The sequence below is a fragment of the Streptomyces sp. NPDC040610 genome (assembly GCF_055594065.1).
The window spans coordinates 248669-305343 of record NZ_JBVIXA010000006.1; the positions used below are offsets into that span (position 1 = coordinate 248669).

Genomic DNA, 56675 nt, shown 5'->3' on the forward strand with positions numbered 1-56675 from the left:
CGGGCAGCTCGGGCAGTCCGTACGGCCAGGTGCCCGCGTGGGCGCTGCCGTAGAACTTCTCCCAGTCGGCCGCGTCCTTGAGGCGGAAGTCCGCGCCCATGTCGACGACGAGCACGTCCGGGCCGAGCTGTTCGGCGACGGCGGCGGACTGGCCGTGCGGCAGGGCGAGGAAGACGACGTCGTGGCCCGCCAGGCTCTCGGCCGTGGTCGGCTCCAGGACGCGCTCGGCGAGCGGGGCCAGGTGCGGCTGGAGCGCGCCCAGGCGCTCGCCCGCGTTCGAGTGGGCGGTGAGGGTGCCGATCTCGACCTCGGGGTGCACGGCGAGGAGCCTCAGCAGCTCGCCGCCCGCGTATCCGCTCGCTCCCGCGACCGCTGCGCGTACCGTCATGGATTCCTCCTGCGTGGATGGCATGAATATACATTGCGCCGCACGTTTATACAATGGGGATCCACGACGCCCGCCGGCACCGGCTGTCGGTGAGGCGCCGCCCGGGCCCGCCTCGCGGGCCGCGTCCCGTCCCCCTGGGTGATCGGCGCCCGCCCATCATGGCACCGGGGTGGCGCGGACCGGCAGGAACGGCTGACAGTTCAGATGCCTGAAGGAACGGCGACCGCCCCCCGGGTACGCGCACGACCGCCCCGGTCGGCGGCTGCCGACCGGGGCGGTGATCACGCGGTGCGTCGGGCGCCCAGGGCGCCGGGCGCGTCAGGCGAGCGAGGCGATCGCCTGGTTGAAGGTGGCCGACGGGCGCATGACCGCCGAGGCCTTGGCCGGGTCGGGCTGGTAGTAGCCGCCGATGTCGGCGGGCTTGCCCTGGGCGGCGATCAGCTCGTCGACGATCGTCTGCTCCTGCTCGGCCAGCGTCTTGGCGAGCGGGCCGAACGCCTCGGCGAGCTGGGCGTCGTCGGTCTGCTTGGCCAGCTCCTGCGCCCAGTACAGGGACAGGTAGAAGTGGCTGCCGCGGTTGTCGATGCCACCCAGCTTGCGGCTCGGCGACTTGTTCTCCTCCAGGAAGGTCGCCGTCGCGCGGTCCAGGGTGTCCGCGAGGATCTGGGCGCGCGCGTTGCCCGTGGTCTGCGCGAGGTGCTCGAAGGACACCGCGAGCGCGAGGAACTCGCCGAGGCTGTCCCAGCGCAGGTAGTCCTCCTTGACGAGCTGCTGCACGTGCTTGGGCGCGGAGCCGCCGGCGCCGGTCTCGAACAGGCCGCCGCCGTTCATCAGCGGGACCACCGAGAGCATCTTGGCGCTGGTGCCGAGCTCCAGGATCGGGAACAGGTCGGTCAGGTAGTCACGCAGGACGTTGCCGGTGACGGAGATCGTGTTCTCGCCGCGGCGGATGCGCTCCAGGGAGAACGCGATCGCCTCGACCGGCGCCAGGATCTTGATGTCCAGGCCCTCGGTGTCGTGCTCCGGGAGGTACCGCTTGACCTTCTCGATGAGCTGCGCGTCGTGGGCGCGGCCCTCGTCCAGCCAGAAGACGGCCGGGTCGCCGGTGGCGCGGGCGCGCGAGACGGCGAGCTTGACCCAGTCCTTGATCGGGGCGTCCTTGGTCTGGCACATCCGGAAGATGTCGCCCTCGGCGACGGCCTGCTCCAGGACGACGTTCCCGGCCTCGTCGACGACGCGGACGGTGCCCGCGGCGGCGATCTCGAAGGTCTTGTCGTGGCTGCCGTACTCCTCGGCCTTCTGCGCCATCAGGCCGACGTTGGGCACCGAGCCCATGGTGGCCGGGTCGTAGGCGCCGTGGGCGCGGCAGTCCTCGATGACGACCTGGTAGATGCCCGCGTAGGAGCTGTCGGGCAGCACCGCGAGGGTGTCGTGCTCGGCGCCGTCCGGGCCCCACATGTGGCCGGAGGTGCGGATCATCGCCGGCATGGAGGCGTCGACGATGACATCGCTCGGTACGTGCAGGTTGGTGATGCCGCGGTCGGAGTCGACCATGGCCAGCTCCGGGCCCTCGGCCAGCTCGGCGTCGAAGGAGGCCTTGATCTCGGCGCCGTTCGGCAGCGCCTCCAGGCCCTTGTAGATGCCGCCCAGGCCGTCGTTCGGGGTGAGGCCGGCGCCCGCGAGGATCTCGCCGTACTTCTCGAAGGTCTTCGGGAAGAAGGCGCGCACCACGTGACCGAAGATGATCGGGTCCGAGACCTTCATCATCGTGGCCTTGAGGTGCACGGAGAACAGCACGCCCTCGGCCTTGGCGCGGGCGATCTGCGCGGTCAGGAACGTGCGCAGCTCGGCGACGTGCAGGACGGAGGCGTCCACGACCTCGTCCGCGAGGACCGGCACCGACTCGCGCAGGACGGTGGTGGCGCCGTCCGCGGCGGCCAGTTCGATGCGCAGGGAGCCCGCGGCGCCGATGACGGCGGACTTCTCCGTGGAGCGGAAGTCGTGCTCGCCCATGGTGGCGACGTTCGTCTTGGAGTCGGCCGTCCAGGCGCCCATGCGGTGCGGGTGCGCCTTGGCGTAGTTCTTGACCGACGCGGGGGCGCGGCGGTCGGAGTTGCCCTCGCGCAGGACCGGGTTGACGGCGGAGCCCTTGACCTTGTCGTAGCGGGCGCGGATGTCGCGCTCCTCGTCGGTCTTCGGGTCGTCCGGGTAGTCCGGCAGCGCGTAGCCCTGCTCCTGCAGCTCGGCGACGGCGGCCTTGAGCTGCGGGATGGACGCCGAGATGTTCGGCAGCTTGATGATGTTCGCCTGCGGCGTCTTGGCCAGCTCACCCAGCTCGGCGAGCGCGTCGTCGATGCGCTGGCCCGCCTCCAGGTGCTCCGGGAAGCTCGCGATGATCCGGCCCGCCAGGGAGATGTCACGGGTCTCGACGCTCACACCGGCGGTCGAGGCGTACGCCTGGATCACCGGCAGGAAGGAATGCGTCGCGAGGGCGGGGGCCTCGTCAGTGTGTGTGTAGATGATGGTCGAGTCAGTCACCGGGTGCTCCGCTCCACGTCTGCAACATTGCTCGACATCAAGATATCTCGTGCGGGCCGGGGCGCTGACAGGGCCCTCGCCCCAGTTCCGGACACGGCGCGGAGCCGCGCGGCGGCGTCCGGTCACCGGGACGCCGTGGGCGCCCACACCCCCGCCGCCGTGCCCTCGCGCACATGCTTCTCGTACGCGACGACCTTGCCGTGGATGATCTCCAGGCTCGCGTTCAGCTCGGTGATCCGCGCGCGGACGGCCCGCTCGTGCTCCTGGAGCAGGGCGAGCCGCTCGGCCTCGTTCCCCGGGCCCGAACGGACAAGTCCGGCAAACCGCTTCAACTCGGCGATCGGCATGCCTGACTCCCGCAGCCGGTTGCACAGGGCGAGCCACTCCACGTCGGCGGGCGCGTACACGCGCCGCCCGCCGCCGGTCCGGGGAACGGGCCGCAGGAACAGCTCCTCGCGCTCGAAGAAGCGGAGGGCGTGCACGCTGAGGCCGGTGGCGGCGGCGACCTCGCCGATGGACAGTCCGTCGGGCGGACCGTCGGGCCTGCCCTCGTCTGCGTTCCCCACGCGCCCGTCCCCTTCCAGGCCGCTGCGGACCTCACCTCGGAACTCCGGCGCCGAGCCTGATCCAGTCCGGGCACCGAGCCTGATCCAGTCCGGGCACCGAGCCCGATCGGTCCGTGCGCCGAGCCCGGTCCCGTCCACGCGCCGAGCTTGATCTAGATCGCAGTCTAGGTTCTAGCGTCCTGCGCATGACGAACAGCACCACCGCCCAGCGCCCCCTCGGCTCCGGCCACGACGCCCGCAGCACCGCCGACGACGTACTGAAGGGCATGGACCTGACCGGCAGGACCGCCGTGGTCACCGGCGGCTACTCCGGGCTCGGCCTCGAAGCCACCCGCGCCCTGGCCCGCGCCGGAGCCCACGTGATCGTCCCGGCGCGCAGGCCGGAGACGGCGGCGGCCGCCTTGGGCGCCACCCCCGGCACGGAGGTCGCCGCGCTCGACCTCGCGGACCTCGACAGCGTCCGCGCCTTCGCCGACGGCGTCCTCGCGAGCGGCCGCCCCGTCGACCTGCTCATCGCGGGAGCGGGCATCATGGCCTGCCCCGAGACCCGGGTCGGCCCCGGCTGGGAGGCCCACTTCGCGGTGAACCACCTCGGCCACTTCGCCCTGGTCAACCACCTCGCCCCGGCCCTGACGCCCGGCCGCGCCCGCGTCGTGTCGGTGGCGTCCTCGGGCCACTTCCTGTCGGACATCCGCTGGGACGACCCGCACTTCCGCCGCTCCCCCTACGACCCGTGGCTCGCCTACGCCCAGTCCAAGACGGCGAACGCCCTGTTCGCCCGGCACCTGGACACCCTCGCCGGCGACCGGGGCCCGCGCGCCTTCGCCGTGCACCCGGGCAGCATCCTCACCCCGCTCCAGCGCCACGTCCCGCGCGCGGAGCAGATCGCGCAGGGCTGGATGGACCACGACGGCAGGCCCGCCGACGGCTTCAAGTCCCCGGCGCAGGGCGCGGCGACGGCCGTGTGGGCGGCGACGTCCCCGCTCCTGGAGGGCCACGGCGGCGCCTACTGCCAGGACTGCGACATCGCGGGGCCCGCCACGACCGACGACATGCTGATCGGCGGCGTCAAGCCCTGGGCGGTCGACCCGGCCGCGGCGGCCGGGCTGTGGGAGCTGTCCGCCGGACTCACCGGGCTCGACGCCTTCGCGTGACCCGCGGGATCAGCCGAGGCGTGGCGCCGGGCATTCCCGGTCGCGGCCCGGCAGATCGCCGCCCCCGAGGTAGTCGTTGACGGCGCGCTCGGCACACGGCACGGGAGTCAGACCGTCGACCTCGCGGGCGTACACGCCGTGACCGCGGATGTCGGTGGCCACCAGGCGGGAGCCGCGCAGCGCGCGGTGCATGGCGAGCGCGTCCGCGAAGCGCGTGTGGTCGCGCCTCGCCTGGAGCATCAGGACGGGCACGTCGTTGTCGACGGTCACGGCGGGCTCGCGCGGCGGCTCGGCGAAGAACGGGCACGGTGCCGTGATCCCGTTCACGAACGGACCGAAGACGGGCTCGGTCGCACGGCTGCGCACGCTGTTGCGCCAGTACGTCTCCGTGGCCATGGGCCAGCCACCGGCGGGCCAGCCGCCGTCGCCGCACATGAAGAACATGCCGCCGAGCATGCTGTCCGCGGCTTCGGGCGAGTTCAGCATCTTCAGCATCGCGGCGAGTTCGGGTCCCGGTTCGGTCAGTTCGCCGCGGTCGGCGGCGACGAGGTCGCGTACCAGCGAGGCCACTGTCGCGTCGTTCTCCGCCTGTGTCAGCGGCTGCTTGAGGATCATCCGCAGCAGCGGCGCGGTCAGGCGCTGCCCGGCCACGGGCAGCGGCCGCCGCTCGGCGTGGTCGAGCACTTCTTCGACGTGTGCGCGCACGCGGTCGGCACTGCGGCCGAGCCGGTACGTCGCGTGGCGCCGCGCCGTCCAGGCGGCCCACTCGTCCAGGGCCCGCTCGGCGGGTGCCCCCGAGCGCTGGAACTGCTCGTACTGCGTGGCGGCCGGGTCGGTGACGGAGTCGATGACGAAGCGGTCGACGCGGCCCGGGAACAGCTGCGCGTACGTGGCGCCCAGGTCGGCGCCGTAGGACACGCCGTAGTAGGAGAGGGTGCGCTGCCCGAGGGCCGCCCGGATCACGTCCATGTCGCGGGCCACGTTCCGCGACGAGGCGTGCGGCAGCAGGGCGGCGTTGTCGCCGCGCGCATGGCAGCGGCGCGCGTCCTCGCGGGCGTCGCGCACCGCCGCGTCGAAGTCCGCGCGCGGGCTCGTCGTCGCGGGCGGTGCGGGCTTGCGGGCGGGGTCGCAGGTGATCGGGGAGCTCTCGCCGAGGAAGCGCGGGTCGAAGCCGATCAGGTCGTAGCGGCCCGCGACGTCCTTGAGGACGGGGCGCAGCGCGAGGGTGTACGCGAGTCCGGTGCCGCCGGGTCCGCCCGGGTTGGAGAGAAGGACGCCACGGCGCTCGCCTCTGGGCGCGGTCGCCTTGATCCGGGACACGGCGATGGTGAGGGTGCGGCCGCCCGGGTCGGCGTGGTCGAGCGGGACGGTGACGTCGGCGCAGCGGGCGCCCGCAGCGTTCAGCTCCTTCTGGGCGGCCGGACAGCGGCTCCACGTCAGGTGTTGGTCGCGGTACTCGGCGAGGGCGGCGGACCCGGCGGGATCCGCCGCGGACGGTCCGGCCGCTCCGGACGATCCGGAAGGCCCAGCCGGTCCGGACGGTCCGGCCGACGCGGCGCGACCGGCGGGGGCCGGGGGCGGGGGCCGCTCCGCCAGAGCCTGCGCGGGCAGGACGCCCGTGAGGACGGCGGCCAGGCCGAGCCCGGCGAGCCCGGCGGTGGTCGTGGTGGTGGCGCGCATCGTGCTCCTCGGGGCGGCGTGCGGGCGGTGCTCGCGGTCCGGTCGGCGGTACGGCTGGCGATCCGGTCGGCGGTCCGGCTCGCAGTCCGGCTCGCGGTCCGCTCAGGACGCTACGAAGCCGCGCCCCGGACGACCATCCGGCGAGCCGCAGCCCTGCCCCTGGGGACAGCCCCCGTACGCCCCGCCGCCACCGCGGAAATGCGGTTGCGCTGAAGCGCACTCCAACTCCTAGGGTCACGCCCAAGAACGCCGCTTCACCAGGAGGTACGACATGACCGGCATGCCCACCCGCAGGCTCGGCGCCCTCACGGTCTCCGCCCAGGGGCTCGGCTGCATGGGGATGAGCGACGCCTACGGCACCTCGGACGACGCCACGTCGACCGCCACCGTCCACCGCGCGCTCGACCTCGGCGTCACCCTGCTCGACACCTCCGACTACTACGGCAACGGGCACAACGAGGAGCTGCTCGGCCGCGCCCTGGCGGGCCACCGGCGCGAACAGGCCGTCCTCGCCACGAAGTTCGGCTTCGCCAACCGCCTCGGCGAGCCCATGCGGATCCGGGGCGACGCCGCGTACGTACGCGAGGCCTGCGACGCCTCGCTGCGCCGCCTCGGCGTCGACCACATCGACCTCTACTACGTGCACCGCGTCGACCCGGACGTGCCGATCGAGGAGACCGTCGGCGCGATGGCCGAGCTGGTCGCCGCCGGGAAGGTGCGCCACCTCGGCCTGTCGGAGGCGAGCGCGCGCACGATCCGGCGCGCCCACGCCGTGCACCCCATCGCGGCGCTGCAGAGCGAGTGGTCGCTGTGGACGCGGGGCCTCCGGGACGAGATCGTGCCGGTCTGCCGGGAGCTGGGCATCGGCATCGTGCCGTTCTCACCGCTCGGCCGGGGCTTCCTGACCGGCCGGGTCACCTCGGTCGACAGCCTGGAGGAGGGCGACATACGGCGCACCCAGCCGCGGTTCGCGGACGGCAACCTGGAGCGCAACCTCGCGATCGTCGACGCCCTCAACGACCTCGCGGCCCGGCGCGGCGTCACGGCCGGGCAGCTCGCGCTCGCCTGGGTGCAGCACTGCGGCGACGACGTGGTGCCGATCCCGGGCACGCGCCGCCAGAAGTACCTGGAGGAGAACCTGGCCGCCGCCACCCTCGAACTCTCCGCCGACGAGCTGGCCGCGATCGAGGCGGCGGCCCCGGCGGACCGCGTCGCGGGGACCCGCTACGACGAGAACAGCCTGGCGGTCGTCGACAAGTAGACCGGAGCAGAGTCGACAAGGAGACCGGAGCGGACCGGAGTAACCTGCGGGCATGCCCCCCTTTCCCGGCCCCGCCTCCCGGTCCGCCGAGCGCGCCGACACCGTGACGGCTCCGGCGCACGCGGTGCCGGACGCGCTGGCGTATCTGGCCGGGGGCTGGCGGGTCGAGCGGACGGTGCGGGACTTCGCGGTGGCCGCGGTGGGCGGCGCGGGCGAGCCGGTGGAGTCGGTGGAGGGGCGGTTCGAGGGGACCACCCTGTTCACGCCGCTCGCGGACGCGGAGCCCGGGTCCGGACCGGCCGCCGGCCTGCTCCACCACGAGTCCGGCACCTTCACCTGGCACGGCGTCGCCCGCCCCGCCGAGCGCACGCTCCGCTTCCTGCCGGGCACCGACGCGGGCACCGCGGTCGTCCGCTTCGCCGACGGCCGCTTCTTCCACGACCTGGACCTGCGCTCCGGTCGGCACACCACCGACCACCCGTGCGCGGCGGACCTGTACCGGGGCGAGTTCGAGGTGTTCGACGCGTCGCGCTGGCGCACCCGGTGGCGGGTGGCGGGCCCCGCCAAGGACCTGCTCCTGACGACGGACTACACCCGGCTGCCCTGACCCCGGCCGCCCCCGTCCCGACGGGCCGGGTGTCGAGCCGGCCGCCGACCCGCGAGATGAACGCGAGCAGCGACTCACCGCCGTGCGGCGCCGACCGCGGATCGCGCAACCAGGCGTCGACCCCGCCCGGCCCGGCCGCGGTCACCTCGGCCGGTGCGCACCCCCGTCGGTGCCCCATGTCGCAGTCGCTCAGGGCGGGTTGGGCGAGCGGCGCGAGTCCCAGAGCGTCGCCGGGGGCGCGGCTGCGCGGGGTCGGCGAGCAGTAGCGCAGCTCGGCGACGCCCAGCGGGAGCAGCGCGGGCGCGGCGCGCCGCACCTCGCGCCGCCCCGTCCCGTCGAGGGGGCGGGCGCCGTCACTGCTCGCCGAGCACCATCCACTGCCTCGGGTTGTCGATCGCCGTGAAGCCCACCTTCTCGTACACGCCGTGCGCGTCCCCGGTCGCGAGCAGGATCCTGCGCATCCCGTACGGGGCGAGGTGGTCGCGGACCCCGGCGGCGAGCGCGACGCCGATGCCCTTGCCGCGCACCGCGCGGTCCACGTACACGTCGCAGAGGTAGGCGAACGTCGCGTGGTCGGTCACCACGCGCGCGTAGGCGACCTGTCTGCCCGAGGCCTCCTCGTACACGCCGAAGTTGAGCGATCCGGCGATGGCGGCGTCCTGCTTGGCGCGGGGCCTGCCGAGGGACCAGTAGGCGTCCGTGGAGAGCCACTCGTGGATGCGGACGAGGTCGAGGCGGGCCGGGTCGGTGGAGAGCCGGTACCCGTCGGGGAGGGCGTACTCGCTGCTGTCAGGGGCAACGTACTCGTTGGTCATGACGTGAGACTGGCAGGGACGACGGCTCGCGTCGAGCGTCTTTCCCCGCTCGTTCGCCACTCCCCCACGCGTCGTCCCCCTCTCGTTCGCGTCCCGCCCGTGGCGCTACGGACGCGCACCCCCTGTCACACCAGCACCTCGTCGCACGCCTGCCGCAGCCTGCGGACGCCCTCCGTGATCTCCCCGACGCCCGCGAGCGCCGCGAAGCTCAGCCGGATGTGGGCGGCCGGCGGCTCCGCCGCGAAGTAGGGCCGCCCGGGCGCGACCGCGACCCCGGCCCGCAGCCCCGCCGCCGCGAAGGCGAGTTCGTCGGTGCCGTCGGGCAGCCGCAGCCACAGGTGGTAGCCGCCGACCGGGATGTGCGGCAGCGCGAGTTCGGGCAGGCGCAGCCGCAGCGCCGCCGTCATCGCGTCCCTGCGGCTCTTCAACTCGACCGCCACGGTCCGCAGATGACGCGGCCAGGCGGGCGACCCGACGAGTTCGAGCGCGGCTTCCTGGAGGGGGCGCGGTACGAAGAAGTGGTCGACGACCTGGATGGCGCGCAGCCGTTCGAGGACGGGCCCGCGCGCGGCGAGCGCGCTCACCCGGAAGCTCGGCGACGTCGCCTTGGTGAGCGAGCAGACGTGCACGACCACGCCGTCCCGGTCGTCGGACGCGAGGGGCCGGGGCAGCGGGCCCGCGTCCTCGTGCACGAGACGGCGTACGAAGTCGTCCTCGACGACGAACGCGCCCGCCTCCCGGGCGATCCGCAGCACCTCCGGGCGGCGTTCGGCGGACAGCACGGCGCCGGTGGGGTTCTGGAACAGCGGCTGGCACACGAACACCCGCGCCCCCGTCGCCCGGAACGCGGCGGCGAGCAGTTCCGGGCGCACGCCGTCGGTGTCCACGGGCACCGGCACCGGGCGCAGTCCGGCGGCCCGCGCGATGGCCAGCAGGCCCGGGTAGGTGGGCGATTCGAGCAGGACGGGGGCACCGGGCGGGGCGAGCGCGCGCAGGGTCGTCGTCAGGGCGCTCTGCCCGCCCGAGGTGATCAGGACCTCCGCGGCCGTGATCGCGCCGCCGATGCCGCGCGCGAACCACTCGCGCAGCTCGGGCAGGCCCTCGACCGGGGGCCGGTCCCAGGCGCCGGGGCGGCGGCCCGCCCGGGCGAGCGCGGCGGCCATCGCCCGCTCCGGCTGGAGCGCCGGGTGCAGATAGCCGCTGTTGAACTCGACGACGCCGGGCGGGGGCGCGGCGAGCGTGGCGAGGACGCCGGAGGCGTCGACGGACCGCGGTACGACGTCCGTCATGGCGTCCGCGCTGAGCGTCACCTCCTGCCAGGAGGTGTCACCGACGACGGCCTCGCTCGCGCGGGGCGGCCGCGCCCGGAACGCCCCGGCGCCCGGCCGGGTCACGACAAGCCCCTCCGCGGCGAGCTGCGCGAGGGCTCGCGACACGGTCACCGGACTCACCCGGAACCGCTCGACCAGCGCCCGACTGGACGGCAGCTTCTCACCCGGAGAGTAGCGGTCCAGCTCCCCGCGCAGCTTCTGCGCCAACTCACCCACACTGCTACGCTCATGCATGAGAGCACAGGATAGCGCTACTGCCCCGGGACGGATAGCGGTCGAAACGCGGGGCACCCTCGGCGCCGGGCCCGACGCAGCGACCGCACCCCGCACGCCGACCGGGAGCACGAAGGCGGTCGGCGCCGCGAAGGCCCCTGGCGCCCCCGGCCCCCCTGGACCCGCCACACCCGCCACACCCGCCATCGCGCCGACCTCCCCCACCACCCCCGCGGCAGCCCCCACCCCCGACCGCCGCCGCGCCGGCACCCTTCAGGCCGCCCTCGGCGTCATCGCCTTCTCCCTCACGTTCCCCGCCACCGCCTGGGGACTGGAAGGCATCGGGCCCTGGAGTCTGGTGGCGCTGCGCTGCGCGCTCAGCGCCGTCGTCGCGGGCGGCTGCCTCCTCGCGCTCCGGGTGCCGCTGCCGGCCCGGGCCCACTGGGCCGGACTCGCGGTCGTCGGCGGCGGCGTCGTGGTCGGCTTTCCGCTCCTGACGTCCCTGGCGCTGCAGACGTCGAGCACCGCGCACGCGGCGGTCGTGGTCGGACTGCTCCCGCTCACCACCGCCGCGCTCTCCGCGCTGCGCACCGGGACCCGGCCGTCCCGCACGTTCTGGGCGGCGGCGATCGCCGGGGCGGTGGCGGTGGCCGCGTTCACGGTGCAGCAGAGCGGCGGCGCCCTGTCGACCGCCGACCTGTACCTGTTCGGCGCGCTCCTGGTGTGCGCCGCCGGGTACACCGAGGGCGGCCGCCTCGCCCGCCACATGCCGGGCTGGCAGGTCATCGGCTGGGCGCTCGTCCTGTGCCTGCCGCTGAACGTCGTCTGGGCGGTGATCGCGCTGCGCCACGAGCCGTTCCAGCTCACCTGGCACAGCACGGCGGGCCTGCTCTACCTCGCGATCGGCTCCCAGTTCCTCGGCCTGCTCGTCTGGTACCGGGGCATGGCCGTCATCGGCATCCCGAAGGCCAGCCAACTGCAGCTGGCCCAGCCGCTGCTCACCCTCGTCTGGTCGCTGTTCCTGCTCGGCGAGCACCTGACGCCCGCGGCGCCGCTCACCGCGGTGGCGGTCCTCGTCTGCATCGCCGTCACCCAACGGGCACGCGGGTAGGGCCAGTCGGCCACCACCGGTCGTACACTGACGGCCACGCACCGCCACCACTTGATCCGGACGAGGAGGGCACTCCCCATGCATGCATCCGTGGGCGACCGGCTGCTGATCCACGGCAGGATCGTCGGACAGCAGGACCGGACGGCGGAGGTCATCGAGATCCTCGGCGAGAACGGCACCCCGCCCTACCGCGTGCGGTTCGAGGACGGGCACGAGGCCCTCATGTCACCGGGCCCCGACACCGTCGTGCGCCCCTTCGCCGCGGGCGACGAGTGAGCCCCGGACCCGGGCCGACCAGGCCCGGGTCCACCACCCCGGCCCGGACGGACCCGGGCACGGGCCCCGTGCCGCTCAGCCGTCGGCGCGGTACGTGTAGTGGTCGTCGACGACGCGCTGCATCGCGCCGATCCGGTCGGCGACGACATGCTTCGCCGAGTAGAAGACATGCCCGCGCACCCGCGGGAAGCCCTTCGCGTACGTGAGGTGCCGGGACAGCTCGGCCGGGTCCTGCCACGGGGCGGGCTGCGCCGGATCCCCCGCCTTGTACAGGGCCTCCCCCACGTACAGGCGCACTCCGGTGCCCCGCGCCACCTCGTCCCACCAGGGCACGAGCTTGGCGTAGTCGGCGGCGGCAAGCCCGATGTGCCAGTACAGCTGCGGGCAGATGTAGTCGATCCAGCCCTTCCGCACCCAGCCGCGCGTGTCCGCGTACAGGTCGTCGTAGGTCTGCACGCCCGCGCGCGTGTCCGAGCCCGTCGGGTCGGTCGCGATGTTGCGCCACACCCCGAAGGGGCTGATCCCGAACTGGGTGCCGGGGCGGGTCCGGTGCACCCGGCGGCCCATCTCCCGCACCAGCCGGTCGATGTTGTCGCGCCGCCACGAGGCCCGGTCGGGGAAGTCGCCGCCGTACCGCGCGAACGCCTCGTCGTCGTCGAAGGTCTGGCCCGCGACGGGATAGGGGTAGAAGTAGTCGTCCCAGTGCACCGCGTCCAGGCGGTAGCGGCGGACGGCGTCGAGCATCGCGTCCTGCATGAAGCGGCGCACCTCGGGCAGGCCCGGGTTGTAGTAGAGCTTCCCGCCGTAGGGCACGACCCACTCGGGGTGCAGGCGGGCGGGATGGGAGGGGATGAGGCGGCCGGGGTCGGTGTGCATGGCGATCCGGAACGGGTTGAACCAGGCATGCAGCTCAAGGCCCCTGCGGTGGGCCTCGCGCACGGCGGTGCCCAGCGGGTCCCAGCCCGGGTCCTTGCCCTGGGTGCCGGTGAGCCACTCCGACCACGGCTCGTACCGCGAGGGCCAGAACGCGTCGGCCGTCGGACGCACCTGGAGGACCACCGCGTTCAGCCGTCTGCGGACCGCCTCGTCGAGATAGGCGATCAGTTCGGCGCGCTGGTCCTTGGCGGACAGGCCCGGCTTGGACGGCCAGTCGATGTTCACGACCGTCGCCACCCACATGCCGCGCATCTCACGCCCCCGGCGCCCGGCCGACGGCAGCGCCGCCGCGTCCCCCGCCATCGCGAGCCCCGCGGCCAGCGAGGCCGCCGCCGCCGCGAACGCCCGGCGCGACACCCGACGTGATCCCGCACGCGCACCCTGACGTGACAAATGCCTCATGAAGCCGCCCCTCGAGTCCGGATTCCACCGACGATCGCTGGTCGTTCGGGGACAGCATGCCCGACCCGGCCCGAATCCCACCGCAGGTTGCGGAGTAACGTTCACCGGCGAGGCAGGCACCGGCTCGTACGGGGGACCCTGCCAGTCCGTTGATCAGCGAAAGGCACGAGGTGACCGACTCTATGGCCGACATTGCGCGCGTCGGAGTGGTGGGCTGTGGCCAGATGGGCGCGGGTATCGCGGAGGTCTGCGCCCGCTCCGGCCTGGACGTGAAGGTTGCGGAGACCACCGGCGAGGCCCTGGAGATCGGCCGTACCCGGCTGTACAACTCCCTGTCCAAGGCGGCCGAGCGCGGCAAGATCTCCGAGGTGGAGCGGGACGAGGCCATCGCCCGGCTCAGCTTCACCACCGACCTGGGCGAGTTCGCCGACCGTGACCTCGTCATCGAGGCGGTCGTGGAGAACGAGCAGGTCAAGACCGAGATCTTCCAGGTGCTCGACCAGGTGGTGACGCGGCAGGACGCGATCCTCGCCTCCAACACCTCCTCCATCCCGCTGGTGAAGCTGGCCGTGGCGACCTCCCGCCCGGACCAGGTCATCGGCATCCACTTCTTCAACCCGGCCCCCGTGCAGCAGCTCGTCGAGCTGATCCCGGCGCTGACCACGTCGGAGGGCACGATCAGCCGGGCCCAGACCCTGGTGGAGAAGGTGCTCGGCAAGCACGCGATCCGCGCCCAGGACCGCTCGGGCTTCGTGGTGAACGCGCTGCTCATTCCGTATCTGCTCTCCGCGATCCGGATGTTCGAGTCGGGCATCGCCTCCCGCGAGGACATCGACAACGGCATGGAGATGGGCTGCGCCCACCCGATGGGGCCGCTGAAGCTGTCCGACCTGATCGGCCTGGACACCGTGGCATCGGTGGCGGACAGCATGTACGAGGAGTACAAGGAGCCGCTGTACGCCGCTCCCCCGCTGCTCCAGCGGATGGTCGACGCGGGCCGCCTCGGCCGTAAGACCGGCTCGGGCTTCTACACGTACGCCTGATTCACGCCACCTCCGCACGACCCGCGTCCAGGTACGCGTGATCGCCTTCCGCTTCACCGCTGGCGAACCGGGAGTGACTACTCTCCGTACCTGAACTCGAGTCAATTTTCGGCCAGTTCACGGACCCGGCGCTCTTTGAGCGCCGGGTCCGCGCCGTTCACACACCGTGTGCGCGGGGGGCTCGCATATGCCCTTCGCACACTCTCCCGCCCCGACCACCAGGCGAGTTGACTTTCCGTGCGCACAGGGGGGATGTGACGACTACCGAAAGGAGCGGACTCGTGACCACCGACCCCGAGCGTCCCGTGGTCCCGGAAGAACTCGCAGAGTTACGTCGCAGCCTGGACGTGGGCCTCGCCCGCGTCGACGGACGGCTCGCGTTACTCACCCAGAGCGACACACAGCACACCAAGGACCAGGACGACCTGTCCCTCCGGATCACGGCCCTCGAGCACAACCGGTGGCCACTGCCCGCCCTCGCCGCCCTCACCTCCATCGGGGCACTCGTGGTGGCGGTGTGGCAGGCCCTCGGGCGCTAGCCCGGGGGCGGAACAGGCGGGACAGGCCGGTCAGCGCGCGTCCTGGCCAAGACGCAGATGGTGCAGCAGAAGGAGTGCCGCCGCCATATTGGCGGCCGGGACCTCGCCCCGCGCCACCATGTCGGGGACGAGCTTCAGCGGGACCCACTCACGGCGGTCCGACTCGAAGTCGTCCACGGGGTGGCCGATGTAGGTCCCCTCGTCCGACCAGTAGATGTGGTGCCGGGCGTCGGTGAGACCGTTGGACGGCTCCACGCTCATCAGGTGCCGCAAGGGTCCCGGCCGCCAGCCGGTCTCCTCCTCCATCTCGCGGGCCGCCGCGTACGCGATGTCCTCGCCGTCCTCGACGACTCCGGCGGCCAGTTCCCAGCCCCAGCTGTCGGTGATGAAGCGGTGCCGCCAAAGGAGCAGCACCTCGTTGGCCTCGTTGACGACCGTGGCGATCGCGACGGGCCGCAGACGTATCAGGAAGTGATCGAGGTGCCGCCCGTCAGGAAGCTCGACATCTGCGAGATTGACGGTGAACCATCGGTTTCCATACACAGTTTGTTCGCTCTGTTTCGTCCACTGCACGGTTCTGCCACCTTCCGACGAATAGATGGCAATATCGCAGCAGGAGGGTGTCCAGAGCACTCCGCGCACGGCAGAGCGAAGTAGCACGTGTCAGGCGTGGCTTCGCCCCCGCTCCCCGCGGCGGCACAGAGGTCGCGCGTCGGCGCGCCGCACTCCTACAGCGGGACCCGCAGTGCGCCGTCGATGAGTTCGGCGGCCTCGGCCGTGCCCGCGCAGTCGCTGCGCACCAGGTGCTCACGCACCGCCCGCAGCCGGTCGCGCAGCCGCTGTGACTCCATCCCGCGCGCCTGTTCGGCCATTTCCACCGCCGTGGCCACCGCCTCGTCGGTGTTCCCCTGGCGCAGTTCGATCTGGCTCAGCATGGCGAGCCGGTGCACCCGGCCCCGGTCGTGCGCCGGGGTGTCCACGGCCGCCGCGGCGTGCTCGTGCGCTCCGGTGAGATCGCCGAGGCTGAGCAGCGCCTCCGCCACCTGTACGTTCACCAGGCCGGGCTGGACATAGCCCGTCTCGTCCGGCTCGCGCCCCCGCCGGATCCGGTCGGCCGCGGCCTCGGCACGCCGGATGCAGGACAGCGCGCTGCTGCCGTCGCCCAGGTGTGCGTACGCCTTGGCCTGCATCGCGTACAGGTCGGACGCGAGCGCCGGGGTGATGTCGCGGCCGGCGGCGCGCAGCGCGGCCTCCGCGAAGGCGACCGCCTGGCGGTACTCCCGCATGAACAGCGACTGGTTGACGAGCAGCGCGATGACGTACGCGCCGAGTCCCCGGTCCCCGCTGGCCTTCGCCAGGCGCAGCGCCTGGTGGAAGTAGCGCTGGGCCAGGCCGTGCGCGTCCGAGTCGTAGGCGCAGATGCCCGCGATGGCCACCAGGCCGCCGGTCGCGCGGTGCAGCTGACGGCCCATCGCGTCGGTGTAGCTGCCCCGGAGCAGCGGCGCCGCCTCGGCGTTGAGGAATCCGACTATGCGGGTGCGCATCGCGACGCCGCCCGTCTTGCGGTACATCTGCTCGTAGTGCGTGCGGGCCGCGCGCATCATCTCCACCTCGGCCATGCTGACCGGGTGGCGTCCGCCGCGGGAGACGTCCACGTCCTCGGGCGGGTTCTCCCACTCCCAGACGGGCATCACGGCGGGCGTGCCGGTAACGGCGGGGGCGCCGAGCAGATGCGGGCGCTGCTGTTCGTCCGAGCGCCACAGCGCGGTGGCCCGCTCGACGAACCCGGAGAGCGTGGAGGCCATCGAGCCCTGCCGCGCTGCCGGGATCCCGGGCACGCCGAGGCCGATGTCGTCGAGCGCGACCGTGCGTTGCAGCCGGGCCGCGAGGACTTCGCAGATCAGGTCCGGCACCTGGCCGCGGGGGCGCTGGCCCTTCAACCAGCGGGCCACGGCGGTGTGTTCGTATCTCAGCGAGAGACCTCTGGCCTTTCCCGCCTGGTTCACATGGGCGGCGAGGCCCGCGTGGGAGATGCCCGCTTCGTCGAGGATCGCGTCGAGCAGGGTGTTGGGCTGCATGGAGGCCCTCCGGAGGCTCGGTGCTGTCAAGCCTAGTGGAGCCGTCTTCACACGGGGTGTGAACGGAGTGCCCGCATCCGGGGAGCGCGCGCTCTGCCGCGCCGGGCGCGTGGTCGGTTGACTGAGAGCCCTCACCAGGAGGCGGCCGGGCCGCCGGCTCCCCCTCATACAGCGCGGCGGCCCCTCTGTGGCGCCGTCCGATCAGCCGTCGTCTGCCCGGCAGTTCCGCGACGGCCCGGACGGCGCAGGCCGCATCGGGCCGGGCGGTGTTCAGCTCATGGTGCGGGCGCGCCGCCCGGTCTCGGTCGACTGTGAGGGCACCCGCGAACGGTCGTTGCGCAGCACCAGGAGCGCGGCGTCGTCGGACGTCAGCCGGCCGATGTGGCGCAGGAGTTCGCCGTACACGACGTGGATGACGCGCTGCGGGGAGACGGGCGGGGTCCGGGCGGCCTCGCCGAGCACGGACCGCAGCGGGAAGAACCGGCCGGCGGTGTCACGGGCGTCCTCCATCCCGTCGGTGTACAGCACGAGGGCGTCGCCGGGCAGCAGCCGTCCGAGGCGCACGGGCGGCAGCTCGGCCGGGAGCGGGAAGGGCCCGAGCGGCGGCAGCGGGTCCCCGCCCGGCATCGGCTCGGCCCGGCCGCGCAGCCGATAGGGCCAGGGGTGACCGCAGTTGAGCGCCCACACGTCGCCGTCCGGACCGATCTCCACGAGCAGTACGGTCACGAACTCCTCGGCGAGCGGGCTCTCCGGCGGGGCGGCGCCGTTCGCCGGGTGCTCGGCGCGGGAGCGCTCCCGCAGGTGCCGGGCGAGCGCACGCTCCAGGCGCCGCAGGACGAGCGGCAGTTCGGGCTCCTCGTGGGCGGCCTCGCGGAAGCTGCCGAGGACCGCGGCGGCGGTGCCGATCGCGGCGAGGCCGTGGCCCCGCACGTCCCCCATCACCAGGCGCACACCGTGGTCGGTGGCCGCGACCTCGTACAGGTCCCCGCCGACGGACGCGCCGTGCGTGGCGGAGAGCCGCCCCGCGGCGAGCGCGAATCCGTCGACGCGCGGCGGCAGCGGTCTCAGCAGGACGTTCTGCGCGGCGCCCGCGACCTCCCTGAGCTGGCGCAGCTCCCGCAGCAGCGCGCTGCGCACCTGAAGGACCAGGCCGGTGCCGACGGCGAAGAAGACGGCGCTGGTGACGATCCGCGCGCTCAGGCTGTGCTGTTGGGCGAGCGGGCAGGTCAGTTTGTACGTGATGGCGACGGCGCCCCAGACCGTGGGCAGGCCGAGCGCGAGAGCGCGGCGCAGCCGACGGGTGCGGGGTCGCTCGAACGACGTGGTGGCTCCGGGGCAGTCCCCCTGGGGAGTTCGCGCCCGAAGCCTCGCCGTGCGGTGGGCCCCGGCGCCGCGACGGGGCGCGCGAGGCTTGATCCGGATCATGCCGACGGCCCCCTAAGGCCCAGTCCAGCGTGCGGGCCGTGTGCGGGACCGGCCCCTACGGCCGAACTGATTCTGTCCACCGCATGGGCGGATCGGGCCAGATCACCGGGAGTTGTCACCCTAATGAGTGAGGGGCGTATCCGCGCCCACGGATACGCCCCTCAACTGCGCCTTCACACACCGGCGACGCTCTCGCGCCGCCGTTCGACCCCGCCCGCCGAGGCGTCGGGGCCGTGGACCCTCGGGCCCTCGGGGTTATGCCCCGCGCAGCACCGCGCCGGTCACCTCGGCGGCGCGCGCCACGGCCGCGTCGCGCGCGGCGGTGGCCTCGTCGACGGTCAGCGTGCGGTCGGCGGCACGGAACCGCAGCGCGTACGCCAGCGACTTCTTGCCCGCGCCGATCTGCTCGCCGGTGAAGACGTCGAACAGGCGGATGTCCTCGAGGAGTTCACCGGCGCCGTCGCGCAGGAAGGCCTCGACGACGGCCGCGGGCACGTCGGTGTCCACGACGAGCGCGACGTCCTGCGTGGCCACCGGGAACGTCGAGATGCTCGGCGCCTGCAGGGTGCCCTCGCCGGCCTTGGCGAGCACGTCCAGGTTCAGCTCCATCGCGCAGCTGCGGGCGGGCAGGCCGAGCGCCTTGATGACGCGCGGGTGCAGCTCACCGGCGTGGCCGACGCTGACGATCTCGCCCTCGGTGCCGTCCTCGGCAACGCCGTCGGCGTGCTCGATGAACACGTTCAGCTCGGCGCAGCGGCCGGGGTGCCACGGGCCGTACTGCCCCTGCTGGACGATGAGTTCGGCCCCGGCCGCACGGGCCACGGAGCGCGCCGCCTCGACGGCGTCCGCCCAGTCGGCCGGTCGGCCCTTGCCCCACCAGCCGGCCTGCTCACGGGCGCCCGCGAGGACGACCGCGACGTGCCGGGGCTGGTCGGGCAGCGCCTGGTTCAGCGCCGCGATCTCCTCGTCCGTGGGACGCCGGTCGACGGGCAGCCGGGCCGGGAGCGCGGCCACGTCGCCGTCAGCGGTCTCGCGGGGGTGGAAGACCAGGCCGGTCTCGAACAGCGCCAGGTCGTGGCTGCCGCGCCCGTCGTTGCGGCGCAGCGTGGCGAGCAGGCCGGGCAGCAGCGTCGTACGGAGCGCGGGCTCCTCGTCGGACAGCGGGTTGACCAGCTTGACCACGCGGCGGTTCGGGTCGTCCTGGTCGAGGCCGAGCTGGTCGAAGACCTGCTCGCCGACGAACGGGTAGTTCGGCGCCTCGACGAAGCCGTCACCGGCGAGCGCGCGGCCCACCCGGCGGTGCAGCCGCTGGCGCTCGGTCAGACCGCGTCCGGCGGGGGGCCGGGGCAGGGTCGAGGGCAGGTTCTCGTACCCCTCGAGCCGGATGACCTCCTCGGCGAGGTCGTTGATCTCGGCGAGGTCGGGCCGCCAGGACGGCACGGTGACGGTCAGGGAGTCCTGTCCGTACACGTCGCAGCCGACCTCCTGGAGGCGGCGTACGACGGTCTCACGGCCGTAGGCCACACCGGCGACGCGGTCCGGGTGGTCGGCGCGCATGGTGATCGTGTGCGGCGCGGAGGGCGCGATGACCTCCGTGACCCCGGCCTCGGCGGTGCCGCCCGCAAGCAGCACGAGGAGGTCGACGGTGCGCTGCGCGGCGGCGGACGCGGCCTGCGGGTCGACGCCGCGCTCGAAGCGCTTGGCCGCCTCGGAGGACAGCTTGTGGCGGCGCGCGGTGCGGGCCACGGAGACCGCGTCGAAGTGCGCGGCCTCGATGACCACGTCGGTGGTGCCCTGCGCCTCGCCGGACGAGCCAAAGGAATCGGACGCAGCGACGACGGTGTCGGCGATCTCGGTGTTGGCGCCGCCCATGACGCCCGCGAGGCCGATGGCGCCGCGGTCGTCGGTGATCACCAGGTCCTCGGCGTCGAGCACCCGCCGGGTGCCGTCGAGGGTGGTGAGCTTCTCGCCCTGCTCGGCCCGGCGCACGCCGATGGTGCCCTGGACGCGGGAGCGGTCGTAGGCGTGCAGGGGCTGGCCGAGCTCCAGCATCACGTAGTTGGTGACGTCGACGGCCAGCGAGATCGGGCGCATGCCCGCCTTCTGCAGGCGGCGGCGCAGCCAGATCGGCGAGCGGGCGTCGGGGCGCAGGCCGGTGACGGTGCGCGCGGTGAAGCGGTCGCAGCCGGCCGGGTCGCTGACGCGCACCGGGTAGCCGAAGGAGTTCGGCGCGGGCACGTCGAGCAGCGCCGGGTCGCGCAGCGGCAGGCCGTAGGCGGTGGCGGTCTCGCGGGCGACACCGCGCATCGACAGGCAGTAGCCGCGGTCGGGCGTGACGGCGATGTCCAGGACCTCGTCGACGAGTTCGAGCAGCTCGATGGCGTCGGTGCCGGCCTCGTGCTCGGGCGGGAGCACGATGATGCCTCCGGTGCCGTCGTCGCCCATGCCCAGCTCGTCGCCGGAGCAGATCATGCCGTGCGAGGTCTTGCCGTACGTCTTGCGCGCGGAGATCGCGAAGTCGCCGGGCAGGACGGCGCCGGGCAGGACCACGACGACCTTGTCGCCGACGGCGAAGTTCCGGGCGCCGCAGACGATCTCCTGCGGCTCGCCGGTGCCGTTGGCCGTGCCGACGTCGACGGTGCAGAAGCGGATGGGCTTCTTGAAGCCCTCCAGCTCCTCGATGGTGAGGACCTTGCCGACGACGAGGGGACCCTTGAGGCCCGCGCCGAGCTGCTCGACGGACTCGACCTCGAGTCCGGCGGCGATCAGCTTGGCCTGCACGTCGCGGCCGGTCTCGGTGGCGGGGAGATCGACATACTCCCGCAGCCAGGAAAGCGGGACCCGCATCAGATCTCCATCCCGAACGGCCGGGTGAAGCGCGCGTCACCCTCGACCATGTCTCGCATGTCTTCTACGTGGTGGCGGAACATCAGCATCCGCTCGATGCCGAACCCGAAGGCGAACCCGCTGTACTTCTCGGGGTCCACGCCACAGGCGGCAAGCACCTTGGGGTTGACCATGCCGCAGCCGCCGAGCTCGATCCAGCCCTCGGAGGAGCAGGTGCGGCAGGGCTGGTCGGGGTTGCCCACGGACTCGCCACGGCACACGTAGCAGACCATGTCCATCTCGGCGGACGGCTCGGTGAACGGGAAGAAGTTCGGCCGCAGCCGCGTCTTCATGCCCTCGCCGCCGAAGAGCGCCTGCACCATGTGGTCCAGGGTGCCCTTGAGGTCGGCCATGGTCAGGCCCTCGTCCACGGCGAGCAGCTCGACCTGGTGGAAGACGGGGGTGTGGGTGGCGTCCAGCTCGTCGGTGCGGTACACGCGGCCGGGGCAGATCACGTAGACCGGCGGCTCGCGGTCGATGAGCGAGCGGATCTGCACGGGCGAGGTGTGGGTGCGCAGCACCACACCGGACGCGTCGTCGCCGTCGGCCTGGGCGGCGCCGAGCGACGCCGGGTCGACGAAGAAGGTGTCCTGCTCACCGCGGGCCGGGTGGTCCGGGCCGATGTTCAGGGCGTCGAAGTTGAACCACTCGGACTCGACCTCGGGGCCCTCGGCGACCGCGTAGCCCATGGCCACGAAGATGTCCTCGATGCGCTCCGACAGCGTGGTCAGCGGGTGCCTGGCACCGGCCGGTACGCGGTCGTGGGGCAGCGAGACGTCCACGGCCTCCTCGACCAGGACGCGCGCGTCGCGCTCGGCCTCGAGCTCGGCCTGGCGGGCGGCGAGCGCCTTGTTCACGGCGCCGCGGGCCATGCCCACGCGCTTTCCTGCGTCGGCCTTGGCCTGCGGGGGCAGCGCGCCGATCTCGCGGTTGGCGAGCGCCAGCGGCGAGGTGCCGCCGGTGTGGGCGGTCTTCGCCTCCTGCAGCTGGTCGAGGTCGGCGGCGGCCGCGAAGGCGGCGAGCGCCTCGTCCCGCATGCGCTCGATCTCTTCAGGTTTCAGTGCCTCGACCTCGACAGGGTCGTACGACTTGTTCGGTGCCGACATCTCTTCCCGTGCTTCCGTTGACTGGCGGATGGTCCCCGTCGACGAGTCGGAGACGACTGGTCCTGAGATCGTCCCGAGAGTGGGGACACAAAGGTGCCAACGACCGAGTCTAACGGGGGTGCGGTGAACGCATGCGCCCGCGGGCGGCAGCGGCGATGATCACTGGAGATACGCCGGGGCCCCCACGGGCAACGTAAATCGGAACTGGGCGCCGCCGCTCGCCGCGCGGCCCACGGTGATCGTGCCGCCGTGCGCTTCGACGATGCCCTTCACGATGTACAACCCCAGTCCCGTCCCGCCGCGTTTGCTGCCCCGCCAGAAGCGGGTGAAGACGCGGCCCATCGACTCCTCCGGAATGCCGGAGCCCTCGTCGCTGACGGTGACCGCGGTGTCGGCCGCCCCCCGCACCCGGAGGGAGGGCGAGGGCGCCACATCAATGGTGACCGTTCCCTCACCGTGCCGCACCGCATTTTCCAGGAGGTTGCTCAGCACCTGGTCGATCTTGTCCGGATCGGCCCACAGGTCGGGCAGCGGTTGCAGCAGCCGTACGAGGAAGCGGTCCGCGTCCTGGCCGGCGGCGACGTGGGCCTGGATGTGCCGTCCCACGGCCGCGCCGATGTCGACGGGCTGGCGCCGCAGTTCGAGCCGCCCGGAGTCGATGCGGGAGATGTCGAGCAGTTCGGCGATCAGCCGCGTGACCCGGTTGGCGTCGGCGTCCACCGTCTCCAGCATCAGCTTCTTCTGGTCGTCGGTGAACCGCTCCCACTTGGCGAGCAGCGTCGCCGTGAAGCCCTTGACGGACGTCAGCGGGGAGCGCAGTTCATGGGCGACGGTGGCGATCAGCTCGGCGTGGCTGCGCTCGGTGCGGCGGCGGGCCTCGGTGTCACGCAGGGAGACCACGAGGCGGCGCAGCGGGCCGGTCGGCCGGGTGCGGACGTAGCGGGCGGACACGAGGACCTCGCGGCCGCCGGGGAGCAGCAGGTTCCGCTCGGGCTGGGCGTTCCTCGTGGCGAGGCCGCCGTAGGGGTCGGTGAGCTGCCACCAGCGGCGCCCTTCGAGGTCCTCCAGGGGCAGGGCCCGCTCGATGGAGGCGCCCATGGCGTCGCTCGCGCGGACGGCGGTGATCCTGGCCGCGGCGGCGTTGAAGCAGATCACGCGCCCCGTCTCGTCGGCGACGACGAGTCCGTCGGGCAGGTCGTCCGGGTCGATGCCGAGCTCGCCGGGGCCCGGGCCCGCCTGGCCCGACGGGCCCGCGGGAGGGCACAGGATGTCCCGCACTCCCGGTGGTCTGCTCGTGCCGACAGTCATTCCCCGTATCCCCGCCTCTCGGAACCGGCGCAATGGGCCTGTGAGCCCGACACACTACTAGCCGGGGGTGACGGAGCGGCACCCTCCGACGGCGCGCTGTGCACGGGCGGACGCATAGAGGCATACGGCTGCCGCGGTCGCGAGGTTCAAGCTCTCGGCGCTTCCGTGGATCGGAACGCGCACCACCGCGTCGGCGAGTGCGCGGGTCTCCTCCGGCAGACCCCAGGCCTCGTTGCCGAAGATCCACGCCGTCTCGGTGCCCATGGTGCCCTGGTCCAGCTCGGCGTCCAGGTCGTCCGCCCCGGCCCCGTCGGCGGCCAGCACGCGTACACCCGCGCCCTTCAGGCCGCGTACGGCCTCCTCGACGGGCACGCCCACGGCCACCGGCAGGTGGAAGTGCGAGCCGACCGAGGCGCGCACGGCCTTGGGGTTGTACAGGTCGACGGAGGCGTCGGTGAGGATCACGGCCTCGGCGCCCGCGGCGTCGGCGCAGCGCAGCACGGTCCCGGCGTTGCCGGGGTCGCGGACGTGGGCGAGCACGGCGACGAGCTTGGGCCGCCCGGCGAGGATCTCCGCAAGCGGCACGTCGAGGAACCGGCACACCCCGACCAGGCCCTGCGGGGTGACGGTGGTGGAGATGTCGGCGATGACGCTCTCGTCGGCGAGGTGCAGGCTCGCCCCGGCGTCCCGGGCGGCGGCGACGATGTCCGCGTACCGCTCGGCGGCCTCGACGGTCGCGAACAGCTCCACGAGCGTGGCCCGCCCGTCGCCCCGGTGCCCGGCTGCCTCCCGCACGGCCTGCGGCCCCTCGGCGAGGAACAGCCGTTCCTTGCCGCGGAAGTTCCGCTTGGCGAGCCGCCGCGCGGCGCTGACGCGCGGGGACCGCGGGGAGATCAGTTCCGGGCTGATGGCCATCAAGTCGCCTTAGGGGGTACGAGGTTGGGACGTCACGCCGCCCGGGAGGGGCGACCGGTCAAGCGCCACGGGGCGGGTGTCGGAGCGGGTCGCGGGCCGAACACGACGGGACCCGCAGGCCCGATGGCCTGCGGGTCCCCTCACAGCTCAAGCCACGTGCGAACGTCAGGCGGCCTTGGGGGCGTTGACGTCGCTCGGCAGGGCCTTCTGCGCGACCTCGACCAGCGCGGCGAACGCGTTGGCGTCGTTCACGGCCAGCTCGGCGAGGATCTTGCGGTCCACCTCGATGTTGGCGGCCTTCAGACCCTGGATGAAGCGGTTGTAGGTGATGCCGTTGGCGCGGGCAGCGGCGTTGATGCGCTGGATCCACAGCTGACGGAAGTCGCCCTTGCGCTTCTTGCGGTCGTTGTAGTTGTAGACGAGGGAGTGGGTGACCTGCTCCTTCGCCTTGCGGTACAGGCGCGACCGCTGGCCGCGGTAGCCGCTGGCCTGCTCGAGGATCGCCCGACGCTTCTTGTGGGCGTTGACTGCCCGCTTGACGCGTGCCACTTGTTAACTCCTTGTAGCGGGGCCGCGGGGGAACTCACGCGGCCCGATATCGATTGGGTCCCGGTCCAGACGTACGGCGCTCAAGCGGAGCGCCGCGTACGTCACTTGCCGAGAAGCTTCTTGATCTTCGCGGCGTCGCCCGGGGCCATCTCGGCGTTGCCGGTGAGGCGACGCGTCAGACGGGACGACTTGTGCTCGAGCAGGTGGCGCTTGCCGGCGCGCTCGCGGAGCACCTTGCCGGAGCCGGTGATCTTGAAGCGCTTCTTGGCACCGCTGTGCGTCTTGTTCTTCGGCATAGCGCCGTTCTCTCCTCGTCAGTGGCACTCCGATGCCCGGTCGTGAGACCGGGCATCCCGGAGCGTCATGTGTTCGATTGGCATCCCTGGACTCGCGTCCGGGGATCAGGCCTCGGCGGGAGCCTCGGCCGGGGCCTCGACGGGGGCTTCGGAAAGCTCCTCCTCGGCGGCGTTCTGCGACTTGCCCGGATTGGCCTTCGCTTCCGCCTTGCGAGCCGCCTGGGCCTCACGGGCCTCGGCCATCGCCTCGGTCTTCTTCTTGTGCGGACCGAGGACCATGATCATGTTTCGGCCGTCCTGCTTCGGGTTCGACTCGATGAACCCGAGGTCCTGGACGTCCTCCGCGAGCCGCTGCAGCAGCCGGAAGCCGAGCTCCGGACGGGACTGCTCGCGACCACGGAACATGATCGTGATCTTGACCTTGTCGCCCTGCTTGAGGAACCGGACGACGTGACCCTTCTTGGTGTCGTAGTCGTGCGGGTCGATCTTCGGCCGGAGCTTCATCTCCTTGATGACCGTGTGCGCCTGGTTCTTGCGCGCCTCACGGGCCTTCATGGCCGACTCGTACTTGAACTTCCCGTAGTCCATGAGCTTGCACACGGGCGGACGGGCGTTCGCCGCGACCTCGACCAGGTCCAGGTCGTACTCCTGCGCAAGCTCCAGGGCCTTGGCAAGCGGGACAATCCCGACCTGCTCGCCGCTGGGACCGACAAGTCGCACCTCGGGAACGCGAATCCGGTCGTTGATGCGGGGCTCGGCGCTGATGGATCCTCCTCGGTAGCACCACGCGACCGTCTGGCGGACAGCCGCGTTACGTCTGTTTTCTCGACCAACCGCGCCGGAACACAAAAAATGCCCCGACTGATCACAGAAGGGGCTCCAAACGAATACCGGAGCACCTCCGTGCTGATCACGGGGCGCATCGGGCGGTGCATCACGCGCTGCGCGGTGTCCGCCTGACCGGTGACCCGCCGCTCCGGGGAGCGGCCAGGTGGGAGATCGGAGCCTCCACTTGTGGGCCGGACGCTTGCGTTGGCACGCGGGTGTCCAGCCGGTCGTTACACAAGGTTAGCAGGTCCCGGGGGGTGGGGCTAACCGCCGGGACGCGGCTCTAGGGTGAGGGGCATGAGTGACACGAGTCCCGCGGCCAGCACCGCATCCCACGACGCACCCCAGAGCCCCGGCTTCGACGCCATGACCCGCGACATCGCGGACGTTCCCGCGGTCGAGGTGATCACGACGGTCGCGGTGCACCTGATGAGCGCGGCGGCGGTGAACCTGGGCCTCGCCGAGGAGGGCGAGGCCCACAAGGACCTGGACGAGGCCCGCAAGCTGATCCAGGCGCTCGCCGGTCTGATGGACGCGAGCGCGACGGAGATCAGCTCCTTCCACGCGGCGCCGCTGCGGGACGGTCTGAAGTCGCTGCAGCTGGCGTTCCGCGAGGCGTCCCTGGTGCCGGACGAGCCCGGTCAGGGCCCCGGCGAGAAGTACACGGGCCCCGTCTTCGGCTGACGGCCCGCCGCACCACCCACGCGTCAGCGTACGTATAGGGGCTCGCCCGGTGGCGTCGCCTCGGCCGGCAGGAGTGCCAGGTCGAGGCCGCGCACCAGGCGGGCCCGCAGTGTTTCGTCGGCCGCGAGCGCTTCGGCGACGCGCTGGGCCGCGGCCTGCGGGGCGGCGGGGTCGAGGACCAGGGCGAGGGTGCCGTCGGCGGCGCCGGGGCCGAGGTGGGCGCGGAGCACGGCGGGCTCGGCGGCGACGACGGCGCGCACGGCGTCGACGACGGCCGGGTCCGTGAGCGCGTCGGCGCTGCGGCGGCCCTCGGCGAGGGCGATCAGGGCGGGCCGGTTCAGCTCGTAGGGGACGGGGCCCGCGAGGTCGAGCACGATCGTGTCGGCCTTCTCGTGCGCGGCGGCCTGCAGCGCCTGGTGCAGCGGTACGGCGACGGGGCGGGCCTCGGGGTCCCACAGGGCGAGGGCCTCGGTGGAGGTGAAGGCGGGCAGCGCGGTGCGGTGCCCCGCCTTCAGGGTGGGCACGGCCATGTCGCTGGTCTTCTCGCGCCGCAGCCCGTTCTCGTCCTCCTCGACCTCGCCGAGCACGGCGACGACGGGCACGAGCAGCCGGGCTCCCGCGAGCGCTTCGAGCACCGGCCCGTGCGCGCTCCGGTCCTCCGCCCAGGCGCCGAGCGCCGCCCGCAGCACGGGGTCGGCCGACCCGTCGTCGTCGGAGAAGCCGGGGTCGGGAATGTTCTTGTTCGCCACGGTCTCGACCCTAGCCCGCCGTCGGGCGGCGTTTGCGGGCCGCCCTCCCGTGGCCGGGGGGCTTGCCTGCCCGGTCACCGTCGGGGGACGTGGCGCGGGGCGTTCCGTCCGACGCGGGACAGCGCCCCCGACGGCCGTCCACTGCGCCCTCGACGACTTGCCCCACCAGGGCGCTGACCGTCGGGCGGGCGAGACCCGCCGCCTCGGGGCCGGGAGTGAGAACCCCCGCTTCGGGGACCGCGAGCGAAAACCGCCGCCTCGGGCCCCCTGCCGACGCCCGCAGACTTCCCGCCCTCCCCTACCGACGCCCCGGAGCCGCCCGCCCCCGCCAGAGCCAGATCCCCGCCGCCAGCAGGGCCACTCCCAGGCCTCCGGCCGTGGGGCCGACCCAGCCGGCGGGGCCGTCGTCCTCGGGGGACTTGTCCGGGCCGGGGCCGAAGTACTTGTCGGTGCGGGCCGTCGTCCGCAGGGACTGGGGCCTGATCCTGTCGGCGCGGGCGAGGGCCGCGACCGGGTCGATGAGGCCGAAGCCGCGGGAGTCGTCACGGCCGCCGGCCGGTGCGTCGCGTGCGGTGTCCCGGAGGAGCTGTTTGATCTCGGCGGGGCCGAGGCCGGGGTGGGCGGCGCGGATGAGGGCGACGGCGCCGGAGACGAACGCGGCCGCCGCGCTCGTGCCCCAGCCCTCGTAGTACCTGCGGTTGGGGTCGGCGATCACGACGTCGTCGCCGGGTGCGGCGACGGTGGCGTACCAGCGGCGGGTGGAGAAGGGGGCGCGGACGCCGTTGCTGTCGACGGCGGTCGCGGCGATGACTCCGGGGTACGCGGCCGGGTACGAGATGTGGTCGCCGCGTTCGCCGCCGTTGCCCGCGGAGGCGACGACGACGGCGCCCTTGCGCAGCGCGTACTGGACGGCGGCGTCCTCCGTCGGCTCCGGGTGGGCGGACTTGGAGTCGTCGCCGAGGGAGAGGTTGATGACGTCGGCGCCGTGGTCGGCGGCCCAGCGGATGCCTTCGGCGAGGGCGTTGCCGCGGGTGGAGCGGGCCTTCTTGCGGGCGGGGTCGCCGTCTTCGAGGATCACCCGGACCGGCAGGATCCGGGCCTCGGGTGCGATGCCGAGCACGCCGTCGCGGCGGCCCGCGCCATGCCCGTGACCGGCGACGATCCCGGCCATGGCGGTGCCGTGCCGGGCCCAGGACTTGTCGCCGCGGCGGGCACCGAAGCCGACCATGTCCTTGCCGGTCCGGACGTTGCCGACGAGGTCGGGGTGGGAGGCGTCCACGCCGGTGTCGAGCACGGCGACGGTGACGCCCTCGCCCTTGGTGGTGCGCCAGGCCTGGTCGGTGCGCATCACGTCGAGGGCCCACTGCTGGGCGCGGATGCCGTCGTCGGCGTACGCGGTGGTGGTGGCGGGCAGCAGCACGCAGGTGGCGGCGAGGGCGGTGACCGCCGTTCGGCGCAGTCCGCGCAGGGTCATGAGGACTTCTCCGTGGCGGCGGTGACGGTCTTGCGCAGGCCGCGCTCGACGCGGTCGGCGATGCCCTTCGCGTCGTTGCCGAGCCCCGCCTGGGCGGGGGCGGAGGTGGCGCCCGCCTTCATGGCTTCGGCGGCGGGCTCCGGGTCGGTGACGGCGCGGCCGTCGGCGAAGCCGGAGACGGCGTAGGCGACGACGGGGGCGTCGGGCAGGACGGACAGGGTCCAGGTGGCGCGCTGGAGGTCGCCGAAGTCGGCGGCGAGGGTGCCTGCGGCCGCGTACGGACGGGGCATCAGGTCCGGCCGGGAGTCCAGGCCTTCCTCGGTGAAGCGGGTGCGCAGGGCCCGCATCGCCTCGGCGTCCGCCTTCGTGAACAGCAGGCCGACGGTGGTGACGTGGCTGCGGGTCGCGTCCGCGTAGGTGGCGCGCAGCAGGCGCAGGCAGCCCGCCGGGGCGAGGGCCTTGCGCAGCAGCGGGTCGAAGGCGTCCTTGCAGGTGCTGTCGGGGGCGACGGCGACGCGGTTCCAGGTGCGGTCGGCGCCGCCGGGGCCCGCGCCCTCGCCCTTGATCGAGGGCGGGAACAGCTCGTCGACGGGCACGCTGTGCCACAGCTCGCCCGCCTCGACGTACGCGTTCCGCGAGCTGCCCGCCGCGTCCGACTCCCCCGTCAGCCAACTCCCCGTCGCCGCCCCGCCGATGAGCCCGAGCCCGAGCACGACACAGGCCGCGGCGGCCGCCGCCCGGGGCCGCACCCACGCGCCGACGGGGCGCAGCCGGGTGGTGGTGTCGTCGTACAGCGCGGGTCGCGCGAGAAACACGAAGGGCCGCCCCGTGTCGGGCCCCGGCGTCAGATCCACGGCCCCGACGGCCCGCCGGGCGGCGGCGGTCCGCCGAGCGAAGGCACGCACGGCACCGGTTCCGGCGGCCGTGACACCACTGGCACCGCCACTGCGGGCTTCGGGGTCACCGCCGTTCGGCGACTGCGGGCTGACGCCGGGTCGGGACAGCGGGGCGGTGGGGGCTTCCGGTGCGGGGTTCGCGCTCGTGGCGCCCGTACCCGCGGCGGGCACGGGGCTGCCGGGCTTGGGCTGGGCACGCCCCACTGACGCGGGGGGTGGGCCCAACGGCGGGGCGGGCGTGGCCAGTTGGGGGGCAGTGGAGGCGACACGGGCGTCTCCGGCCGGGGTGGTGGTCTCGGTACGTCGGTCCTGCGCACCCCGTGCGCCGTTCGGGGCGGCGGCTTCGGTACTACGTCCGTCCCGCGCACCCGGCGCGGTACCAGCAGCGCCTCCCGCACGCGGATTCCCCGCCTCCGGGACAGGAGCGGTTGCGGCACGCAAATCCCGCGCACCCGGGGCCGGAACAGCAGCGCCACCTCGGCCCTGCGCACCCGGCGACGGAGCCGCACTCCGGTCGCGGGCGTCCGGCACGGGCGCGGGCGGGCTCGCCGGGCGTGCGGGCATCCCCGGCGCCGTGGTCGGCATGGCGGGGACGACGGCAGCCGGGGCCTCGGCTGGGCGTGGACGTGAAGTCGGCACAGCGGGGAGTGGGTTGGGGATGCCCGACGGCGGCGCTACCGGCGGGGTGCCGCTCGTTCCCCCGGCACCCGAGGCCGGGCCCGCGGCGGGCGGCATCGCGGACGGAGGCGCGCCCGGCAAGCGTGCCGAAGCCGACGGAGAGGCGTCGTCCGGCAGACGCCCCGAAGTCGACGGAGAGGCGTCCGGCAGACCCGCCGAAGCCGACGGAGGTACGTCCGGCAGGCGTGCCGAGGCGGGCGGGGGCGGCGGTGTGTCCGGCACCCGCTCGGCGGCGGCGTCCTCCCGTGAGGGCTTCGGCAGCCGCACCCGGTCGAACGGCGCCAACAAGTCCGCGACCAGCGAGTCCTGGTCGTCCGCCGACGGCTCCTCGCCGAGGTCGACGCCGTGGCCCGCCTCGACGACACCACCCGCACCGAGCGTGCCCGCGTCGCCGGGCGCACCCGCGCCGTCCCCCGTACCCCGCAGAGACGTATCGCCATCGGACGGGCCACGGAACGAGCCACCGACCGGACCCTCGCCCGACCCGCGCGTCAGGTCGCCACGAGCCGTCGGCGGACGGACGTCGGGAAAGCGCGAGGTAGCGGCCGGAGGCGGCGGCTCCGCCGGGACGGGCGGAGCGGACGGCACCGGCGGAAGGTCCGCAGCGGGGCCGGGGCCGGAGGCCGAGGGGTCCGGGGCGGAGGCCGTCCCGGATCGACCGGAAGTCGTCCCCCCAGGGCCGAATGGAGCAGTCGTCGACCCCGGCGCATCAGGCTCGGGCGGAGGGTCGGTCGCGTCGCGCGCGGGGGGCGGCACCCGTGGTGGGGTGCCGGGACGTGGGGGGACGGGGGGCCGTCGCGCCTCCGTGCTCATGCACCCCCCGTTCCGTCGCGTCGCGCGCTCCCTGCGTGCGCGTCACTCTACGGGCTGACCCGACACCCACGGGCACAAGGCCGCGGCCCCGGGTGATCTGCCCGGATCATCCCCTACCCTGCGGTAGCCACGTCTGGCAGGCTGCGTTCATGAGAGGCCGAGCCGCAGACCGGGCCCGCTACGACCGGGCCACCGCGCACCTCGACGCGCCGCTCGCCGTCGTCGACCTGGAGGCGTTCGACGCCAACGCCGACGACTTGGTGCGGCGGGCCGGGGGCAAGCCGATCCGGGTGGCGAGCAAGTCCGTGCGGTGCCGGGCGCTGCTTGAGCGGGTGCTGGCCCGGGACGGGTTCGCGGGCATCATGTCGTACACCCTGGCGGAGTCCCTGTGGCTCGCCCGCTCCGGCTTCGGCGACGTCCTGCTCGCCTACCCCTCCGCCGACCGCGCCGCCTTCGCGGAGCTGACCGGCGACCCCAAGCTCGCCGCCGCCGTCACCGTCATGGTCGACGACCCGGCGCAGCTGCGGCTCATCGACGACGCGCGCGACGGCGGCCGCGAAGAGGTCCGGGTCTGCCTGGAGTTGGACACCTCGCTCAAGCTGCTCGGCGGCCGCGTGCGGATCGGGGCGCGGCGCTCGCCGCTGCACGAGCCCGCGCAGGTCGCCGCCCTGGCCCGGGCGATCGCCAGGCGGCCCGGGTTCCGGCTCGTGGGCGTGATGGCGTACGAGGGTCATGTGGCGGGGGTCGGGGACGCCGTCGAGGGGCATCCGGCCAAGTCGCGTGCCGTGCGGATGATGCAGGCCACCGCCCGCAAGGAGCTGGCGGACCGCCGTGCCGCGACGATTCGCGCGGTCCGCGCCGCCGCACCCGGTCTGGAGTTCGTGAACGGCGGTGGCACGGGCAGCGTCCAGCACACCGCCGCCGAGGCCGCGGTGACGGAGATCGCCGCGGGTTCGGGGCTGTACGTGCCGCGTCTCTTCGACAACTACACGTCGTTCAGCGGGCGTCCGGCCGCCCTGTTCGCCCAGCCGGTCGTGCGCAGGCCGGGGCCCGGCGTGGTCACGGTGCTCGGCGGCGGCTATCCGGCGTCGGGCGTCGCGGGCGCCGACCGCTCCCCGGTGCCGTATCTGCCGGAGGGGCTGCGGTACGACCCGCAGGAGGGCGCGGGCGAGGTGCAGACCCCGCTGCTCGGGCCGCCCGCGGACGATCTGCGCATCGGCGACAAGGTGTGGTTCCGGCACGCCAAGGCCGGTGAGCTGTGCGAGCGGTTCGAGAAGCTGTACCTGGTGGAGGGCGACCGGGTGACGGCGACCGTCCCCACGTACCGCGGCGAAGGGCACACGTTCCTCTAGCCGCACGTTCCTCCTCCAGCCGCACGTTCCTCGCGGCCGCGCGGCACCGCGCCGTCAGCGCACGCTCACGGCGACGGCTCCACGCTGTTCCCCACGCCCCCGCCCGTCTCGCTGTCCCCCACCGGCCTGATCCCCTCGATGACCTCGTCGATGTCGGACAGCGGCGGCGCGCCCTTCGCCGCGTCGATGGTGAAGCGGACGACGACCATCGCCTCGGAGCCGGTGCTCGACGGGAACGCGAGGGACTGGACGTACCCGCCGGGGCCCTTCTCGGTGTGGACGCGCCAGCGGACGAAGTAGCCGCTGCGGCCGCCGACCGCGACGGTGCCCGCCTTGACCTGCTGGTGCCGGGTCATGCCGCCGAAGGGTTCGCGGCCGATGGAGTCCTCGTCGTACGCGGCGTCGACGGCGTCCTTGATGTCCTTCTTGGCGAGCTTCTCCGGCGAGCGCTCGTCGGTGCCCGTGGCCGTGCTCGACGTGATCTTTCCCTGGCGGCAGAGGCCGGGGTCGCCCGGGCAGTCGTAGGTGTCGGGGGTCTGCAGGGTGACGTCGTCGCCGACGGTGTTCTCGGCCTTCTCCCAGCCGTTCGGTACCGGCAGCGTGATGCCGTTGAGCTGGTCGACGAGGGTGTCGGGGTCCTCGTCGGGCGTGGAGGCCTCCGGCGCGGGGGTGGACCGCGTGGGGCTCGGGTCGTCGACCGCCGAGGTCGTGGGCGCGGTGCTGCCCTGCGGGTCGCCGTCGTCGCCCTGGAGCACGACGACGCCGATGACGATGGACGCGACGAGGACGGCGCCCGCGGCGCAGAGGGCGACGGTCTTGGCACGGTTGCCGCCGTTCCCGCCGCCCGCGGGCACCGGCTGGATCACGGTGGTGGCGAAGCCCGGCTGCGGCTGCGGCGGTTGGTACGCGGCGGGCGCGGCGGGCGCCCGCCGGTGCTCGGTCCACGCGGATCCGTCCCACCAGCGCTCGGTGCCGGGCGTCGACGGGTCCGGGTACCAGCCGGGAGGAGGCGTCATGCTCATCCCGGCACTCTAGGACGTGGCCGCGAGCCCGGACCAACCCGAGCGGGCCGGGCTCCGCGCGGAACCCGGCCCGTCACCCGCGGTTCCGTGTCAGTACACCGAGTCGACCTGGTCGGGCACCACGGAGCCGTCACCGCGCAGCACGGGCGTCTTGCCGCCGTCCGGCGCGTTGTAGGCGGACGTGGAGCACGGGTAGGTGCCGCTCTTCTGCGGCAGCGGCTCGATGAACATGGGGTTCACGACCCAGCGCCCGTCGGCGTTGTCGTACGCCCGGCACATGAACTCGCCCTTGTTGCGGTTGAGCACGAGGTGCGCGCCGGTGGCGTCGCCGACGAACGTCACGTCGGTGTCGGCGTCGCCGCCGCCGATCGCGATGCGCTTGCTCCAGCGCTGCTTGTCCCAGGCCTTCTTGCCCTTGATCTTGTAGATCTCCTGGTTGACGAAGCAGCGCTTGCCGTCGATGTACGGGATGGCCTCGCCCTTGTTGACGCCGACGCCGCCGCAGCCCTGGTTCCAGGTGGTGATGCGGCCCTTGCCGTCGAGGACGGAGCGGATGGCGACGGTGTGCTCGCGGTCGATGCCGACGCCGCCCTTGCCTGCCGCCCACACCTCGGCGACCGGCTCGGAGCCCGCGGAGACGATGTAGACGTCGAATCCGGCCTTCTTCAGGGTGCGGACGAGGTCGCGCTGCTGGTCGTAGTAGCGCACGTATCCCGGCACGGTGTGGCTGCCGATGGTGCGGGTGGTGCCGATCGGCGCGGCGAGGGCCTCCTTGCGGGCCTTCTTCGCGTACGACTCCAGTTCCTTGACGGTGTGTCCGGCGAAGAGCTGGGGCACCCAGGCGTACTGCGGGACCGTGCGGCGGTGGTTCCAGGTCCCGGCGAAGGCGGCGGCGCCGCTCATCGTGGTGCCGTCCTCGCGGATCTGGAGGATCTCGTCGGCGCAGGCGCCGTTGGTGGAGGTGGGCAGCGGCTTGCCGACGGCCACCTCGGTGCCGCAGGCCTTGGTGAGGGCGCGGTGGCCCGCGGCCGTCATCCACTTGCTGGAGGACTTCCAGCTCTTGGGGCGCAGGATCTTGTCGTGGCGCAGCGCCCAGCTGATGGTGGCGTCGGTGATGTCGTTCTTGGTGATGGTGTTGTCCCAGTCGAAGGCGGCGACGGGGCGCTTGGTGCCATGACCGAGGTGCGGGTTGGAACAGGTGCCCCGCTCGTCGATGACCTTCTGGAGGCGGGCGCGGTTGTCGCCGTACCAGGAGAGCTTCTTCGACAGCTGGGGGCAGTGGGCGCCGGGGTGCGACGCGGGCGCGGCCGTGGCGGCGGCAGCGGGAAGCGTGACGGGCCCGGCCACCAGGGCGGCGGCCGAGGCCAGCGTCAACGCCAGAACGTTTCTGTTACGCATGTGCGTGGACGGTACAGCAGTCCTACGAGGTCGTTGAACCCCCGTACACCGTGTCCTGTTGGTCCGCGATGACCGACCCGTCCGTGCGGCGCACCGGGCCCTTCGCGCCGTCGCGGCCGGTGTAGCCGGTGGTGGCGCACGGGTAGGGCGCGGACTGCTTGCCCTTGGGCTCGATGAACATGGGGTTGACCAGCCAGCGCCGGTCGCGGTTGTCGTAGGCGCGGCACATCAGCTCGGCCTTGTTGCGGTTCAGGACGAGGCGGAGGCCGGTGGCGTCGCGCAGGAAGGACACGTCGGTGTCGGAGTCGCCCGCGGCGAACACCTGGCGCCTGGCGGCCGGTTGCACCCTCTCGGCGGCCTTGCCGCGCACGCCGAGGATCCGCTCGTTGATGGCGCAGCGCTTGCCGTCGATGTACGTGATCATCGAGTCGGCGCCGTCCTCGACGGAGCCGCAGCCCTTGAGGCGGGCGGTGAGGCGGCCCTCGCGCTGTACGTTGCGGATGCCGATGGTGTGCCGGGCGTCGAGGCCGACGCCCCGCGCCCAGACCTCGGCGACGGGCTCGGGCGAGGCGGAGACGACATACACGTCGAACCCGGCCTTCTTCAGGGTGCGGATCAGGTCGCGCTGCTGGTCGTAGTAGCGCGCCCAGCCGGTGACCTTCCCGGTGCCGACGCGCTGTTCGGCGCCGATCGGCGCGGCGAGGTTCTCCTTGCGGGCGGCGGCCGCGAACTCCTTGACGCGGTCGGTGCTCCAGCCGCGCAGGAGCTGGGCGAGCCAGGCGTACTGCGGCTCCATGCGGCGGTGGTCGAACCCGGCGAAGGCCTCCTTGCCGGTGGTGGTGGCGCCCTCGCCGTACACGGCGGCGATCTCGTCGGCGCAGGCCGCGTGCGTGCGGGTGGGCAGGGTGCGGCCGGCGGCCGGGCAGGCCTTCGCGAGGGCCCTGGCGGCGGGGGCGGTCAGATAGCGGCTGGTGGTGCGCCAGTCGCCGCGCTCGGGGGTGCGTATCCTGCCGTGGCGCAGCATCCAGAACATGGTGGCGTCGCCCACGTCGTTCCTGATGACCGTGTTGTCCCAGTCGAAGACGGCGAGGGGCTTGTGGTGCTTGTCGTACGTGTCCCCGCAGCGGCCGTAGGTGTCGAGGAGGCGCTGGAGCTGGGTCTTGTTGTCCGCGTACCAGCCCTTGGAGATGGTGAGGGCGGGGCACTTCGCGGCGGTCCGGTGAGGGGCCGGGGCGGCCTGGGCGGTGGCGGCGAGGCCGGTTCCGGCGACGGCGAGGGCGGCCGCCGCGGCGGCCAGGGGGCGCTTGATCTTCATGAACACGGTGCCTGTCTACGCAGGTCAGCCGGGCGCCTCACGACGCCCGGCTGACAGGTCGGTGGCCTCTGGGTGAACTACAGGGGCGTGACGTACGCCCCGGAGATACCGCCGTCGACCAGGAAGTCCGTGGCGTTCACGAACGACGAGTCGTCGCTGGCGAGGAAGGCGACCGCGGCGGCCAGCTCCTCGGCCTCGGCGAAGCGGCCCACGGGGATGTGCACGAGGCGGCGGGCGGCGCGCTCGGGGTCCTTGGCGAACAGCTCCTGGAGCAGCGGGGTGTTCACCGGGCCGGGGCACAGCGCGTTCACGCGGATGCCCTCGCGGGCGAACTGCACGCCCAGCTCGCGGGACATGGCGAGGACGCCGCCCTTGGACGCGGTGTACGAGATCTGCGAGGTGGCCGCGCCCATCCGGGCCACGAACGAGGCCGTGTTGATGATGGAGCCCTTGCCCTGGCGCCGCATGTAGGGGATGGCGGCCTTGCAGCACAGGTACACGGAGGTGAGGTTGACCTCCTGGACGCGCTTCCAGGCCTCCAGGCCCGTGTCCAGGATGGAGTCGTCGTCGGGCGGCGAGATGCCCGCGTTGTTGAAGGCGACGTCGACGGAGCCATAGGTGTCGTACGCCGTCTTGAACAGCGCCTCGACCTGCTCGGCGTCGGTCACGTCGACCTTCACGAAGGTGCCGCCGACCTCCTCGGCGGCCTTCTTGCCCGCGGTCTCGTCGATGTCGCCGCACACGACGTTCGCGCCCTCGGCGGCGAGACGGCGGGCGGTGGCGAGGCCGATGCCGCTGCCGGCGCCGGTGATGACGGCGGTGCGGCCGACGAGGCGACGGCAGATGTTTTCCTGAGCCTGGGTCACTGGGCGGGCCCTTCCGTGCTGATGAAGACGTTCTTGGTTTCGGTGAAGGCGGCGAGGGCGTCCGGGCCGAGCTCACGCCCGAGGCCGGACTGCCCGTAGCCGCCGAAGGGGGTCCAATAGCGCACGCTGGAGTGCGAGTTGACGGACAGGTTCCCGGCCCGTACCGCCTGCGAGACGCGCAGCGCACGGCCCACGTCCCGCGTCCAGATCGAGCCGGACAGGCCGTACTCGGTGGCGTTGGCGAGGCGGATCGCGTCGGCCTCGTCGTCGAAGGGCAGGACGACCGCGACGGGCCCGAAGACCTCCTCCACGGCGACCGCCGAGGTCGGCCCGGCGTCGGTGAGCACGGTCGGCGGGAACCAGAAGCCCGGCCCCTCGGGGGCGCTGCCGCGGATGCCGGTGCCCGCGGGCACATAGGACCGCACCCGCTCCAGCTGGGCCCGGGAGATCAGCGGCCCCATCTGCGTCTTCTCGTCGGCCGGGTCCCCGACGACGTACGACTCGACCGCGGGCGCCAGGACCTCGATGAAGCGGTCGTACGCGGAGCGCTGCACGAGGATGCGGGTGCGGGCGCAGCAGTCCTGGCCGGAGTTGTCGAGGAAGGAGCCGGGCGCGGCGAGGGCGGCGGCCTCCACGTCGGCGTCGGCGAAGACGATGTTGGGGCTCTTGCCGCCGAGTTCGAGGGTCAGGCGCTTCACGCGGTCGGCGCACTTGGCCATGATCTGCTTGCCGACGCGGGTGGAGCCGGTGAACACGATCTTGGCGACGCCCGGGTGCTCGACGAGCGCGTTCCCGGCGACGGCACCCTCCCCGGGCAGGACCTGGAACAGACCCTCGGGAAGGCCCGCCTCCAGGGCGAGTCCGGCCAGGCGCAGGGCGGTCAGCGGGGTGGTCTCGGCGGGCTTGAGGACAACCGCGTTGCCCGCCGCGAGGGCCGGGGCGGCGCCCCAGGCGGCGATGGGCATCGGGAAGTTCCAGGGCGCGATGACGCCGACGACGCCGAGGGGTTCGAGGATCGTGACGTTCAGGCCGCCGGACACCGGGATCTGGCGGCCGTTCAGCCGCTCGGCGCCGCCCGCCGCGTAGTCGAACAGGTCACGGGCGTTGCCCGCCTCCCAGCGCGCGTTGCCGATGACGTGACCGGCCTCGCGCACCTCCAACTGGGCGAGTTCCTCGATGTGTTCGTCGATGACGGCGGCGAAGCGGCGCAGCAGCCTGGCGCGGTCGGCGGGGGCCGCGGCGGCCCACGCGACCTGCGCGGCGGCGGCGCGCGCCACGGCCGCGTCGACGTCCTGCGCGGTGGCGGCGGGGACGGTCGCGACGACGTCCTCCGTCGCCGGGTTCAGTACCTGAAGGGACTCGAGCAAGAAGTGCCTCACATGCGTTCGAAGGAGCGGCGGAGCTCCCAGTCGGTCACCGCGGCGTCGAAGGCGTCCAGCTCGACCCGCGCCATGTTGCGGTAGTGCGCGACGACTTCGTCACCGAAGGCGGCCTTGGCGATGGGGCTGTTCTCCCACAGCTCGGCGGCCTCGCGCAGCGTCGTCGGGACGTGTTCGTAGTCGGCGGTGTAGGCGTTGCCGGTGCAGGCCTCGGGCAGTTCGAGCTTCTGCTCGATGCCGTACAGGCCCGCGGCGACCAGGCCCGCGACGGCCAGGTACGGATTGACGTCGCCGCCGGGCAGCCGGTTCTCGAAGCGCAGGGACCGGCCGTGGCCGACGACGCGCAGCGCGCAGGTGCGGTTGTCGTAGCCCCAGGCGGCGGCGGTCGGCGCGAAGGAGCCGGGCTGGAAGCGCTTGAAGGAGTTGATGTTGGGCGCGTACAGCAGGGAGAAGTCGCGCAGGGCGAGGAGCTGTCCGGCGAGGAAGTGCCGCATCACGTCGGACATTCCCCCTGGCCCGTCACCGGCCATGGCGTTGTTGCCGTCGGCGTCCTGGAGCGAGAGGTGGATGTGACAGGAGTTGCCCTCGCGCTCGTTGTACTTCGCCATGAAGGTGAGCGAGACGCCCTCCTGCGAGGCGATCTCCTTGGCGCCGGTCTTGTAGATGGCGTGCTGGTCGCAGGTGACGAGGGCCTCGTCGTAGCGGAACACGATCTCGTGCTGGCCCGGGTTGCACTCGCCCTTGGCGGACTCCACGGTCAGCCCCGCGGCGGCCATGTCGTTGCGGATGCGGCGGAGCAGCGGCTCGATGCGGCCGGTGCCGAGGACGGAGTAGTCGATGTTGTACTGATTGGCCGGGGTGAGGCCCTTGTAGCCCGCGTCCCAGGCCTGTTCGTAGGTGTCCTTGAAGACGATGAACTCCAGCTCCGTGCCGACGTGGGCGCTGTAGCCGAGCTCGGCGAGGCGGTCCAGCTGGCGGCGCAGTATCTGGCGCGGGGCGGCCACGACGGGCTCGCCGTCGGTCCAGGCGAGGTCGGCCATCAGGAGGGCCGTGCCCTCGTTCCAGGGGACGCGGCGCAGGGTGGAGACGTCGGCGTGCATGGCGAAGTCGCCGTAGCCGCGGTCCCAGGAGGACATCGCGTATCCGTCGACCGTGTTCATCTCGGTGTCGACGGCGAGAAGGTAGTTGCAGCCCTCCGTGCCGTGCTCGAGGACCTCGTCGAGGAAGAACCGGGCGGCGAACCGCTTGCCCTGGAGCCGCCCTTGCATATCGGGGAAGGCCAGGACGACAGTGTCGATCTCGCCGCTCGCCACGAGAGCACGCAGCTCCTCGATGCCGAGCGGGGGTGTGCGGTCTGCCACGGGAAAAGCCTCCTTGGGTCAGCCGAGTGGCCATAAGGTATTGCCGAGAACCATTGCTTGGGAAGGGGGTACGGGCAGATGTCGCACGCGGAGACGGACGACTCGCACCTGCGGGGTGACGAGCGGCTGACGCAGGTCCTGCGTCCGGTCCGGGCGGGCAACGGCTTCGAGGAGGCCCTGGAGCAGATCCTCCAGGTGGTCCGCCTCGGCCTGGTGCCGGGCGGCGAACGCCTTCCGGCCGAGCGGGAGCTGGCCGACCGGCTGGGGATCAGCCGGGTGACGCTGCGCGAGGTCCTGAAGGTGCTCCAGGACCAGGGGCTCGTGGAGTCGCGCCGGGGGCGCTACGGCGGCACGTTCGTGCGCCCGCGCCCGGAGGCGGCGGGCGAGGACGAGCTGCGCCGGCGCATCGCGGATGTGGACGTGGAGGACGCGCTGCGCTTCCGGGAGGTCCTCGAGGTGGGCGCCGCGGGCCTGTGCGCCGCGCACGGGCTCGACGACGGTCAGGCCGGGCGGCTGCGGGAGGCGCTCGCCCGCACCCATGACGCGCCGCTCGCCGAATACCGCCGCCAGGACACCCTGCTGCACCTCACCCTGGCCGAGCTGTCCGGCTCCCCGTCGCTCACCGCCCAGTACGCCGCGGTCCGCGCCACGGTCAACGACCTCCTGGACTGCATCCCCCTTTTGGTACGGAACCTGGAGCACTCCCAGCGCCAGCACACCGCACTCGTGGAGGCGGTGCTCGACGGCGACGCGGACGGCGCGCGGGAGATGATGCGCGAGCACTGCGCGGGGACGGCGGCGCTGCTGCGGGGGTTCCTGACCTGAGGAGTGATTAACCGCGGCGTAACGCAAGGGTCTTGCTTTCTCACCCCCACCACCGCAAAGGTATGGCTCCATTCCATTGGATGCCGCCGCAGGGAGCCGTGCCATGAGCCTGGAGTCCACCGAGCCGTCGAAGGTCCGCGCCGCCGGGGAACCGGACGACTATCTGGAACGGCGGGCCCTGCGCCGCGGCAACGCGGGCTGGGTCCTGCTCACCGGCCTCGGCGTCGCCTACGTCGTCTCCGGCGACTTCTCCGGCTGGAACTCCGGCCTCAAGGAGGGCGGCTTCGGCGGCCTCGGCATCGCCATGGCGCTCATGGGCGTCATGTACGCGTGCATGGTCTTCTCGCTCGCCGAGCTGTCGTCCGTGCTGCCCACGGCGGGCGGCGGCTACGGCTTCGCGCGCCGGGCGCTCGGCCCCTGGGGCGGCTTCCTCACCGGCACGGCGATCCTCATCGAGTACATCCTCGCGCCCGCCGCCATCGCCATCTTCATCGGCGACTACGTCGAATCCCTGAACCTCTTCGGCCTGGAGTCCGGCTGGCCGGTCTACCTGGCCTGCTTCGTCATCTTCATCGGCATCCACCTGTGGGGCGTGGGCGAGGCGCTGCGCTTCAGCTTCGTCGTCACCGGCATCGCGGTGGCCGCGCTCCTCGTCTTCGCCGTCGGCGCCTTCATGGACTTCGACTCCTCCCACCTGAACGACATCGCCGTCGACCACGACGCGTTCGGCTCCAACTCCTGGCTGCCGCTCGGGCTCCTCGGCATCTGGGCGGCGTTCCCGTTCGGCATGTGGTTCTTCCTGGGCGTGGAGGGCGTGCCGCTGGCCGCCGAGGAGACCAAGGATCCCGCGCGCACCCTGCCGCGCGCCATCCGCTGGTCCCTGTGCATCCTCGTCGCCCTCGCCCTGCTCACCTTCTTCGCCTCCGCCGGGGCCCGCGGCTCGGCGGCCATCCAGGACACCGGCAACCCGCTCGTGGACGCGCTCCAGCCGGACGGCGAGGCGACGGCCCTCAGCCGGGTCATCAACTACGCGGGCCTCGCGGGCCTGGTCGCGTCATTCTTCTCCCTGATCTACGCGGGCTCGCGCCAGCTCTTCGCCCTCTCCCGCGCGGGCTACCTCCCTCGCTTCCTCTCCCTGACCAGCAGCCGCAAGGCGCCCTACCTGGGCCTCATCGTCCCCGGCGCGATCGGCTTCGGCCTGGCGGCGGCCACCGGCGACGGCGCCCGCATGCTGAACGTGGCGGTCTTCGGCGCCACCATCTCGTACGCCCTGATGTCCCTCTCCCACATCGTCCTGCGCCGCCGCGAACCAAACCTCCCCCGCCCCTACCGCACCCCCGGCGGCACCCTCACCTCCTCCATCGCCCTCGCCCTCGCCTGCGCGGCCCTGGTCGCCACGTTCCTCGTGGACGTCACGGCGGCGTTCATCGCCCTCGGCGTGTACGTCGTGGCGATCGCCTACTTCGGCCTCTACAGCCGCAAGCATCTGGTGGCGCGGGCCCCGGAGGAGGAGTTCGCGGCACTGGCGGAGGCGGAGGCGGAGCTGGAACGGAAGTAGCGTCGACCGTTTCCAGGACGACGGCGGGACGGTACGTCGGCGCACTGGCGCACCGGCGCGACATCACATCGGCACATCGACCCATCGGCACGACGGCACACCGTACGGCGACACGGAGAACATGTTGAGCACGTTGCACAGCACGGATGCGGCTCGCAGGCCGCTGATCGGCATCAGCACCTACCTGGAGACCAAGGCGAGCTGGGGCGTCTGGGAACTCCCGGCCGCCCTCCTGCCGGCCGGATACCCACGCATGGTCCAGGCCGCGGGCGGCCTCGCGTCGATGGTGCCGCCCGACGAGCCGCGGTACGCCGCCGACGTCGTCGCCCGCCTCGACGGCGTCGTCATCGCGGGCGGCCCCGACGTGGACCCGTCCCACTACGGCGCGCCGCGCGACGACCGCACGGGCCCGCCCGCGCGCGAACGGGACGCCTGGGAACTCGCCCTGATCCGGGCGGCGCTGGACTCCGGCACACCCCTGCTCGGCATCTGCCGGGGCATGCAGCTCCTCAACGTCGCCCTGGGCGGCACCCTGGTCCAGCACCTGGACGGCCATGCCGCGGCGCCCGGCGTCTTCAGCGCCCACACGGTGAAGCACGTCCCCGGCACGCGGTACGCCGAACTGGTCCCCGACCCCACGACCGACGTCCCCACCTACCACCACCAGGCCGTGGACCGCCTGGGCACCGGCCTGATCCCCTCAGCCCACGCGGACGACGGCACCATCGAGGCCATCGAACTGCCCTCTCCGGGCTGGGTGCTGGGGGTGCAGTGGCATCCGGAGGCGGGGGTGGATGTACGGGTGATGAGGGGGTTGGTGCAGGCGGCGACGCCCACAACCTGAGCCAGCTCCCCCGCCCCCGCTCCTGCTCCCACTCGCACCCCGGCCTCCCACCTCCGCACCTCCTCCCGCACCCGCACCCGGCCCGCTTCCCACCCACCCACCCCCCAGGCCGCAGGCCGAGGGCGAGACGCGCCCGGCAGGGGCCGCAGGCGCGCGCAGGGCGAAGCGCCCACCCTGCGTCCAAGGGCAAACGGGTGGGCGGGCGGGAGAAGACCTGGGCGCAGCCCCAGGGCAAGACGCGGCCGACAGGGGACCGCAGGCGCGGCGAGGGCGAGACGCCCACCCCGCGGCCGGGGGCGAACGGGTGGGCGGGTGGGAGAAGACCTGGGCGCAGGCCCAGGGGAAGGCGCGGTCGGCCGGGGCGCGGGCACTGCGTAAGGCGAGACGCCCGCCCCCGCTAGGCAACCCCCCGGGTCAAGCTCAAGAGCTCCCGCACCGGCCCAGCCGGAACATGCCCCACCGGCCACACAGCCCGAAGCTCCCGCCCCAACCGCACCCCGTCCACGGGAATCCCGACGAGCCGCCGAGCGGCCAACTCCTCCCCCACGGCCAGCTCACTGAGCACCGCGGGCCCGGCCCCGCTGACGGCGGCGGACTTCACGGCGGTGGTCGAGGACAGTTCGAGCAGGGGCCGCGCGAGCCCCCCGAGCGCGGCCTCGAGGACGGCCCGCGTACCGGACCCCTCCTCCCGCAGGATCAACGGCGAAGCCGCAAGCTCCGCCGCCGGGATCGGCGCCCGCCGCCGCGCCCAGGCGTGCCCCGGCGCGACGACCACGACGAGCCGGTCGTGCGCGACGACGACCCCGTCGAGCCCGGCCGGCACCCCGATCCCCTCGACGAACCCGACGTCGGCCTCCTCGGCGAGCAGCCGCCCGGCGACCACGGCCGAGTTCCCGGCGAGCAGCGACACCGCTGTGTCCGGCCGCCGCGCGCGCAGCGCGATGAGCCAGCCGGGCAGCAGATACTCGGCGATGGTCATGCTCGCGGCGACCCGAAGGCGCGAGTCCCGCCGGTCCCGCAGCGCCTGCGCCCCCGCGTCGAAGGCCTCGGCCGCCTCGACGATCCGCCGCGCCCAGTCCGTGACGAGCGCGCCCGCCTCGGTGAGCCGCGACCCACGGGGCGAGCGGTCCACGAGGGCGACGCCGAGCAGCCGTTCCATGGACCGGATCCGCCCGCTGGCGGCGGGCTGGGTGATGCCGAGTTCCCGAGCGGCCCTGCCGAGACTGCCGAGGCGCGCCACCGCCAGGAGGAGTTCAAGGGCTGCCAGGTCGGGCACTCGGTGGGCCAGGGGTGCCCCACCCGTCGTACCGAGAACACGGTCCGACGCGCCCGCGGCACCCGGCACACCGCCGGCACCGGACCCCGCCGACCCCGCCGCCGACTCCCCCGCACCCGAAGCACTCATAAGCCCAGGTTATGCCCTCATAGCGAAGACGTCCCTGGTGGGCCGGGCCGGACGGGCGCACCGTGGAGTCATGGTCACCGTCGCCCCCCTTCCCGCATCGGCATCGCCCTCCTCGGCCCACCCCGCCGCAGGGCCCCGTGCGGGCTCCGTCCGCCACCTCGGACCGAACTGGTACGCCTCCGTGATGGGCACCGCCATCATCGCCAACGCGGGCGCCGCCCTGCCCGTGGACGTCCCGGGCCTGCGCTCGGCCGTGACCGCGGTGTGGGCCCTGTCCCTGGTGATGCTGGTGACGCTGCTGGGCGCGCGCGCCGTCCACCACGTGCGCCACCGCGACCAGGCCCGTGCCCACCTCGCCGACCCGGGCATGGCCCCGTTCTACGGCTGCCTGGCCATGGCGCTGCTCGCCGTGGGCGCGGGCGCGATGCTCGTCGGCTCCGACTGGACAGGCACCACGGCCGCTCTCGCCCTCGACACCGTCCTGTTCACCGCCGGTACGGCCATCGGCCTCGCCGCGGCCGTCACCATCCCGTACCTGATGGTGGTCCGCCACCGCGTGCAGCCCGGCAGCGCCTCGCCCGTGTGGCTGCTGCCCGTCGTGGCGCCCATGGTGTCGGCGGCCGTCGGCCCGCTGCTCGTCCCGCACCTGCCCGCCGGGCAGCCCCAGCAGACCCTGCTCCTCGGCTGCTTCGCGATGTTCGGCCTGAGCCTGCTCGCCACCCTGGTGATGCTGCCCCTGATCTTCGGCCGCCTGGTGAACGGCGGTCCGCTGCCCCTGGCGCTCACCCCCACCCTCTTCCTGGTCCTCGGCCCCCTCGGCCAGTCGACCACGGCCGCCAACAAGTTCGCCGACGTCGCCCGCGGCGTCCTGCCCGCCCCCTACGACCAGGGCTTCGCCGTCTTCGCCGTGCTGTTCGGGGTGCCCGTGATGGGCTTCGCGCTGATGTGGCTGGCGCTCGCGACCGCGCTGGTGCTGCGGGCCCGGCGGCGCGGCATGGGCTTCGCGATGACCTGGTGGGCCTTCACCTTCCCGGTCGGTACGTGTGTGACGGGCGCCGAGGGCCTGGGCGCGCACACCGGCCTCGCGGTGTACGACTGGCTCGCCGTGGCGCTGTTCGTGGTGCTCGTGTCGGCGTGGCTGGTGGCGCTGGTGCAGACCCTGCGGGGCGTGGCCAGTGGCAAGCTGCTTGCGGCGCCGCGCTGAAGTCCGGGCACCGGCCCCGCTACGCGTACGTCAGCGGCGGGCCGCCCGCAGCGCCTCCCCGAGCACGGCCGGGGCTTCGGCCAGCGACGGCCCGTACCAGGTGAGATGGCGCCCGCTGAGCAGCGCGGCGGGCGTCCCCGGGAACGCCTCGGGACCGTCGTCCGGCGTGAAGCGGTACGGCTCGTCCGGCAGGACCACCAAGTCCAGCTCCGCGTCCCGCAGTTCGTCGAGGGGGACGCGTGGATAGCGCTCGGTGTGCCCCGCGTACGCGTTGTCGACGCCGAGGCGGGCCAGCAGGTCCCCGGCGAAGGTGTCCCGGCCGAGGACCATCCAGGGCCTGCGCCAGATCGGCACGGCGGCCCGCAGCCGCCCGCCCTCCCGGGTCACCCCCTCCCGGGCCGCCTCCTCCCGGGACACCCCGTCGCGGTTCACCCCGGCCGACGGCTCCACGCCCCGCCACGCGGCCTCCGCGTCCACCAGCCACCCCGGCCGCCGCGCGGCCCCGCACGCGTCGAGCACCCGCTCCAGCTCGCGGAACGCCTGGCCGAGCCCCCGCACCTCGGTGACGAGGACCTCGACGCCCGCCGCCCGCAGCGCCGCGATGTCCGGGGCGCGGTTCTCCTCCTCGTTGGCGATCACGAGGTCGGGGGCGAGCGCCACGATCGCCGGGACGTCGGGGTTCTTGGTGCCGCCGATCCGGACGGCGTCGAGGTCCGCCGGGTGCGTGCACCAGTCGGTCGCGCCGACCAGGGCGCCGGGCGCGGTCACGGCGACCGCCTCGGTCAGCGACGGCACCAGGGACACCACCCGCAGGGAGGGCATCGGTCAGCGCCGCTCGCCGTCCAGGGCCTCGATGTGGTCGCCGACCGCGACGACGAGGACGCGGGCGTCGGCGGCCGTGGCCCGCCAGCGGTGCCGCACCCCGCCCGTCAGGTACAGGCTGTCGCCGGGTCCGAGCCGGTAGGCCCGCCCCTCGGCCTCGACCTCGACGGCGCCGCCGATGACGTACATCAGCTCGTCGTTGCGGTGCTGGAACTCGCGGCCCTCGTCGTGGTCGCCGACGTACTCGAAGGCGTGCAGTTGGTGGTGGCCGCGCACCAGGTCCCGCACATGGGTCTCCGGGGTGCCGCCCGCGAGGCTCACCTCGTCGTCGGCGCGCACCACGTCGACCGTGCAGGCCGGGTCGGCGGCGGCGAGCAGTTCCACGGCGGTGGTGCCGAGGGCGTCGGCGACCCGCTCCAGGGAACGCATGCTGGGCCGGGCCCGCTCGTTCTCGACCTGGCTGAGGAAGGGCACCGAAAGGCCGCTGCGTCCGGCGACGACGGCGAGAGTCAGCTCGAGGCGGCGCCGACGACGCCGTACGGCCGCGCCCACCCGGAGGGTCTCCTTGTGCTCGTCCATGGCCCCGGCTCCCTTCTGCCGCTCCCGGCCCCGCTGGCGCGCGCACCGGCCGTCCTGCCCTTGTCGTCACCCCGGCGGGGCGACGCTGTCACCCTGAAGGGTTTTCTGCACCCTACGCATGTTCGCCAAACGGTTTTACCCAGTTGGGCGCTTCGGGCGCCGGTTACGGCCGCCGCGGGCCCCCGCGCGCCCCGTACGGACCGTGCGCGGCCGGTGACGGCCCACGCCAGTGGATCACCTGTCCGGATTCCCGGGCGAGGGTGCCGGAACGCCCCGAGGGGTGGATTCCGCCGTGTGGCGGGATCCACCCCTCGGGGGACGGTGACGGCCGCGGCCTACTGCACGGCCGTCATCTTCTCCTCGAAGCCCGGGTTCTTCTTCAACCAGGCGTCGACGGCCTTGGGCTCGTTGTTCTTGCCCGCCTTGTTGATCTCGTTCTCCAGCCCTGCCAGCTGCTCCTCGCTCATCTTGAAGTTCTTGAGCCACTTCGTGAGCTGCGGGTACTGGCCGGGGAAGTCCTTGCTGGAGAGCGTGCGGATCGTGTTGCCCTTGCCGAAGCCGCCCTTGGGGTCCTTCAGCTTGGTGAGGTCGTACTCGCTGTACGCCCAGTGCGGCGACCAGAGCAGGACCGCGACCGGCTCCTTCTTGGCGTACGCGGACTTCAGCTCGGAGAGCATCGCGGGGGTCGAGCCCGCGGCGATCTCGTACTCGTCCTCCAGGCCGTACCCGGGCAGGACCTTGTCCTTGAGCGCCTGCATCACGCCGGTGCCCGGCTCAATGCCGATGATCTTGCCGTTGAACTTGTCGCCCTTGCCCTTGAGGTCCTCCAGGGACTTCACGTCCTTGACGTAGGACGGGACGGCGACCTCCAGGGACGTCGGGCTGTACCAGGAGCCGAGGTCCTTGAGGTTGGCCTTGTTCTTGTCCCAGTACTGCTTCTGGGCGGTCGGCAGCCAGGCGTCGAGGTTGAGGTCGAGGTCGCCCTGCGCGAGACCGGTGTAGGCGGGGCCGACGTCGGCCGGGGTCAGCTCCATCTTGTAGCCGCGCTTCTCCAGGACGCGCTTCCACAGCTGGGTGACGGCGATGTTCTCGTCCCAGGCGAAGTACGCGGCCTTCAGCGGACGCTTGTTCTCGTCGCCGCCGGAGTTCTTCGGCAGCGGCGCGATCTTGTCGAGCACGCCCGGGTTCTTCTTCAGCCAGGTGCGCACGGCTTCCTGCTGCTTGCCCTTGCCCGCCTTGTTGATCTCGGCCTCAAGGCCGGTGAGCTGCTTCTCGCTCATCTTGAAGTTCTTGAGCCACTTGCCGACCTGGGGGTTCTCCTCCGAGAAGCCCTTGCGCGCCAGCGTGTGCACCCCGTCGCCCTTGCCCCAGGCACCCTTCGGGTCCTTGAGCTTCTTCAGCTTGAAGTCGCTGTACGCCCAGTGCGGCGACCACAGCGTGGTGACGATCGGCTCCTTCTTGGCGTACGCGGCCTTCAGCTCGGCGAGCATCGCGGGCGTCGAGCCGTCGACGACCTTGTACTCCTTCTTCAGGCCATACGCGTCGAGGACCTTGTCCTTGAGCAGCCCCATCATTCCGGCGCTCGTCTCGATGCCGGTGATCTTGCCGTCGAAGGTGCCGGCCTTGCCCTTGAGGTCCTCCAGGGAGTTGATGTCCTTCATGTACGCGGGGACGGTCAGCTCCAGGGACGTGGGGCCGAACCAGGCGCCCAGGTCCTCCAGGTCCTTGCCGTACTTCTTCCAGTACGAGGCGTGCGTCGTCGGCAGCCAGGAGTCGGTCTGGAAGTCGATGTCGCCCTGCGCCAGGGAGGTGTACAGCGGGCCGGCCTCCAGCTGGCTGGTGGTCACCTTGAAGCCGCGCTGCTCCAGGGCCTCCTTCCAGAGGAAGGTGGAGGCGATGCCCTCGTCCCAGGGGATGTAGCCGATCTTGACTTCCTTGCCCTGGCCCACGTTCTTGGAGTCCGCCACGGACTCGTCGTCGCTGTCGCCGAAGATGCCCATGCCGCCCGCGACGAGCGCGAGGGCGACGACGCCGGCCATCGCGACGACGGGCCGGGGGCGGTAGTTCCAGACGTTCAGGCCCTGCGCGGACCGCAGCTTGGCGAGCGCGCGGCGGCCGAGCGGGGAGACCTGGCCGCCCAGGCCGCTGGTGACGCGGTCCAGGTAGATGGCGAGGACCACGATGGAGATGCCCGCCTCGGCGCCGAGGCCGACGTCGAGCTGGCCGATGGCGGCGTTCACGTCGGCGCCGAGACCCGGGGTGCCGACCATGCCGGTCAGGGCCGCCATGGAGAGGCCGAGCATGATGACCTGGTTGACACCGGCCATGATCGTCGGCAGCGCGAGCGGGAGCTGGACCCGGAAGAGGGTGTTGCGGGGCGTGGTGCCGAACGCGTCGGCCGCCTCGACCAGGTCCTTGTCGACCTGGCGGATGCCGAGCTCCGTCATGCGCACGCCGGGGGCGAGCGCGAAGACGATCGTGGCGACGATGCCCGCGGGGGCGCCCATGCGGAAGAACAGCAGCGCCGGGATGAGGTAGATCATCGCGGGCAGCGTCTGCATCAGGTCGAGGACCGGCCTGACGATGCCGCTGACCGTCTTGGAGCGGGCCGCCCAGATGCCCACGGGCACGGCTATGACCAGCGCCACGAAGGTCGAGACGAGCACCAGGGACAGCGTCATCATCGCGTTGTCCCACAACTCCAGGGACACGATGAACGCGAAGCCCGCGAAGGCGAGCACACCGCCGAGCAGGCCGCGCAGCCAGAACGCGATGACGGCGAGGATGCCCGCCATCAACAGCGGCTCGGGCCCGGAGAGGACGTCGTAGACGCCGTCCCACATGTTCTGGAAGAGCGTCTTGATGAAGTCGAACAGCCAGTCCATATGGGTTCTGGACCATTCGACCGCGTCATTGACCCAGTCGCCGAAGGGAATCCTAGGCACCGCTGCTCACCTTGCCCACGCTCTTGCCGTCGTTGTCCTTGGCCTGCTGTACGGGAACGACCGCGTCCTGCGGCTCCGACGGGGCGGGTTCGCCGAGCACGGCGAGCAGCCGCGCCCGCGGCACGACGCCGACGAGCTTGTCCTCGGCGTCGACCACGGCGACCGCCACACCGCTGCTGGAGCAGGGCGTGAACAGCTCGATGATGGGCGTGTCCTCGGTGACCGTCGCGGGGGCGTCGGCCCGCACGAAGTCCTTGTCGGGGTCGGCCATGATCGCGCCCGCGGTGAGCACCCGGGAGCGGTCGACGTCCTGCGTGAACGAGGCCACGTAGTCGTTGGCCGGGGTGACGAGGATGTCCTCGGACGTGCCGATCTGGACGATGCGGCCGTCGCGCATGACGGCGATCTGGTCGCCCAGGCGCATGGCCTCGTTCAGGTCGTGGGTGATGAAGACGATGGTCTTCTTCAGCCGCTTCTGCAGCTCCAGGAGCTGGTCCTGCATATCGCGGCGGATCAGCGGGTCGAGCGCGCTGAACGACTCGTCCATCAGGAGCAGGTCGGCGTCCGTGGCGAGCGCGCGGGCCAGGCCCACGCGCTGCTGCATACCGCCGGACAGCTCGTCGGGCCAGGACTTCTCCCAGCCCTTGAGCCCGGCGAGCTCAAGCGCCTCCAGGGCCCGCTTCTCGCGCTCGGCGCGCGGAAGACCCTGCACCTCGAGGCCGTACGCGGCGTTCTCGAGCACGCTGCGGTGCGGGAACAGGGCGAAGTGCTGGAAGACCATGCTGATCTTCTTCGAGCGCACCTCGCGCAGTTCGCGCGCGCTCAGCTTGGTCAGGTCCTGCCCGTCGAAGAGCACCTGCCCGGCCGTCGGGTCCGAAAGCCCGTTGAGCATGCGCAGCAACGTGGACTTGCCGGAACCGGAGAGACCCATGACAACGAAGATCTGGCCCGGTTCGACGGTGAAGGACGCGTCGATCACCGCGGCGGTGGTTCCCTCGGCGCGCAGTTCTTCACGGTCGGCTCCGTGGCGGAGTTTCTCCACCGCGCCATCGGGTCGTCTGCCGAACACCTTGTACAGGTGCTCGGCTTGCAGCCTGGACACATACACCTCTCGGGTTGAACCAAGACGGCCCGCCTCCCCCGCCGGCGGGCCGTGGAGCGACGCGGGTCTGCCCGCTTGCCCGTCAAGAAGTTGAAAACTCGACCGGGTTCGCTCCGCGTGCGCGCCTGCCCACGCTTACACGAGCCAAACCCAAGAGTGCCCCAGGTCACATTCGCGACTGTTCTTCGACCGCCCTTGTCAGTGCCGTGCGGCATGATGCGAACGTGACTCAAGCAACGCGGCGGCTGATGCTGCTCGACACGGCGTCCTTGTACTTCCGGGCCTACTTCGGGGTCCCCGAGTCCGTGCGGGCCCCGGACGGCACTCCGGTGAACGCGGTGCGCGGCCTGCTCGAATTCATCACCCGCCTCGTCCAGGACCACCACCCCGACGACCTGGTCGCCTGCATGGACGCCGACTGGCGCCCGCACTGGCGCGTCGAGCTCATCCCCTCGTACAAGGCGCACCGCGTGGCCGAGGAGGCCCCCGCGGGCACCCCGGACCCGGACGCCGAGGAGATCCCCGACACCCTCTCCCCCCAGGTCCCCGTCATCGAGGACGTCCTGGACGCCCTCGGCATCGCCCGCGTGGGCGTGGCGGCGTACGAGGCCGACGACGTGATCGGCACGTACGCGGCGCGGGCCACGGGCCCGGTCGACATCATCACGGGCGACCGCGACCTGTATCAGCTGGTGGACGACGCCCGCGGCATCCGCGTCCTCTACCCCTTGAAGGGAGTGGGCACCCTTCAGGTGACCGACGAGGCGTGGCTGCGCGAGAAGTACGGCGTGGACGGCCCCGGCTATGTGGATCTCGCCCTGCTGCGCGGCGACCCGAGCGACGGCCTGCCCGGGGTGCCCGGCATCGGCGAGAAGACCGCGGCCAAGCTGCTCGACGCCTTCGGCGACCTGGCCGGGATCATGGCGGCGGTCGACGACCCGCGGTCCAAGCTCACGCCGTCGCAGCGCAAGCGCCTGGACGAGTCCCGCGCCTATGTGGCCGTGGCCCCGAAGGTGGTCCGGGTCGCGGGCGACGTGCCGCTGCCGGACGTCGACGTCGCGCTGCCGCGCGAGCCGCGCGATCCGGCCGCCCTGGAGGAGCTGGCGACCCGGTGGGGGCTCGGCGGGGCCGTGCACCGGCTTCTGTCGGTCCTGGCCCGGTGAGCACTGCGGACTGCCCCGCCGGGTGGCCCCTGCTGCCCCGACGGGTTCTCCGTGGTGCCCCGGCGGGTTCCCCTGCCGCCCCGGCGCCCTTTCCGTGCTTCCGGGACGAAATGCTAGGTTAGGTTTACCTAACCAATAGCGTTTCAGGGGAAGGCCCACCGCCATGGCAGAGCGACCCGCACGCAGGACTCCCAAGCCCCACATCGCGCAGGTCGTGCGCACCGAGCAGCTGACACCACATATGCGACGCGTGGTCGTCGGCGGCGAGGGCCTGGCGGAGTTCACGGCCGGGGACTGCACGGACCACTACGTGAAGCTGCTCTTCGCGCCCGCCGGCGTGAGCTATCCGGAGCCCTTCGACATCCAGCGGATCCGCGAGGAACTGCCGCGCGAGCAGTGGCCGGTGACGCGTACGTACACGGTGCGCTGGTGGGACCCCAAGGCCCGCGAGCTCGCCCTCGACTTCGTCATCCACGGCGACGAGGGCCTCGCCGGGCCGTGGGCGCGCGACGTCCAGCCGGGCGAGACGGTCCGCATGCTCGGCCCCGGCGGCGCGTACGCCCCCGACCCCACCGCCGACTGGCACCTGATCGCCGGTGACGAGAGCGCCCTTCCCGCCATCGCCGCCGCCCTTGAGGCTCTGCCCGAGGGCGCCGACGTGCGCGCGTTCGTGGAGGTCGAGGGCCCCGAGGAGGAGCAGCAGATCGACACGCACGCCCAGGTCGTCTGGCTGCACCGGGGTGGGCGCCCCGTCGGCCAGGCCCTGGTCGAGGCGGTCCGCGCGCTCGACTTCCCCGCCGGTGACGTGCAGGCCTTCGTGCACGGCGAGGCGGGCTTCGTGAAGGAGCTGCGCCGCCTCCTGCGCGTCGACCACCAGGTCCCGCGCGAGCGCCTCTCCGTCTCCGGCTACTGGCGCCTCGGCCACAACGAGGACGGCTGGCAGGCGTCGAAGCCGGAGTGGAACGCGCAGGTGGAGGCGGAGCAGGAACAGACGGCGGCGTAGGGACCGCGCGGGACGTTCCCCGTACGCGATGCCGGTGCACGGTGCCAGTAGGCGGTGCTGTTGCGCGACCCGCCGTTGAGGGCGGCCGCCCCACTTGGGGGTGGCCGCCCTCAGGCCGCTTCGGGGGTGGCCGCCCTCCCCCGCGCGCGGCGCCACCCGCACGAGCCCCCGCCCGCCGTGAGCGCCCCTCACCCAGCCGCCGCCCCCACCCCGTCCCCCCTGATCCGCGCGTGCAGATGCATGTCGTGCCAGCCGTCCTCATGCAGCACCGCGCTCCGCTTGGTGCCCTCCGGGGCGAAGCCGGTCTTCAGGGCCACGCGGCACGACGCCTCGTTGGCCGTGGCGTGGGTGAGTTCCAGGCGGTGCAGGCCGACGACGTCCAGGGCCCAGTCGGCGAGGGCGGTCACCGCGCGGGGCGCGACGCCGCGGCCGCGGGCGCGGGGCAGCGTCCAGTACGCCATCTCCGCCTGGCCGTCGGCGAAGACGATCTCGCGCAGGGCGACCCGGCCCGCCACCTCGTCGGTGTCCGCGTCCACGACCGCCCAGGTCGCGGACCGCTCCTTCGGCCACTCCGCGCGCCAGCCCTCGATCCAGCCGCGGGCCTCGTCCTCGGAGTCGGCCACGCGCGCGTGCCACTGCTGCAGCACCGGGTCCTGGAACGCCGCGTACACGGCGGGCGCGTCCTTGGGCGTCCAGGGGCGCAGCAGCAGGCCCCCGGGGGCGAGAAGAGTCGGTTGCTCCTGGCTCGCGAAGGTGCCGGGCTCCACCACGTTCGGGATCTTGTAAGGCATGCCGTCATCGTGCAGCGCGGCCGCCGCACAGGACAGCGATTTTCGGGGCCGGGCGCGCGGCCGCCCGGGCGATCACCGCGCCCCGTACGCTTGCCCGGTGTGACCCGCAGACGCCGCACTCCGCCCGCTCCCCTGCCGCAGCGCGACGGCGTCGACCCCGTGCGGGTCCGGCTGCCGGACGACGTGGCGTGGACGACCGTACGGGACCATCTCGTGGACCGGCTCTCGGCGCCGCCCGGCGTGGTCGACGCGATGCTGCGCGAGGGCCGGGTCGTCGGCGCCGACGGCGGGCCGGTGGCTCCGGACGCGCCGTACGCCCCGGGCGTGTACCTGTGGTTCCACCGGGACCTGCCGGACGAGCCCCGGGTGCCGGACACCATCGACGTCGTGTACCGCGACGAGCACATCGTCGTCGCCGACAAGCCGCACTTCCTCGCCACCATGCCGCGCGGCAGTCACATCGCGGAGACCGCACTCGCCCGCCTCCGCGCCCAGCTCGGCATCCCGGCGCTCGGCGCCGCCCACCGCCTGGACCGGCTCACCGCCGGTCTCCTGATGTTCACGGTGCGCCCCGGGGAACGCGGCGCCTACCAGACCCTGTTCAGCGACCGCCGGGTGCACAAGGAGTACGAGGCCGTGGCCGCGTACGACCCCGCGCTGACCCTGCCCCGCACCGTGCGCAGCCACATCGTCAAGGAGCGGGGCGTCCTCGCGGCCTACGAGGTCCCCGGCGCCGAGCCGAACAGCGAGAGCCGTGTCGAACTCGTCGAGCACGACGGCCGCCTGGGGCGCTACCGGCTGCTCCCGCACACCGGCCGCACCCACCAGCTCCGCGTCCACATGAACGCCCTCGGCCTGCCCCTCCTGGGCGACCCGCTCTACCCCGAGGTGCGCCCGCCGGTGGCGCCGGACGACTTCCGGCGCCCCCTGCAACTCCTCGCCCGTGTCCTGGAGTTCACCGACCCCGTGACGGGCGCCGCACGCCGCTTCGAGAGCGGGCGCTCCCTGGGAGCCTGGTCCGCGTACGACACATGGGCCGGGCAGGCGCACGGCCAGTAGGCCGCGGGCTCAGTAGCCCCGCCACCACTCCAGGAAGCGGCGCCACGCGCCCTTGCGCCGGACCGGCGTGGCCGCGGGCTCCGCGGCCGGGGCGGCGGGGGCGACCGGCTGCGGCGGGGCGGCCGGGGCTTCGGCCGGCCGCGGTGCCGGGGTCGTCACCTCCCAGTGCTTGCGCGGCGTCGGCACGTGCGACATCGGCCGGGCCGTGACGTCCTGCGGCGGCCGCTTGCCGAACTGCACCGGCAGCGCCACCAGATGCCGCGAAAGGATCGACGAGCGCCAGCTCAGCTCCCGCTCGTCCACGGAGAGTTCGACGTCGGGCAGCCGCATGAGCAGCGCGTCCACGCCGGTGTCGGCGATGGCGCGCCCGATGTCCTGGCCGGGGCACTCGTGCGGCCCGCCGCTGAACGCGAGGTGGGAGCGGTTGCCCTGCATGTTCGCGGACAGGTCGGGGCGCACGACGGGGTCGACGTTGCCCGGCTGGATGCCGAGCAGCAGTCCGTCGCCCGCCTTGATCTGCTGGTCGCCGAGCTGGGTGTCCTGCTTGGCGAAGTAGCCGACCATGGCGCTGAACGGCGGCTCGTCCCACAGCGACTGCTCGACCGCCTCGGGCACGGTCATCTGGCCGCCGCTGAGCTGGGCGCGGAAGCGCGGGTCGGTGAGGACCATGCGCAGGACGTTCGCGATGAGGTTCGCCGTGGCCTCGTACGCCGCGATCAGCACCAGGCGCAGGTGCGCGGCGACCTCGTCGTCGGTGAGCTGTGCGGGCTGGGCGATGAGGGCGCTGGTGAAGTCCTCCTCGGGCTGGGCGCGGCGGCGCACGACGTGCCGGGTGAGGGCCTCCATCACGTACTCGTTGCTGGCGATGGCCGTTTCGGTGCCCTTGATCATGTCGCGGGCGGCCTGCACCATGCGTTCGCTGTAGTCCTCGGGCATGCCGAGGACGTGCAGCATCACCATCATCGGCAGATGCTCGGCGAACTGGCTGACCAGGTCGGCCGTGCCGATCTCGCAGATGTCGTTGAGGAGTTTGTTGCTGTAGCGGTTGATGTGGCGGCGGATGCCGCGGTGGTCGAGGCCCGCCATGGCGCCGGTGACCGCCCCGCGCAGCCGCTGGTGCTCGGCGCCCTCGACGAA

49 protein-coding genes and 1 pseudogene (2 of these 50 running past the window's edge) are annotated in these 56675 nt (G+C 72.9%); 16 read left to right on the top strand and 34 right to left on the bottom strand.

Going from position 1 to position 56675, the window contains the following annotated elements:
- The 3 genes from argC to ACZ6AA_RS22510 all read right to left on the bottom strand — a co-directional run.
- Positions 1 to 388: the 5' portion of an N-acetyl-gamma-glutamyl-phosphate reductase gene (argC, locus tag ACZ6AA_RS22500; protein WP_468480691.1), read on the bottom strand. The gene continues 641 nt to the left of window position 1, outside the view; 388 of the gene's 1029 nt are visible here — the first part of the coding sequence; it begins with the start codon at positions 386 to 388; the stop codon falls past the left edge of the window.
- Between the two features lie 318 nt (positions 389 to 706).
- Positions 707 to 2926, bottom strand: coding sequence for an NADP-dependent isocitrate dehydrogenase (locus ACZ6AA_RS22505; RefSeq protein ID WP_468453117.1), 2220 nt, complete (start codon positions 2924 to 2926; stop codon positions 707 to 709).
- Positions 2927 to 3048: 122 nt separating this feature from the next.
- On the bottom strand, positions 3049 to 3492 hold the full coding sequence (locus ACZ6AA_RS22510; protein WP_468453115.1) for a MerR family transcriptional regulator: 444 nt from the start codon (positions 3490 to 3492) through the stop codon (positions 3049 to 3051).
- A gap of 185 nt (positions 3493 to 3677) precedes the next feature.
- On the opposite strand from ACZ6AA_RS22510, the gene ACZ6AA_RS22515 reads away from it, so the two are divergent.
- Positions 3678 to 4646 (top strand): SDR family NAD(P)-dependent oxidoreductase, encoded by a 969-nt coding sequence (locus ACZ6AA_RS22515; RefSeq protein ID WP_468480688.1) that lies wholly within the window; start codon positions 3678 to 3680, stop codon positions 4644 to 4646.
- A 9-nt stretch (positions 4647 to 4655) separates the two neighbouring features.
- On the opposite strand, the gene ACZ6AA_RS22520 is transcribed toward ACZ6AA_RS22515, so the two are convergent.
- Positions 4656 to 6326 (bottom strand): alpha/beta fold hydrolase, encoded by a 1671-nt coding sequence (locus ACZ6AA_RS22520; protein ID WP_468453111.1) that lies wholly within the window; start codon positions 6324 to 6326, stop codon positions 4656 to 4658.
- 271 nt (positions 6327 to 6597) lie between these two features.
- On the opposite strand from ACZ6AA_RS22520, the gene ACZ6AA_RS22525 reads away from it, so the two are divergent.
- Both ACZ6AA_RS22525 and ACZ6AA_RS22530 read left to right on the top strand, forming a co-directional pair.
- A complete protein-coding gene (locus tag ACZ6AA_RS22525; RefSeq protein ID WP_471459605.1) occupies positions 6598 to 7587 on the top strand; it encodes an aldo/keto reductase in 990 nt (329 codons plus the stop codon).
- Between the two features lie 124 nt (positions 7588 to 7711).
- Positions 7712 to 8194 (top strand): DUF6314 family protein, encoded by a 483-nt coding sequence (locus tag ACZ6AA_RS22530; RefSeq protein WP_468453495.1) that lies wholly within the window; start codon positions 7712 to 7714, stop codon positions 8192 to 8194.
- Between the two features lie 7 nt (positions 8195 to 8201).
- Here the strand turns inward: ACZ6AA_RS22530 and ACZ6AA_RS22535 are convergent.
- The 3 genes and pseudogenes from ACZ6AA_RS22535 to ACZ6AA_RS22545 form a co-directional block, all read right to left on the bottom strand.
- Positions 8202 to 8588: pseudogene (locus ACZ6AA_RS22535) on the bottom strand (histidine phosphatase family protein); the annotation flags it as partial.
- Complete coding sequence (locus ACZ6AA_RS22540; protein WP_468453107.1) at positions 8548 to 9009, bottom strand: GNAT family N-acetyltransferase; 462 nt, start codon at positions 9007 to 9009, stop codon at positions 8548 to 8550. The gene ACZ6AA_RS22540 and the pseudogene ACZ6AA_RS22535, both read right to left, overlap by 41 nt.
- Positions 9010 to 9134: 125 nt before the next feature.
- Positions 9135 to 10574, bottom strand: a complete 1440-nt coding sequence (locus tag ACZ6AA_RS22545; protein ID WP_471459606.1) for an aminotransferase-like domain-containing protein — start codon at positions 10572 to 10574, stop codon at positions 9135 to 9137.
- Here ACZ6AA_RS22545 and ACZ6AA_RS22550 point away from each other — a divergent pair.
- Together ACZ6AA_RS22550 and ACZ6AA_RS22555 are read left to right on the top strand one after the other, a co-directional pair.
- The gene (locus ACZ6AA_RS22550; protein WP_468453103.1) at positions 10573 to 11664 is read left to right on the top strand and encodes a DMT family transporter; all 1092 of its coding nucleotides are present in this window, start codon (positions 10573 to 10575) and stop codon (positions 11662 to 11664) included. The two genes, ACZ6AA_RS22545 and ACZ6AA_RS22550, sit on opposite strands and share 2 nt — an antisense overlap.
- Before the next feature lie 78 nt (positions 11665 to 11742).
- Complete coding sequence (locus ACZ6AA_RS22555) at positions 11743 to 11940, top strand: DUF1918 domain-containing protein (RefSeq protein ID WP_468453102.1); 198 nt, start codon at positions 11743 to 11745, stop codon at positions 11938 to 11940.
- Positions 11941 to 12015: 75 nt separating this feature from the next.
- On the opposite strand, the gene ACZ6AA_RS22560 is transcribed toward ACZ6AA_RS22555, so the two are convergent.
- Positions 12016 to 13278, bottom strand: coding sequence for a glycoside hydrolase family 10-like protein (locus tag ACZ6AA_RS22560; protein ID WP_471459607.1), 1263 nt, complete (start codon positions 13276 to 13278; stop codon positions 12016 to 12018).
- A 182-nt stretch (positions 13279 to 13460) separates the two neighbouring features.
- On the opposite strand from ACZ6AA_RS22560, the gene ACZ6AA_RS22565 reads away from it, so the two are divergent.
- The gene (locus tag ACZ6AA_RS22565; protein WP_468453100.1) at positions 13461 to 14321 is read left to right on the top strand and encodes a 3-hydroxybutyryl-CoA dehydrogenase; all 861 of its coding nucleotides are present in this window, start codon (positions 13461 to 13463) and stop codon (positions 14319 to 14321) included.
- A gap of 281 nt (positions 14322 to 14602) precedes the next feature.
- Positions 14603 to 14860, top strand: coding sequence for a hypothetical protein (locus ACZ6AA_RS22570; RefSeq protein WP_030356297.1), 258 nt, complete (start codon positions 14603 to 14605; stop codon positions 14858 to 14860).
- Between the two features lie 30 nt (positions 14861 to 14890).
- On the opposite strand, the gene ACZ6AA_RS22575 is transcribed toward ACZ6AA_RS22570, so the two are convergent.
- The 10 genes from ACZ6AA_RS22575 to infC all read right to left on the bottom strand — a co-directional run bounded on the left by ACZ6AA_RS22575 (position 14891) and on the right by infC (position 26188).
- The gene (locus ACZ6AA_RS22575) at positions 14891 to 15433 is read right to left on the bottom strand and encodes an NUDIX hydrolase (protein WP_380852834.1); all 543 of its coding nucleotides are present in this window, start codon (positions 15431 to 15433) and stop codon (positions 14891 to 14893) included.
- Between the two features lie 155 nt (positions 15434 to 15588).
- Positions 15589 to 16938 (bottom strand): hypothetical protein, encoded by a 1350-nt coding sequence (locus tag ACZ6AA_RS22580; protein ID WP_030356295.1) that lies wholly within the window; start codon positions 16936 to 16938, stop codon positions 15589 to 15591.
- A gap of 270 nt (positions 16939 to 17208) precedes the next feature.
- Positions 17209 to 18363 (bottom strand): PP2C family protein-serine/threonine phosphatase, encoded by a 1155-nt coding sequence (locus tag ACZ6AA_RS22585; RefSeq protein ID WP_468480682.1) that lies wholly within the window; start codon positions 18361 to 18363, stop codon positions 17209 to 17211.
- A gap of 255 nt (positions 18364 to 18618) precedes the next feature.
- Entirely contained in the window at positions 18619 to 21210 is a 2592-nt protein-coding gene (pheT, locus tag ACZ6AA_RS22590; protein WP_471459608.1) for a phenylalanine--tRNA ligase subunit beta, read from the bottom strand.
- Positions 21210 to 22355: a phenylalanine--tRNA ligase subunit alpha gene (gene pheS, locus ACZ6AA_RS22595; RefSeq protein ID WP_468453093.1), complete on the bottom strand. Its 1146-nt coding sequence runs from the start codon at positions 22353 to 22355 to the stop codon at positions 21210 to 21212. The genes pheT and pheS overlap by 1 nt, the downstream gene beginning before the upstream one ends.
- A gap of 159 nt (positions 22356 to 22514) precedes the next feature.
- Positions 22515 to 23663, bottom strand: a complete 1149-nt coding sequence (locus tag ACZ6AA_RS22600) for a sensor histidine kinase (protein WP_468453091.1) — start codon at positions 23661 to 23663, stop codon at positions 22515 to 22517.
- A gap of 57 nt (positions 23664 to 23720) precedes the next feature.
- On the bottom strand, positions 23721 to 24578 hold the full coding sequence (locus ACZ6AA_RS22605; RefSeq protein ID WP_468480679.1) for a TrmH family RNA methyltransferase: 858 nt from the start codon (positions 24576 to 24578) through the stop codon (positions 23721 to 23723).
- Between the two features lie 165 nt (positions 24579 to 24743).
- Entirely contained in the window at positions 24744 to 25127 is a 384-nt protein-coding gene (gene rplT, locus ACZ6AA_RS22610) for a 50S ribosomal protein L20 (RefSeq protein ID WP_016642495.1), read from the bottom strand.
- Between the two features lie 101 nt (positions 25128 to 25228).
- Positions 25229 to 25423, bottom strand: a complete 195-nt coding sequence (gene rpmI / locus ACZ6AA_RS22615) for a 50S ribosomal protein L35 (RefSeq protein ID WP_018848956.1) — start codon at positions 25421 to 25423, stop codon at positions 25229 to 25231.
- 105 nt (positions 25424 to 25528) lie between these two features.
- Positions 25529 to 26188, bottom strand: a complete 660-nt coding sequence (gene infC / locus ACZ6AA_RS22620) for a translation initiation factor IF-3 (RefSeq protein ID WP_190119627.1) — start codon at positions 26186 to 26188, stop codon at positions 25529 to 25531.
- A 360-nt stretch (positions 26189 to 26548) separates the two neighbouring features.
- Between infC and ACZ6AA_RS22625 the strand changes: the two genes are divergently transcribed.
- On the top strand, positions 26549 to 26935 hold the full coding sequence (locus ACZ6AA_RS22625; RefSeq protein ID WP_468453087.1) for a DUF1844 domain-containing protein: 387 nt from the start codon (positions 26549 to 26551) through the stop codon (positions 26933 to 26935).
- A 23-nt stretch (positions 26936 to 26958) separates the two neighbouring features.
- Here ACZ6AA_RS22625 and ACZ6AA_RS22630 read toward each other — a convergent pair whose 3' ends face one another.
- The 3 genes from ACZ6AA_RS22630 to ACZ6AA_RS22640 all read right to left on the bottom strand — a co-directional run bounded on the left by ACZ6AA_RS22630 (position 26959) and on the right by ACZ6AA_RS22640 (position 30063).
- On the bottom strand, positions 26959 to 27684 hold the full coding sequence (locus ACZ6AA_RS22630) for an SseB family protein (protein ID WP_468453085.1): 726 nt from the start codon (positions 27682 to 27684) through the stop codon (positions 26959 to 26961).
- Positions 27685 to 27982: 298 nt separating this feature from the next.
- Positions 27983 to 29158, bottom strand: a complete 1176-nt coding sequence (gene mycP, locus ACZ6AA_RS22635) for a type VII secretion-associated serine protease mycosin (RefSeq protein ID WP_468453083.1) — start codon at positions 29156 to 29158, stop codon at positions 27983 to 27985.
- Positions 29155 to 30063: a hypothetical protein gene (locus tag ACZ6AA_RS22640; protein ID WP_468453081.1), complete on the bottom strand. Its 909-nt coding sequence runs from the start codon at positions 30061 to 30063 to the stop codon at positions 29155 to 29157. Before ACZ6AA_RS22640 ends, mycP begins: the two co-directional genes overlap by 4 nt.
- A gap of 1631 nt (positions 30064 to 31694) precedes the next feature.
- Here ACZ6AA_RS22640 and ACZ6AA_RS22645 point away from each other — a divergent pair.
- A complete protein-coding gene (locus ACZ6AA_RS22645) occupies positions 31695 to 32897 on the top strand; it encodes an amino acid deaminase/aldolase (RefSeq protein ID WP_468453079.1) in 1203 nt (400 codons plus the stop codon).
- A gap of 65 nt (positions 32898 to 32962) precedes the next feature.
- Here the strand turns inward: ACZ6AA_RS22645 and ACZ6AA_RS22650 are convergent, their stop codons facing one another.
- From ACZ6AA_RS22650 to ACZ6AA_RS22675, 6 genes are all read right to left on the bottom strand, one after another.
- Complete coding sequence (locus tag ACZ6AA_RS22650) at positions 32963 to 33919, bottom strand: DUF2510 domain-containing protein (RefSeq protein ID WP_471459611.1); 957 nt, start codon at positions 33917 to 33919, stop codon at positions 32963 to 32965.
- 90 nt (positions 33920 to 34009) lie between these two features.
- Complete coding sequence (locus tag ACZ6AA_RS22655) at positions 34010 to 35317, bottom strand: haloacid dehalogenase-like hydrolase (protein WP_471459612.1); 1308 nt, start codon at positions 35315 to 35317, stop codon at positions 34010 to 34012.
- A gap of 22 nt (positions 35318 to 35339) precedes the next feature.
- On the bottom strand, positions 35340 to 36632 hold the full coding sequence (locus ACZ6AA_RS22660) for an HAD family hydrolase (protein WP_468480752.1): 1293 nt from the start codon (positions 36630 to 36632) through the stop codon (positions 35340 to 35342).
- Between the two features lie 77 nt (positions 36633 to 36709).
- On the bottom strand, positions 36710 to 37498 hold the full coding sequence (locus tag ACZ6AA_RS22665; RefSeq protein ID WP_289953074.1) for a 3-oxoacyl-ACP reductase: 789 nt from the start codon (positions 37496 to 37498) through the stop codon (positions 36710 to 36712).
- Positions 37495 to 38865 (bottom strand): aldehyde dehydrogenase family protein, encoded by a 1371-nt coding sequence (locus ACZ6AA_RS22670; protein ID WP_471459615.1) that lies wholly within the window; start codon positions 38863 to 38865, stop codon positions 37495 to 37497. Before ACZ6AA_RS22670 ends, ACZ6AA_RS22665 begins: the two co-directional genes overlap by 4 nt.
- 8 nt (positions 38866 to 38873) lie before the next feature.
- A complete protein-coding gene (locus tag ACZ6AA_RS22675; RefSeq protein WP_471459616.1) occupies positions 38874 to 40238 on the bottom strand; it encodes a glutamine synthetase family protein in 1365 nt (454 codons plus the stop codon).
- A gap of 78 nt (positions 40239 to 40316) precedes the next feature.
- Between ACZ6AA_RS22675 and ACZ6AA_RS22680 the strand changes: the two genes are divergently transcribed.
- From ACZ6AA_RS22680 to ACZ6AA_RS22690, 3 genes are all read left to right on the top strand, one after another.
- Positions 40317 to 41063, top strand: a complete 747-nt coding sequence (locus ACZ6AA_RS22680) for a FadR/GntR family transcriptional regulator (RefSeq protein WP_468453069.1) — start codon at positions 40317 to 40319, stop codon at positions 41061 to 41063.
- A gap of 103 nt (positions 41064 to 41166) precedes the next feature.
- A complete protein-coding gene (eat, locus tag ACZ6AA_RS22685; protein ID WP_468453067.1) occupies positions 41167 to 42621 on the top strand; it encodes an ethanolamine permease in 1455 nt (484 codons plus the stop codon).
- 121 nt (positions 42622 to 42742) lie between these two features.
- A complete protein-coding gene (locus ACZ6AA_RS22690; RefSeq protein ID WP_468453065.1) occupies positions 42743 to 43465 on the top strand; it encodes a gamma-glutamyl-gamma-aminobutyrate hydrolase family protein in 723 nt (240 codons plus the stop codon).
- 397 nt (positions 43466 to 43862) lie between these two features.
- On the opposite strand, the gene ACZ6AA_RS22695 is transcribed toward ACZ6AA_RS22690, so the two are convergent.
- Entirely contained in the window at positions 43863 to 44870 is a 1008-nt protein-coding gene (locus tag ACZ6AA_RS22695; protein WP_471459619.1) for a LysR family transcriptional regulator, read from the bottom strand.
- A 70-nt stretch (positions 44871 to 44940) separates the two neighbouring features.
- Here ACZ6AA_RS22695 and ACZ6AA_RS22700 point away from each other — a divergent pair, with 70 nt between their 5' ends.
- On the top strand, positions 44941 to 46074 hold the full coding sequence (locus tag ACZ6AA_RS22700; RefSeq protein ID WP_468480672.1) for a TDT family transporter: 1134 nt from the start codon (positions 44941 to 44943) through the stop codon (positions 46072 to 46074).
- Positions 46075 to 46104: 30 nt separating this feature from the next.
- On the opposite strand, the gene ACZ6AA_RS22705 is transcribed toward ACZ6AA_RS22700, so the two are convergent.
- The 4 genes from ACZ6AA_RS22705 to ACZ6AA_RS22720 form a co-directional block, all read right to left on the bottom strand.
- The gene (locus tag ACZ6AA_RS22705) at positions 46105 to 46896 is read right to left on the bottom strand and encodes a helical backbone metal receptor (RefSeq protein ID WP_471459621.1); all 792 of its coding nucleotides are present in this window, start codon (positions 46894 to 46896) and stop codon (positions 46105 to 46107) included.
- A 3-nt stretch (positions 46897 to 46899) separates the two neighbouring features.
- Positions 46900 to 47475 (bottom strand): helix-turn-helix domain-containing protein, encoded by a 576-nt coding sequence (locus tag ACZ6AA_RS22710; RefSeq protein ID WP_468453057.1) that lies wholly within the window; start codon positions 47473 to 47475, stop codon positions 46900 to 46902.
- Positions 47476 to 47810: 335 nt separating this feature from the next.
- Positions 47811 to 50420, bottom strand: coding sequence for an ABC transporter permease/substrate binding protein (locus tag ACZ6AA_RS22715; RefSeq protein ID WP_468453055.1), 2610 nt, complete (start codon positions 50418 to 50420; stop codon positions 47811 to 47813).
- Entirely contained in the window at positions 50413 to 51522 is a 1110-nt protein-coding gene (locus ACZ6AA_RS22720) for a quaternary amine ABC transporter ATP-binding protein (RefSeq protein WP_468453053.1), read from the bottom strand. Before ACZ6AA_RS22720 ends, ACZ6AA_RS22715 begins: the two co-directional genes overlap by 8 nt.
- 248 nt (positions 51523 to 51770) lie before the next feature.
- On the opposite strand from ACZ6AA_RS22720, the gene ACZ6AA_RS22725 reads away from it, so the two are divergent.
- Positions 51771 to 52685 (top strand): 5'-3' exonuclease, encoded by a 915-nt coding sequence (locus ACZ6AA_RS22725; RefSeq protein WP_468453489.1) that lies wholly within the window; start codon positions 51771 to 51773, stop codon positions 52683 to 52685.
- A gap of 163 nt (positions 52686 to 52848) precedes the next feature.
- Positions 52849 to 53688: a siderophore-interacting protein gene (locus ACZ6AA_RS22730; protein WP_468453051.1), complete on the top strand. Its 840-nt coding sequence runs from the start codon at positions 52849 to 52851 to the stop codon at positions 53686 to 53688.
- A 188-nt stretch (positions 53689 to 53876) separates the two neighbouring features.
- Here ACZ6AA_RS22730 and ACZ6AA_RS22735 read toward each other — a convergent pair whose 3' ends face one another.
- Positions 53877 to 54479, bottom strand: a complete 603-nt coding sequence (locus ACZ6AA_RS22735) for a GNAT family N-acetyltransferase (protein ID WP_468453049.1) — start codon at positions 54477 to 54479, stop codon at positions 53877 to 53879.
- Between the two features lie 99 nt (positions 54480 to 54578).
- Between ACZ6AA_RS22735 and ACZ6AA_RS22740 the strand changes: the two genes are divergently transcribed.
- Entirely contained in the window at positions 54579 to 55538 is a 960-nt protein-coding gene (locus ACZ6AA_RS22740; RefSeq protein WP_471459624.1) for a pseudouridine synthase, read from the top strand.
- Between the two features lie 9 nt (positions 55539 to 55547).
- Here the strand turns inward: ACZ6AA_RS22740 and ACZ6AA_RS22745 are convergent, their stop codons facing one another.
- Positions 55548 to 56675, bottom strand: partial view of a cytochrome P450 gene (locus ACZ6AA_RS22745; protein WP_468453045.1) — the 3' portion only. The gene runs 378 nt beyond the window's last position; 1128 of the gene's 1506 nt are visible here — the last part of the coding sequence; the start codon falls outside the window, past its right edge — the gene reads right to left on this strand; its stop codon occupies positions 55548 to 55550.

Excerpts from the sequence above, each read along its gene's own strand:
- ACZ6AA_RS22555 (WP_468453102.1), top strand. The coding sequence starts at position 11,743 with ATGCATGCATCCGTGGGCGACCGGCTGCTGATCCACGGCAGGATCGTC.
- ACZ6AA_RS22550 (WP_468453103.1), top strand. The coding sequence starts at position 10,573 with ATGAGAGCACAGGATAGCGCTACTGCCCCGGGACGGATAGCGGTCGAA.
- ACZ6AA_RS22625 (WP_468453087.1), top strand. The coding sequence starts at position 26,549 with ATGAGTGACACGAGTCCCGCGGCCAGCACCGCATCCCACGACGCACCC.
- ACZ6AA_RS22600 (WP_468453091.1), bottom strand. The coding sequence starts at position 23,663 with ATGACTGTCGGCACGAGCAGACCACCGGGAGTGCGGGACATCCTGTGC.
- ACZ6AA_RS22565 (WP_468453100.1), top strand. The coding sequence starts at position 13,461 with ATGGCCGACATTGCGCGCGTCGGAGTGGTGGGCTGTGGCCAGATGGGC.
- ACZ6AA_RS22545 (WP_471459606.1), bottom strand. The coding sequence starts at position 10,574 with ATGCATGAGCGTAGCAGTGTGGGTGAGTTGGCGCAGAAGCTGCGCGGG.
- pheT (WP_471459608.1), bottom strand. The coding sequence starts at position 21,210 with ATGCGGGTCCCGCTTTCCTGGCTGCGGGAGTATGTCGATCTCCCCGCC.
- ACZ6AA_RS22710 (WP_468453057.1), bottom strand. The coding sequence starts at position 47,475 with ATGGACGAGCACAAGGAGACCCTCCGGGTGGGCGCGGCCGTACGGCGT.
- ACZ6AA_RS22520 (WP_468453111.1), bottom strand. The coding sequence starts at position 6,326 with ATGCGCGCCACCACCACGACCACCGCCGGGCTCGCCGGGCTCGGCCTG.
- mycP (WP_468453083.1), bottom strand. The coding sequence starts at position 29,158 with ATGACCCTGCGCGGACTGCGCCGAACGGCGGTCACCGCCCTCGCCGCC.
- ACZ6AA_RS22560 (WP_471459607.1), bottom strand. The coding sequence starts at position 13,278 with ATGAGGCATTTGTCACGTCAGGGTGCGCGTGCGGGATCACGTCGGGTG.
- ACZ6AA_RS22660 (WP_468480752.1), bottom strand. The coding sequence starts at position 36,632 with ATGAAGATCAAGCGCCCCCTGGCCGCCGCGGCGGCCGCCCTCGCCGTC.
- ACZ6AA_RS22730 (WP_468453051.1), top strand. The coding sequence starts at position 52,849 with ATGGCAGAGCGACCCGCACGCAGGACTCCCAAGCCCCACATCGCGCAG.
- ACZ6AA_RS22525 (WP_471459605.1), top strand. The coding sequence starts at position 6,598 with ATGACCGGCATGCCCACCCGCAGGCTCGGCGCCCTCACGGTCTCCGCC.
- ACZ6AA_RS22690 (WP_468453065.1), top strand. The coding sequence starts at position 42,743 with ATGTTGAGCACGTTGCACAGCACGGATGCGGCTCGCAGGCCGCTGATC.
- ACZ6AA_RS22645 (WP_468453079.1), top strand. The coding sequence starts at position 31,695 with ATGAGAGGCCGAGCCGCAGACCGGGCCCGCTACGACCGGGCCACCGCG.
- pheS (WP_468453093.1), bottom strand. The coding sequence starts at position 22,355 with ATGTCGGCACCGAACAAGTCGTACGACCCTGTCGAGGTCGAGGCACTG.
- ACZ6AA_RS22650 (WP_471459611.1), bottom strand. The coding sequence starts at position 33,919 with ATGAGCATGACGCCTCCTCCCGGCTGGTACCCGGACCCGTCGACGCCC.
- rpmI (WP_018848956.1), bottom strand. The coding sequence starts at position 25,423 with ATGCCGAAGAACAAGACGCACAGCGGTGCCAAGAAGCGCTTCAAGATC.
- ACZ6AA_RS22700 (WP_468480672.1), top strand. The coding sequence starts at position 44,941 with ATGGTCACCGTCGCCCCCCTTCCCGCATCGGCATCGCCCTCCTCGGCC.
- ACZ6AA_RS22725 (WP_468453489.1), top strand. The coding sequence starts at position 51,771 with ATGCTGCTCGACACGGCGTCCTTGTACTTCCGGGCCTACTTCGGGGTC.
- ACZ6AA_RS22680 (WP_468453069.1), top strand. The coding sequence starts at position 40,317 with ATGTCGCACGCGGAGACGGACGACTCGCACCTGCGGGGTGACGAGCGG.
- ACZ6AA_RS22705 (WP_471459621.1), bottom strand. The coding sequence starts at position 46,896 with ATGCCCTCCCTGCGGGTGGTGTCCCTGGTGCCGTCGCTGACCGAGGCG.
- eat (WP_468453067.1), top strand. The coding sequence starts at position 41,167 with ATGAGCCTGGAGTCCACCGAGCCGTCGAAGGTCCGCGCCGCCGGGGAA.
- ACZ6AA_RS22695 (WP_471459619.1), bottom strand. The coding sequence starts at position 44,870 with ATGAGTGCTTCGGGTGCGGGGGAGTCGGCGGCGGGGTCGGCGGGGTCC.
- ACZ6AA_RS22585 (WP_468480682.1), bottom strand. The coding sequence starts at position 18,363 with ATGATCCGGATCAAGCCTCGCGCGCCCCGTCGCGGCGCCGGGGCCCAC.
- ACZ6AA_RS22605 (WP_468480679.1), bottom strand. The coding sequence starts at position 24,578 with ATGGCCATCAGCCCGGAACTGATCTCCCCGCGGTCCCCGCGCGTCAGC.
- ACZ6AA_RS22580 (WP_030356295.1), bottom strand. The coding sequence starts at position 16,938 with ATGCAGCCCAACACCCTGCTCGACGCGATCCTCGACGAAGCGGGCATC.
- ACZ6AA_RS22540 (WP_468453107.1), bottom strand. The coding sequence starts at position 9,009 with ATGACCAACGAGTACGTTGCCCCTGACAGCAGCGAGTACGCCCTCCCC.
- ACZ6AA_RS22515 (WP_468480688.1), top strand. The coding sequence starts at position 3,678 with ATGACGAACAGCACCACCGCCCAGCGCCCCCTCGGCTCCGGCCACGAC.
- ACZ6AA_RS22735 (WP_468453049.1), bottom strand. The coding sequence starts at position 54,479 with ATGCCTTACAAGATCCCGAACGTGGTGGAGCCCGGCACCTTCGCGAGC.
- ACZ6AA_RS22655 (WP_471459612.1), bottom strand. The coding sequence starts at position 35,317 with ATGCGTAACAGAAACGTTCTGGCGTTGACGCTGGCCTCGGCCGCCGCC.